General features: G+C 68.2%; 52 protein-coding genes. 21 read left to right on the forward strand and 31 right to left on the reverse strand.

The window, feature by feature from the left end:
* Nucleotides 1–49 precede the first annotated feature (49 nt).
* On the forward strand, nt 50–1,192 hold the full coding sequence (locus F3087_RS19995; protein ID WP_150403518.1) for a serine hydrolase domain-containing protein: 1,143 nt from the start codon (nt 50–52) through the stop codon (nt 1,190–1,192).
* Here F3087_RS19995 and F3087_RS20000 read toward each other — a convergent pair.
* Nucleotides 1,189–1,941 (reverse strand): GNAT family N-acetyltransferase, encoded by a 753-nt coding sequence (locus tag F3087_RS20000; RefSeq protein ID WP_150403519.1) that lies wholly within the window; start codon nt 1,939–1,941, stop codon nt 1,189–1,191. The genes F3087_RS19995 and F3087_RS20000 overlap by 4 nt on opposite strands.
* 139 nt (nt 1,942–2,080) lie before the next feature.
* Between F3087_RS20000 and F3087_RS20005 the strand changes: the two genes are divergently transcribed.
* Nucleotides 2,081–2,782 carry a M24 family metallopeptidase gene (locus tag F3087_RS20005; protein ID WP_396897570.1) on the forward strand — a complete coding sequence of 234 codons (702 nt, stop codon included), beginning with the start codon at nt 2,081–2,083 and terminating at the stop codon, nt 2,780–2,782.
* A 4-nt stretch (nt 2,783–2,786) separates the two neighbouring features.
* On the opposite strand, the gene F3087_RS20010 is transcribed toward F3087_RS20005, so the two are convergent.
* Nucleotides 2,787–3,227, reverse strand: a complete 441-nt coding sequence (locus F3087_RS20010; protein ID WP_150403521.1) for an SRPBCC family protein — start codon at nt 3,225–3,227, stop codon at nt 2,787–2,789.
* Between the two features lie 67 nt (nt 3,228–3,294).
* Complete coding sequence (locus F3087_RS20015; protein WP_150403522.1) at nt 3,295–4,272, reverse strand: ketopantoate reductase family protein; 978 nt, start codon at nt 4,270–4,272, stop codon at nt 3,295–3,297.
* A gap of 161 nt (nt 4,273–4,433) precedes the next feature.
* Here F3087_RS20015 and F3087_RS20020 point away from each other — a divergent pair, with 161 nt between their 5' ends.
* Entirely contained in the window at nt 4,434–6,041 is a 1,608-nt protein-coding gene (locus tag F3087_RS20020) for an FMN-binding glutamate synthase family protein (RefSeq protein WP_150403523.1), read from the forward strand.
* Between the two features lie 4 nt (nt 6,042–6,045).
* On the opposite strand, the gene F3087_RS20025 is transcribed toward F3087_RS20020, so the two are convergent.
* Nucleotides 6,046–6,585, reverse strand: coding sequence for a nuclear transport factor 2 family protein (locus tag F3087_RS20025; protein ID WP_191094061.1), 540 nt, complete (start codon nt 6,583–6,585; stop codon nt 6,046–6,048).
* Nucleotides 6,586–7,070: 485 nt separating this feature from the next.
* On the opposite strand from F3087_RS20025, the gene F3087_RS20030 reads away from it, so the two are divergent.
* Both F3087_RS20030 and F3087_RS20035 read left to right on the forward strand, forming a co-directional pair.
* Nucleotides 7,071–8,285, forward strand: coding sequence for a L,D-transpeptidase (locus F3087_RS20030; RefSeq protein ID WP_150403525.1), 1,215 nt, complete (start codon nt 7,071–7,073; stop codon nt 8,283–8,285).
* A 62-nt stretch (nt 8,286–8,347) separates the two neighbouring features.
* Complete coding sequence (locus tag F3087_RS20035) at nt 8,348–9,739, forward strand: pyridoxal phosphate-dependent decarboxylase family protein (protein WP_191094062.1); 1,392 nt, start codon at nt 8,348–8,350, stop codon at nt 9,737–9,739.
* Nucleotides 9,740–9,742: 3 nt separating this feature from the next.
* Here the strand turns inward: F3087_RS20035 and F3087_RS20040 are convergent, their stop codons facing one another.
* Nucleotides 9,743–10,213, reverse strand: a complete 471-nt coding sequence (locus tag F3087_RS20040; protein WP_150403526.1) for a winged helix-turn-helix transcriptional regulator — start codon at nt 10,211–10,213, stop codon at nt 9,743–9,745.
* A gap of 108 nt (nt 10,214–10,321) precedes the next feature.
* Here F3087_RS20040 and F3087_RS20045 point away from each other — a divergent pair, with 108 nt between their 5' ends.
* Nucleotides 10,322–11,569 (forward strand): cytochrome P450, encoded by a 1,248-nt coding sequence (locus tag F3087_RS20045; RefSeq protein WP_150403527.1) that lies wholly within the window; start codon nt 10,322–10,324, stop codon nt 11,567–11,569.
* Here F3087_RS20045 and F3087_RS20050 read toward each other — a convergent pair.
* Complete coding sequence (locus F3087_RS20050) at nt 11,566–12,219, reverse strand: SDR family NAD(P)-dependent oxidoreductase (protein ID WP_150403528.1); 654 nt, start codon at nt 12,217–12,219, stop codon at nt 11,566–11,568. The two genes, F3087_RS20045 and F3087_RS20050, sit on opposite strands and share 4 nt — an antisense overlap.
* Nucleotides 12,220–12,395: 176 nt before the next feature.
* Between F3087_RS20050 and F3087_RS20055 the strand changes: the two genes are divergently transcribed.
* Nucleotides 12,396–14,015, forward strand: a complete 1,620-nt coding sequence (locus F3087_RS20055) for an LCP family protein (protein WP_150403529.1) — start codon at nt 12,396–12,398, stop codon at nt 14,013–14,015.
* 1 nt (nt 14,016) lies between these two features.
* On the opposite strand, the gene F3087_RS20060 is transcribed toward F3087_RS20055, so the two are convergent.
* Nucleotides 14,017–14,472, reverse strand: coding sequence for an SRPBCC family protein (locus F3087_RS20060; RefSeq protein WP_150403530.1), 456 nt, complete (start codon nt 14,470–14,472; stop codon nt 14,017–14,019).
* Nucleotides 14,473–14,502: 30 nt separating this feature from the next.
* On the reverse strand, nt 14,503–16,155 hold the full coding sequence (locus F3087_RS20065; RefSeq protein ID WP_150403531.1) for an FUSC family protein: 1,653 nt from the start codon (nt 16,153–16,155) through the stop codon (nt 14,503–14,505).
* Between the two features lie 106 nt (nt 16,156–16,261).
* On the opposite strand from F3087_RS20065, the gene F3087_RS20070 reads away from it, so the two are divergent.
* A complete protein-coding gene (locus F3087_RS20070; RefSeq protein ID WP_150403532.1) occupies nt 16,262–17,668 on the forward strand; it encodes an amidase in 1,407 nt (468 codons plus the stop codon).
* 774 nt (nt 17,669–18,442) lie between these two features.
* Here F3087_RS20070 and F3087_RS20075 read toward each other — a convergent pair.
* The 5 genes from F3087_RS20075 to F3087_RS20095 form a co-directional block, all read right to left on the reverse strand.
* Complete coding sequence (locus F3087_RS20075) at nt 18,443–19,468, reverse strand: cation diffusion facilitator family transporter (RefSeq protein ID WP_150403533.1); 1,026 nt, start codon at nt 19,466–19,468, stop codon at nt 18,443–18,445.
* 130 nt (nt 19,469–19,598) lie between these two features.
* On the reverse strand, nt 19,599–20,612 hold the full coding sequence (locus F3087_RS20080) for an alpha/beta hydrolase (RefSeq protein ID WP_396897568.1): 1,014 nt from the start codon (nt 20,610–20,612) through the stop codon (nt 19,599–19,601).
* A 238-nt stretch (nt 20,613–20,850) separates the two neighbouring features.
* Nucleotides 20,851–22,065 carry a sugar ABC transporter permease gene (locus F3087_RS20085; RefSeq protein ID WP_223885216.1) on the reverse strand — a complete coding sequence of 405 codons (1,215 nt, stop codon included), beginning with the start codon at nt 22,063–22,065 and terminating at the stop codon, nt 20,851–20,853.
* The gene (locus F3087_RS20090) at nt 22,062–22,799 is read right to left on the reverse strand and encodes an ATP-binding cassette domain-containing protein (RefSeq protein ID WP_150403534.1); all 738 of its coding nucleotides are present in this window, start codon (nt 22,797–22,799) and stop codon (nt 22,062–22,064) included. Before F3087_RS20090 ends, F3087_RS20085 begins: the two co-directional genes overlap by 4 nt.
* Nucleotides 22,796–23,878, reverse strand: coding sequence for a sugar ABC transporter substrate-binding protein (locus tag F3087_RS20095; RefSeq protein ID WP_150403535.1), 1,083 nt, complete (start codon nt 23,876–23,878; stop codon nt 22,796–22,798). The genes F3087_RS20090 and F3087_RS20095 overlap by 4 nt, the downstream gene beginning before the upstream one ends.
* Before the next feature lie 103 nt (nt 23,879–23,981).
* Here F3087_RS20095 and F3087_RS20100 point away from each other — a divergent pair, with 103 nt between their 5' ends.
* Nucleotides 23,982–25,157 (forward strand): ROK family transcriptional regulator, encoded by a 1,176-nt coding sequence (locus F3087_RS20100; protein WP_150403536.1) that lies wholly within the window; start codon nt 23,982–23,984, stop codon nt 25,155–25,157.
* Between the two features lies 1 nt (nt 25,158).
* Here the strand turns inward: F3087_RS20100 and F3087_RS20105 are convergent, their stop codons facing one another.
* The 6 genes from F3087_RS20105 to F3087_RS20130 form a co-directional block, all read right to left on the reverse strand.
* Complete coding sequence (locus F3087_RS20105) at nt 25,159–25,701, reverse strand: hypothetical protein (protein WP_150403537.1); 543 nt, start codon at nt 25,699–25,701, stop codon at nt 25,159–25,161.
* 37 nt (nt 25,702–25,738) lie between these two features.
* A complete protein-coding gene (locus tag F3087_RS20110; protein WP_150403538.1) occupies nt 25,739–26,023 on the reverse strand; it encodes a hypothetical protein in 285 nt (94 codons plus the stop codon).
* Between the two features lie 30 nt (nt 26,024–26,053).
* On the reverse strand, nt 26,054–26,581 hold the full coding sequence (locus F3087_RS20115; RefSeq protein ID WP_150403539.1) for a hypothetical protein: 528 nt from the start codon (nt 26,579–26,581) through the stop codon (nt 26,054–26,056).
* A 44-nt stretch (nt 26,582–26,625) separates the two neighbouring features.
* On the reverse strand, nt 26,626–31,284 hold the full coding sequence (locus F3087_RS20120) for a V-type ATP synthase subunit I (protein ID WP_150403540.1): 4,659 nt from the start codon (nt 31,282–31,284) through the stop codon (nt 26,626–26,628).
* Nucleotides 31,285–31,408: 124 nt separating this feature from the next.
* Nucleotides 31,409–31,744 (reverse strand): hypothetical protein, encoded by a 336-nt coding sequence (locus F3087_RS20125; protein WP_223885217.1) that lies wholly within the window; start codon nt 31,742–31,744, stop codon nt 31,409–31,411.
* Between the two features lie 247 nt (nt 31,745–31,991).
* Nucleotides 31,992–33,347 (reverse strand): flavin monoamine oxidase family protein, encoded by a 1,356-nt coding sequence (locus F3087_RS20130; RefSeq protein WP_150403541.1) that lies wholly within the window; start codon nt 33,345–33,347, stop codon nt 31,992–31,994.
* A 70-nt stretch (nt 33,348–33,417) separates the two neighbouring features.
* On the opposite strand from F3087_RS20130, the gene F3087_RS20135 reads away from it, so the two are divergent.
* The 3 genes from F3087_RS20135 to F3087_RS20145 all read left to right on the forward strand — a co-directional run bounded on the left by F3087_RS20135 (nt 33,418) and on the right by F3087_RS20145 (nt 36,165).
* Nucleotides 33,418–33,867: a hypothetical protein gene (locus F3087_RS20135; protein WP_150403542.1), complete on the forward strand. Its 450-nt coding sequence runs from the start codon at nt 33,418–33,420 to the stop codon at nt 33,865–33,867.
* Between the two features lie 132 nt (nt 33,868–33,999).
* Nucleotides 34,000–34,791 carry a CPBP family glutamic-type intramembrane protease gene (locus F3087_RS20140; RefSeq protein ID WP_150403543.1) on the forward strand — a complete coding sequence of 264 codons (792 nt, stop codon included), beginning with the start codon at nt 34,000–34,002 and terminating at the stop codon, nt 34,789–34,791.
* 12 nt (nt 34,792–34,803) lie between these two features.
* Nucleotides 34,804–36,165, forward strand: coding sequence for a DUF2252 domain-containing protein (locus tag F3087_RS20145; RefSeq protein ID WP_150403544.1), 1,362 nt, complete (start codon nt 34,804–34,806; stop codon nt 36,163–36,165).
* A 2-nt stretch (nt 36,166–36,167) separates the two neighbouring features.
* On the opposite strand, the gene F3087_RS20150 is transcribed toward F3087_RS20145, so the two are convergent.
* On the reverse strand, nt 36,168–36,668 hold the full coding sequence (locus F3087_RS20150) for a CGNR zinc finger domain-containing protein (protein WP_150403545.1): 501 nt from the start codon (nt 36,666–36,668) through the stop codon (nt 36,168–36,170).
* 277 nt (nt 36,669–36,945) lie between these two features.
* Here F3087_RS20150 and F3087_RS20160 point away from each other — a divergent pair, with 277 nt between their 5' ends.
* Together F3087_RS20160 and F3087_RS20165 are read left to right on the forward strand one after the other, a co-directional pair.
* Nucleotides 36,946–38,202, forward strand: coding sequence for a phthiocerol/phthiodiolone dimycocerosyl transferase family protein (locus tag F3087_RS20160; protein ID WP_150403547.1), 1,257 nt, complete (start codon nt 36,946–36,948; stop codon nt 38,200–38,202).
* Nucleotides 38,203–38,352: 150 nt separating this feature from the next.
* Nucleotides 38,353–39,579, forward strand: coding sequence for a phthiocerol/phthiodiolone dimycocerosyl transferase family protein (locus tag F3087_RS20165; RefSeq protein ID WP_150403548.1), 1,227 nt, complete (start codon nt 38,353–38,355; stop codon nt 39,577–39,579).
* Here F3087_RS20165 and F3087_RS20170 read toward each other — a convergent pair.
* The gene (locus F3087_RS20170) at nt 39,574–40,224 is read right to left on the reverse strand and encodes a TetR/AcrR family transcriptional regulator (protein WP_191094063.1); all 651 of its coding nucleotides are present in this window, start codon (nt 40,222–40,224) and stop codon (nt 39,574–39,576) included. The two genes, F3087_RS20165 and F3087_RS20170, sit on opposite strands and share 6 nt — an antisense overlap.
* Before the next feature lie 55 nt (nt 40,225–40,279).
* Here F3087_RS20170 and F3087_RS20175 point away from each other — a divergent pair, with 55 nt between their 5' ends.
* The gene (locus F3087_RS20175) at nt 40,280–41,428 is read left to right on the forward strand and encodes a glycosyltransferase (protein WP_150403550.1); all 1,149 of its coding nucleotides are present in this window, start codon (nt 40,280–40,282) and stop codon (nt 41,426–41,428) included.
* Nucleotides 41,429–41,548: 120 nt separating this feature from the next.
* Nucleotides 41,549–42,412 carry an AfsR/SARP family transcriptional regulator gene (locus F3087_RS20180; protein WP_150403551.1) on the forward strand — a complete coding sequence of 288 codons (864 nt, stop codon included), beginning with the start codon at nt 41,549–41,551 and terminating at the stop codon, nt 42,410–42,412.
* Nucleotides 42,413–42,542: 130 nt separating this feature from the next.
* Here F3087_RS20180 and F3087_RS20185 read toward each other — a convergent pair whose 3' ends face one another.
* Nucleotides 42,543–43,640, reverse strand: a complete 1,098-nt coding sequence (locus F3087_RS20185) for a CSLREA domain-containing protein (RefSeq protein ID WP_150403552.1) — start codon at nt 43,638–43,640, stop codon at nt 42,543–42,545.
* A gap of 161 nt (nt 43,641–43,801) precedes the next feature.
* A complete protein-coding gene (locus tag F3087_RS20190) occupies nt 43,802–44,149 on the reverse strand; it encodes a DUF4873 domain-containing protein (protein WP_396897569.1) in 348 nt (115 codons plus the stop codon).
* A 153-nt stretch (nt 44,150–44,302) separates the two neighbouring features.
* On the opposite strand from F3087_RS20190, the gene F3087_RS20195 reads away from it, so the two are divergent.
* Genes F3087_RS20195 through F3087_RS20210 form a run of 4 tightly spaced genes read left to right on the forward strand, consistent with a single transcriptional unit; the run spans nt 44,303 to nt 47,713 of the window.
* Entirely contained in the window at nt 44,303–45,295 is a 993-nt protein-coding gene (locus tag F3087_RS20195) for a diiron oxygenase (protein ID WP_150403553.1), read from the forward strand.
* Complete coding sequence (locus F3087_RS20200; RefSeq protein ID WP_150403554.1) at nt 45,292–46,296, forward strand: AurF N-oxygenase family protein; 1,005 nt, start codon at nt 45,292–45,294, stop codon at nt 46,294–46,296. Before F3087_RS20195 ends, F3087_RS20200 begins: the two co-directional genes overlap by 4 nt.
* A gap of 2 nt (nt 46,297–46,298) precedes the next feature.
* Nucleotides 46,299–47,372 carry a ferredoxin--NADP reductase gene (locus F3087_RS20205; RefSeq protein ID WP_150403688.1) on the forward strand — a complete coding sequence of 358 codons (1,074 nt, stop codon included), beginning with the start codon at nt 46,299–46,301 and terminating at the stop codon, nt 47,370–47,372.
* A gap of 8 nt (nt 47,373–47,380) precedes the next feature.
* Entirely contained in the window at nt 47,381–47,713 is a 333-nt protein-coding gene (locus F3087_RS20210) for a DUF4873 domain-containing protein (protein WP_150403555.1), read from the forward strand.
* Here F3087_RS20210 and F3087_RS20215 read toward each other — a convergent pair.
* Nucleotides 47,702–49,039 (reverse strand): nuclear transport factor 2 family protein, encoded by a 1,338-nt coding sequence (locus tag F3087_RS20215; RefSeq protein ID WP_191094064.1) that lies wholly within the window; start codon nt 49,037–49,039, stop codon nt 47,702–47,704. The two genes, F3087_RS20210 and F3087_RS20215, sit on opposite strands and share 12 nt — an antisense overlap.
* Before the next feature lie 90 nt (nt 49,040–49,129).
* Here F3087_RS20215 and F3087_RS20220 point away from each other — a divergent pair, with 90 nt between their 5' ends.
* Nucleotides 49,130–49,729, forward strand: a complete 600-nt coding sequence (locus F3087_RS20220) for a TetR/AcrR family transcriptional regulator (RefSeq protein ID WP_150403557.1) — start codon at nt 49,130–49,132, stop codon at nt 49,727–49,729.
* A 3-nt stretch (nt 49,730–49,732) separates the two neighbouring features.
* On the opposite strand, the gene F3087_RS20225 is transcribed toward F3087_RS20220, so the two are convergent.
* The 7 genes from F3087_RS20225 to F3087_RS20255 form a co-directional block, all read right to left on the reverse strand.
* Entirely contained in the window at nt 49,733–51,004 is a 1,272-nt protein-coding gene (locus tag F3087_RS20225) for a sensor domain-containing diguanylate cyclase (protein WP_150403558.1), read from the reverse strand.
* Between the two features lie 53 nt (nt 51,005–51,057).
* Nucleotides 51,058–51,867, reverse strand: a complete 810-nt coding sequence (locus tag F3087_RS20230) for an SAM-dependent methyltransferase (protein ID WP_150403559.1) — start codon at nt 51,865–51,867, stop codon at nt 51,058–51,060.
* Nucleotides 51,868–51,991: 124 nt separating this feature from the next.
* On the reverse strand, nt 51,992–53,200 hold the full coding sequence (locus F3087_RS20235) for an ROK family protein (RefSeq protein ID WP_150403560.1): 1,209 nt from the start codon (nt 53,198–53,200) through the stop codon (nt 51,992–51,994).
* Nucleotides 53,201–53,224: 24 nt separating this feature from the next.
* Complete coding sequence (locus tag F3087_RS20240) at nt 53,225–54,460, reverse strand: sugar ABC transporter permease (RefSeq protein ID WP_150403561.1); 1,236 nt, start codon at nt 54,458–54,460, stop codon at nt 53,225–53,227.
* Nucleotides 54,457–55,230, reverse strand: a complete 774-nt coding sequence (locus F3087_RS20245; protein WP_150403562.1) for an ATP-binding cassette domain-containing protein — start codon at nt 55,228–55,230, stop codon at nt 54,457–54,459. Before F3087_RS20245 ends, F3087_RS20240 begins: the two co-directional genes overlap by 4 nt.
* Before the next feature lie 69 nt (nt 55,231–55,299).
* Complete coding sequence (locus tag F3087_RS20250) at nt 55,300–56,385, reverse strand: sugar ABC transporter substrate-binding protein (protein WP_150403563.1); 1,086 nt, start codon at nt 56,383–56,385, stop codon at nt 55,300–55,302.
* Between the two features lie 177 nt (nt 56,386–56,562).
* Nucleotides 56,563–57,159, reverse strand: coding sequence for an NAD(P)H-dependent oxidoreductase (locus F3087_RS20255; protein WP_150403564.1), 597 nt, complete (start codon nt 57,157–57,159; stop codon nt 56,563–56,565).
* Nucleotides 57,160–57,161 lie beyond the last annotated feature (2 nt).

The following is a 57,161-nucleotide window of genomic DNA, read 5'->3' on the forward strand; positions in this document are numbered from 1 at the left end:
TCCGGTCCGACCTTCATAGCCTGAGTCCTACCGACTGCGGGAGGACGAAATGCGCAGGTACATCTGCACTCTAGTGTGCGCCACCGCCGCACTGACGCTGTCCGCGTGCGGAACCGCGGATCACCCGGACACCGCAACTCCGTCCAGCTACGCCGAAGTGCGAAACATATTGCAACGGTTGACCACTGCCGACGGCGCACCGGGAGTCCTGATCGAGGTGCGCGACGCGCACGGCCGGACCGTATTGACCAGCGGCGTCGCGAACCTCGAAACCCGGGCGCCGGTCGCGGCGGACAGCCGGTTCCGCATCGGCAGCATGACCAAGATGTTCGTGGCCACCGTGGTGCTGCAACTCGTGGGCGAGCACCGGGTGGCCCTCGACGCTCCGGTCGAGCAGTACCTGCCCGGCGTGCTTCGCAACGGCGGGCAGGGCGTCACGGTGCGGCAGTTGCTCCAGCACACCGGCGGGCTGCCCGACTACCTGGGCTATCTGTCCGTCGAGCAGGTCCTGAAAGATCCACTCACACATCATGATCCATTGGAACTGGTGAACCTCGCGCTGGACCAGCCGCCGTCGTTCCCGCCGGGCACGGGCTGGGCGTACTCCAACACCGACTACCTACTGGCGGGACTTCTCATCGAGAAGGCCACCGGCCGACCGTACGCGGACGCGATCGACCAGCGCATCATTCGGCCGCTCGGCCTGCGCGACACTTCCGTACCCGGGGACGAACCGAGCATCGCGGGCAATCATCCGCGGGGTTACCACCGCATGGGCGGCGCCGATCCGGTCGACATCTCCGAGTTCAATCCGTCGGTCGCGGGCGCGGCAGGCGGGATGATCTCCAGCGCAACGGATTTGAATCAGTTCCTCGACGCCCTGCTGAACGGCCGCCTGCTCGGCCAACCGGAGCTTCAGGCGATGATGACGACCCGGCCGACAGGCAATTCCTTCGACGATGCCTACGGTCTGGGTTTGCAGAGCACGCCGCTGCCCTGCGGCGGCCGGTACTGGGGGCACGACGGCGGCATCCCCGGCTTCCAGACGATGGGCGTGATCACGACCGACGGCCGCAGCGCAACCGTGATGACCAACCTCTACCCGGGCGAAAGCGACGCACAGGACGCGGACATCCGGGCCGTCCTCGCCACCGCGCTGTGTGCGGCCGCCCCCGCGAAACCCGGTGCCTAGCCGTCCATTCCGCTGTGCCCGTCCGGGGTCGACTCGTCGGTTTCGAGTTCGGCCCCCTGCGGATGCTCGTCGGCGTGTGTCGCCTTGGAATGCTCTGCCGCGAAATCCGGCTCCTGCTGTTGTATTTCGGCCGTCGTCCGATCCTTCTCCGGTCCACTCATGCCGGCCGGATACCCGGTCTTGATCCGGGCATGCAGATGCATGTCGTGCCAACCGTCGGCGTGCAGGCCCGCGCTGCGCATGGTCCCCTCCAGCGTGAAGCCGAGCTTGGCTGCCACCCGGCAGGACGGCTGGTTCGCCACCGAGTGGGACAGCTGGAGTCGATGGAACCCGACCGCGAAAGCCCAGTTCGTCATCGCGAGGACCGCGCGCGGCGTGACGGCTCGACCGCGGGCGGCGGGCATCGTCCAGTAGGCGACCTCGGCCACGCCGCCGGCCAGCTCCAGGTTCTTCAACGCCGCCCGGCCGACGAGCCGGCCGGTGTCGAGGTCAGAAACCGCCCAATTGGCGGCGGTGCCCGTGCTCCAGGCCTGCGCCCACCGTTCGAGCCAGTCCCGCACCTCGGCGACCGAGCCCGAGCTGCGGACATGCCAGCGCTGGATCGCGGGATCGCGGTATGCCTCGAAAACCGCAGGCGCGTCGTCGGCCGTCCACGGTCGAAGGAGCAACCCGTCGCCGGTGGCGATGTCCGGCTGTGCCGACTGAGTGAACCGCTCGGCGGCGACCAAGTCGCCGGTCAACACTGGCATGCGTCGATTCTTCCCGCCCGTGCCGCACGCGACGCAAGAAACGTGCTCATGATCCGGCGATCGCGCGGGGACCTCGCGTGTACCGGATCGACTACTGGTCGGGCGTCCGAAATGATCTAGGGTCGGGGTTATGGAAACGCTGGATGTGGTCGAGGCCGAGCGGGTTTCCGCGCTGCTGGCGGCGGAGGCAAAAGCGGTCGCGTTGTTCGACGAGGTGATCGCGCGCGGGATCATCGCCCCGGGGAAGTACGAATCGGAGGTCAGCGACGAGGTGCGCGACCTCGCCGACGAGATGTTCGGCACCCGGCGGTTCTGGCACAAGCGGATCGTGCGATCCGGGATCAACACGCTCGAGCCGTACGACGCGAAGCCGCCGGACCGGATCATCGGCGCGGACGACATCTGCTTCCTGGACTTCGGGCCGATCTTCGCCGAATGGGAGGCCGACTTCGGCCGCACCTATGTGCTCGGCGACGATCCGGCCAAGCTGAAGTTGCGCGACGCGCTGGAACCGTTCTGGGAAGCGGGCCGAGCCTACTTCGAGGCGCATCCCGACATCACCGGCGAACAGCTCTTCGCCTGGGTCACCGAGCAGGCGAAGGCGCAGGGCTGGGAGGTGACCGCGAAGATCGCCGGGCACCTGGTGGGCGAGTTCCCGCACAAGCAGATCTCCGGCACCGCGGTGACCTCCTACGTCGCGACCGGCTCGACCCCGCCGATGCGGCGCCTCGATCCCAAGGGCCGGATCTGCCATTGGATCCTGGAGATCCACTTGGTGGACAGCGTGAACCAGATCGGCGGCTTCTTCGAGCAGCTGCTCGACATCCGGCCGCCGGTCTAGTCGCTCAGCGCTCCGCGGCGGCCGCGATGTCGTCGAGGTCGCGGCGGAGCATGCGCCGGGTCGGTCCCTCGAGCAGCTTGCCGATAAAGGCGGCCACCCGGCCGACCTTGCCGTGCGGCGTCCCTTCGAAACCCATTGCCAGCAGGGTGTTGTTGCCCTTGGCCGTGAGGGTGAAGATCGATCGGTAGTGGGTGCCGTGCGAGTCGGCTTCCGTGGTGTAGGACTGGCCGGGCACGATGGCCGTCACGGTCATCGTCTCGGTGGCGGACTTGCCGAGCATGACCCGGGTCTCGCGCCAGCTGGTGCCGACCCCGAAACCGGTGCCGCTGTCGACGCGTTCCAGCTTGGTGATCCCCCGGATGACCTCGGCGGTGCGGTCGAGGTCGGTGATCACCGACCAGACCTGCTCCGGCGGGACGGCGATCTCGCGGGTAACCGTGATCATGGACAAAACGCGCCTCCTTCGACCGCCGACACCGGCCGCATTCGGCCGAACTACCGGGCAAGTTCTATCACAGCACGGGCCGGTCGAGCGCCGCGAGCAGGTCGTTCGCGGCGAGCGATCCGGGCGCCCGGCCGTCGCGGGCGAAGGAGTTGGCCAGCAGATGGATCCGCTCGTTGACCGGGGTCGGCACCCCGTGCAGGCGGCCGAGGAGCACGATTTCGCCGTTGAGGTAGTCGGTTTCGATGGTGCCGGTGCCGCGGGCCAGGCTCTGCCACGACGAACTGCCGGACCGGCGGGCGCTGTCGATCTTCAGGATGTCACCGCGCCGGGCCCGGTCTTCGGCCGGCGACACGAACGGGATGCCCGCCGCGTCAAGGACTTTCATGCCCTCGGCCTGAGCGAGTTCGAGCAGCTCGGCAACGCCGTCGCCCGGCTGGACCGTCGCGTCGATCGCGTTGCCGAGGTTCATCAGCAGCTTGTGGTACTTCCAGCGCATGACGTCGGCCCGCGGCTCGGACTGGCAGCCCGCCGAACGGAACGCCGCCGCAATGGATTCCGCCGTCTCGTCCACGCCTGCGGGGTATCGGCCGAGATCGAGGATGGCGGGCACCGGCCACGCGTACGGCTCTACCACGCCCGGCTCCAGGTGCGTGCTCGGGAACATCACGCAGACGCCGTACACATTCGGGAACAGCCGCAACGCGGCGCGCTCGTTGGCGACGCCGTTCTGCACGCAGACGATCGGCGTCGCCGGATCGACCACCGCGGCCAGGTCCCGCAGTGCCGCTTCGGTATTCATGCTCTTCATCGCCAGCAGCACCACGTCGCCGGGCGCGCTGTCGAGTTCGGCCGGGCTCGCCACCGCCTCGATCGGCAACGACTCGGCACCGTCGCCGGTCACCAGGCGCAGCCCGTCCGCTCGAATCGCGTCCAGATGCGGCCCGCGCGCGATGAGCACGACCTCGTGCCCCGCCCGGTGCAGCAGCCCGCCGAGGCTGCCGCCGACCGCACCCGCCCCGTACACAATGAACCGCTTGGTAGCCATGCCCCGAGCCTGCCAGTTCGAGCCCGATGCCGCCCGTTCAGCCGGCCGCGACCCACTCGGCCTGCTCGCGGTCGCCCGCTCAGGCGGCCCGGATCAGTAGGATCGGTTCCGCTGTCGGGTGGGGTTCCACTCCAGGTCGCATTCGCTCAGAAGGATGGCCGATGCTGCGTTTCTTCCTGTTCGGCGCGCTGGTGCCGCTGGTGCTGATCGTCGGCTTCGCCGCCGTGATCGGCGGCTGGGCCTGGTCGGTGGTGCTGATCCTGCTCGGGGCCCTGCTGCTGCTCGGCGTCTACGACCTGCTCCAGCGCAAGCACTCGTTGCTGCGGAACTATCCGCTGCTCGGGCATCTGCGCTATCTGCTCGAGGAGGTCCGGCCGGAGATCCAGCAGTACTTCGTGGAGCGCAATTTCGACGGCCGCCCCTACGACCGCGAGGTCCGCTCGACGATCTACGAGCGCGCCAAGGGAATTCACGGCGAGCAGTCCTTCGGCACCGAGCGCGACCTGAACGCGATCGGCAGCGATTACCTGGTGCATTCGATCGCGCCGGTGCCCGAACCCGCGGAGCCGCCGCGGGTCATGGTCGGCGGGCCGGATTGCACTCAGCCCTACGCGATGTCGCTCATGAACGTCTCGGCGATGAGCTTCGGCGCGCTGTCGGCCAACGCCATCCGCGCCTTGAATCGCGGTGCGGCCCTTGGTGGTTTCGCGCACGACACCGGCGAGGGCGGACTCACCTCCTATCACCTCGACGGCGGCGGCGACCTGATCTGGGAGCTGGGGTCGGGCTATTTCGGCGCCCGCACCGAGGCGGGCGAATTCGACCCGGCGCGGTTCGCGGACAAGGCCGCCGACGACCGGGTGAAGGCAATCTCGTTGAAGCTCAGTCAAGGTGCGAAACCGGGCATCGGCGGCGTGCTGCCCGCGGCGAAGGTGACCGCGGAGATCGCCGGCTTCCGCGGCGTGCCCGCGCACGTGAAATGCGTGAGTCCACCGATGCATTCGGCCTTCTCGACGCCGCGGGAGATGATCGAGTTCATCGCGCGCCTGCGCGAACTGTCCGGCGGCAAACCGGTCGGCTTCAAGCTCTGCGTCGGCTCCCGGATCGACGTGATCGCGTTCTGCAAAGCGATGCTGGCCGAGGGGATCACGCCGGACTTCATCACCGTCGACGGCGCCGAGGGCGGAACCGCCGCCGCGCCACTGGAATACGAGGACCATGTCGGCCTGCCGCTCACCGACGGGCTGATGACCGTGCACAACGCGCTGGTCGGCACCGGACTACGGGACCGGATCAAGCTCGGCGCCAGCGGAAAGGTCGCCACCGCAAGCGATATCGTCATCCGGCTGATCCAGGGCGCCGACTTCACCAACTCCGCGCGGGCCATGATGATGGCGGTCGGCTGCATCCAGGCCATGGTCTGCCACACCAACAAGTGCCCGGTCGGCGTGGCCACTCAGGACCCCAAGCGCGCCCGCGCACTCGACGTGGCGGACAAGAGCCTCCGGGTTCAGCGCTATCACCAGGCGGTCGTCGAGCAGGCGGTCGGACTGATGGCCACCCTCGGTGTCCAGCAGCCGGCCGATCTCACCCCGCACATGCTGCGCAAACGGATCTCCGCCACCACCGTCCGCTCCTACGCCGAGCTGTACGAATGGCTCACTCCCGGAGAGCTTCTCGCCGAGACCCCGGCGGCCTGGCGCGAGGACTGGAATTACGCCTCGGCCGACTCGTTCCGGATCAACGCGCCGCATCCCGCCGCGCGATGAGTCGTCAGGCGACCTCGGTCGCGCAATCGCGGTGCGCGGCAACGCCATAGCCGGGCACGTTGATGCCGGGCACGTCCGCGCCCAGCGCGATGATCTGGTTCAACGTGTTGTGATGCTGCTGCACCTCGGCGATCTGGCCGTCCTGGAACCGGATCTCGCTGAGAAATGTTGCGTGGTAATGCCGTTGGCTCTCCACCGCGGTGAAGTCGCCCTCGATATTGGCGAACCAGGAGTGCGGCGCGGCGAACGGGCGCACGGCGATGCGGCACAGGCTGCCCGGCTGCCACAGCTCGGCGCTCCACCAGAGCATGCTCTCGCCCAGTTCCGCGCGGCCCTGGATGGTGTCCGGCAGGCCGGGCAGCTGCCACGGCGCGTGGAATCGCACGTCGGCGGTGACCAGGTCCAGGATCTGCTCGTGGTCCTGGAGGAAGAGGAGCTCGTAGAAGCGTTCGATCGCGGCGCGTTCGACTGCCGCGTCGGGTAGTCCGACGGAGCCGGTGCTCCGGGCGCCGATACGTCTCCGGTCCTGCGGAGCGGTTGTCATGCTGATCATCACAAGCCTTCCCATCGTGCCGGTCGATCGCTCGAAGATGAGTCAGCAAATCATGAGCAAACATGAGCCGTCAACGAGTATCCGGCAGATCCGCTGTGGCGCTCGCCACTGGTCAGCGCCACGCCCGGGCCGCACCGGCCTGGTTGCCGACCATCGTCGGCGGCCATAACCTGGGAATCGAATGTGTGCCAGGTCGGGCTGTGCCGTCGAGGTCGGGGCTCGGCGACCACCGGGGGAATGAAGTACCGCGTTTCGTGATCGGGGCCTGTGTCGATGTCGATGATTCTCTTTCTCCTCCTCCAGCCGTTCCTCGGCGATGAAGCCGCCCAGCAGTTGGCGATCCAGTTCCGGCTAGGCCCCGACAACTGACGGGGCTCCACTGGCGAAAGCGCACTCTCGCGGCCCGGTAAACTGCTGAGCGGGATAGTAAGTCGAGGGTGCGCAGCGGGAAGCGCACGGCGAACACAGGAGAAATCATGTCGAGTCGCCGCTTCCGATCCAGTGTTGCCGGGATTGTCATCCTGGTAACGGCACTGGTGGTTGCCGGTTGTTCAGCGTCGGAGTCGAAGAAGCCGGGATCGGCCGACCCCGCGCCTCCCGCCATCTCCATCACCCCGGCGTCGGGCGCGAAGGATGTCGATCCGAAGGCCCCGGTCCAGGTGACCGCGGGCGACGGCGTGCTGACCTCGGTCACCATGACCAACGAGAAGGGCAAGCCCATCGAGGGCATCTTCACGCCGGACAAGACGGCGTGGAAGCCCACCGAGCCGGTCGGCTACGGCCACTCGTACACGATCACCGCCGAGGGCCTGACCATCACCGGCCGCAGCGGCCCGCTGACCTCGACGTTCTCCACGCTGACGCCGAACAACCAGACCAAGGTGTACTTCGAGACCACCGGCGGCGGCCTGCTCGACGGCGGCACCTTCGGCGTCGGCGCGGTGATCGCCGCGCACTTCGACGAGGACGTCCCGGACCGGGCGCTCGCCGAGAAGCGGCTGAAGGTCACCACCACCCCGCAGGTCGAGGGCTCCTGGTACTGGCTGGACAACCAGCACGTGCACTGGCGGCCGAAGGAGTACTACCCGTCCGGCACGAAGGTCTCGGTCGAGGCGAACATCTACGCGGTCGACCTCGGCGGCGGCCTGTACGGCCAGGAGGACACCAAGGCGTCGTTCACCATCGGCGCCTCGCACGTCTCCATCGCCGACGACAACAACAAGCAGGTCCAGGTGTTCGAGAACGGCAAGCTGATCCGTTCCATGCCGACCTCGATGGGCATGGGCGGCAGCGAGAACGTCGGCGGCAAGACCATCACCTTCTGGACCCAGCCGGGCGTCTACACGGTGATGAGCAAGGCCAACCCGGTGATCATGGACTCCTCCACCTTCGGCCTGCCGGTCAACTCCCGGCTCGGCTACAAGGAAACCATCAACTGGGCGACCCGGATCAGCACCGACGGCATCTACCTGCACGAGCTGGCCTCCACGGTGTGGGCGCAGGGCAACACCAACACCTCGCACGGCTGCCTGAACCTGAGCCCGGAGAACGCGCGATGGTTCTACGACTTCGCGGTGCCCGGCGATGTGGTCGAGGTCCGCAACACCGGCGGCGCGCCGCTCGACGTCTGGCAGAACGGCGACTGGGGCGTGCCGTGGGATCAGTGGCAGGCCGGCAGCGCGCTGAAGTAGTAAGGCCAGCATCTTCGGACTGGCTCCCGACAAAACGTATGGGTCACTCGTAGCGTCGGAGTGTGGACGAAAACCTTGCCAACGACCTCGCCGAGCTGCCCGCACTGCTTGATGCGGTGCGGGAGTCGGCGACGGACATGCTGACCGGCATCGAGACGCGGCCGGTCGCGCGGGCGCCGAAAGCGGTGGGGGCCGAGGAGCTTCCGGAGCACGGCGTCGGCCTGCGCGCGGCGCTCGCGCGGTTCCGGGAGCGGTGGGAGCCGCAGTTCTCCGGGAGCGCGGGGCCACGCTACTTCGGTTTCGTCACCGGTGGCGCCACGCCGGCGTCGGTCGCGGGCGACTGGCTGACCGGGGTGCTCGATCAGAACGCCATGTCGGGCGAGGATTCCGCGGCGGTCGAGCTGGAACGCCAGACGGTGCGCTGGATCGGGCGGATGTTCGGGCTGGAGGAGCACACCGGGGCGTTCGTCAGCGGGGCGACCATGTCGAATTTCGTCGGCCTGGCCATCGCTCGGGAGTGGCTGGGTGAGCAGCTGGGGATTTCGGTGGCGCAGGCCGGAGTCGGCGCGCTCGGGGCGGTGCCGGTGCTGTCGGGGACGCCGCATTCCAGCATCGTGAAGTCGTTGTCCATGCTCGGAATCGGCCGGGACAGTGTGCGATTGGTGCCGACCCGGCCCGGGCGGGAGGCGGTCGATGTGGATCGGCTCGCCGAAGCGCTTGCGGCGCTGGATGGCCGGCCGGCGATCGTGGTCGCCAATGCGGGGACGGTGAATACCGTCGACTTCGATGATCTGCGCGCGATTGCCGTACTGCGGCAACGTTATCCGTTCTGGTTGCATGTCGACGGGGCGTTCGGCGCGTTCGCGGCGCTGACGCCGGAGCACGCGACGCTGGTCGATGGACTGGGCGAGGCGGACTCGGTGTGCGTCGATCTGCACAAGTGGTTGAACGTGCCCTACGACGCGGCGGTGCAGTTCACCCGGCATCGGGATCTGCAATTGCGGGTCTTCCTGAATTCCGCCGCGTATCTGACCGCCCCCAGTGACACACCGGATTTCGGACATCTGGTCCCGGAGAACTCGCGGCGGTTGCGCGCGCTCACCGCGTGGTTCTCGCTGACCGCGTACGGGCGCGACGGGCACCGGGACATCGTGCAGCGCAATATCGCCAGCGCGAACAGCCTGGCCGAGCAGCTCACCGCGAGTGGCCTGCTCCGGCTGGTCGCTCCGGTCCGGCTCAACGTCGCCTGCTTCACGCTGGCCGATCGGCCGACGTCCGAGCGGGTCGGCGCGCTGGTCGATGCGATCGCCGAGACCGGCGAAACCTTCGTGACCCCAACGGTTTACGACGGGCAGCCGGCGGTGCGCGCCGCGTTCAGCAACTGGCGGACGACCGACGCCGACGTGGACCGGGCGGCCAAGGCGATCATCGCGGCGGCACTCGCCCTGTCCTGATCGTCAGCCGGCCGCCTCGGTGGCGGGCGGCGCGTGGAAGCCCGGACCGGGGTGCGGCTCGACGTCGCGCGGGTCGATCTCGGTGCGGCAGTGTTCGCACACCGTCACCGGCGTGATCGCGTGACCGCAGGTGCGGTGTTCGAGAATCAGCGGCGGTCCGTCCGGGTCGGCCAGGTGCCGGTCGCCCCACGCCGACATCGCGATGATGATCGGATACAGCTCGCGCCCCGCGGCGGTGAGGTGGTAGTCGACCCGGCCGCCGCCCTCGTCGGTGCGGGCGAAGATGCCCGCGTCGATCAGCATGCGCAGGCGGCTGGTGAGCAGGTTGCGGTTGGTGATGCCGATATTGCGGGCGAAATCGCTGAACCGGCGCACGCCGAAGAACGCCTCGGCGATGACCAGGATGCTCCACCGGTCGCCGAGCAGCTCGACGACACGGGTCACCGAATCATCGGCCGGGCGTCGGATGGTCATGCGGTTATCTTCGCATCCGTCATCGGTATTGCATTCCTACTGTCGGTATCGGAATAATACTACCCAGCCGAGCGCAGCCAGGCACGGGCCGATGAAGGTGGGAGTCCCATGACGTCAGAACAGTCGATCGCCGATTACATCCGGTTGCTCGATCCCGCCGAGCGACCGGACCCCTATCCCCTGTTCGCCCGGCTGCGCGAGCGCGGACCGTTCCGGATCGGCACCGCGCCGGTCGTCATCGTGCCCGGCCACGCCGACTGCGCGGCCGTCCTGCGCGACCCGCGGGTGAGCGTCGACCGGTCGCTGGGGAAGCTGCAACTCAGCTCGATGCCGATCTACGACGCCTCGAATACCCCTGCGGAGCAGGTGAAACCGTCGTTCCTGTTCCTCGATCCGCCGGATCACACCCGGCTGCGGCGGCTGGTGTCGAAGGCGTTCACCCCGCGCGTGGTGCAGCAGCTCGAACCGCGGATCACCGAGATCGTCGACGATATCCTCGACAAGCATTCGGCGGCAGAGACATTCGACGCCGTCACCGAATTCGCCTACCCGCTGCCGGTGACCGTCATCTGCGAGTTGCTCGGTGTGCCGCTGGAAGACGAAGCGCAGCTGAGTCATTGGTCCTCGCTGCTGTCGCGCACACTGGACCCCACGTCCCGGCACGCCGCCGAACATCAGGTCGATCCGGCCGAATTGCAGCGCGCCGGAACCGAACTCAGCCGCTATTTCGAGCGTCTGACCGAACGCCGCCGCACCGATCCGGGACCGGACCTGCTCTCCCAGCTGATCGCGGCGGAGGACGCCGGGGACATGCTCACCCACGACGAGCTGATCTCCACCTGCGCGCTGCTGCTCGTCGCCGGGCACGAGACCACGGTCAACCTGATCGCGAATGCCACCCTCGCGCTGCTGCGCCGCCCCGCCGAACTCGCCGCGCTGCGCGCGAATCCCGAACGGGCACAGGGCGTTGTCGAGGAGACGCTGCGCTTCGATCCGCCGGTGCAGTTGATTCCGCGGATCGCCGCCGAGGATCTCCCGGTCGGCGACCTCACCGTCGAGCGCGGCGACCTGGTGGTGATGCTGATCGCCGCCGCACAGCGCGACCCCGCCGCGTTCCCCGATCCGGACCGCTTCGACCCGGCGCGCGACAGCCGCCACCTCGCCTTCGGACTCGGCGCGCACTTCTGCCTCGGCGCGCCACTGGCCCGGCTGGAAGCGCGGATCGCGCTCACCCGGCTCGCGCAACGCGTCGAATCACCGCGCCTGCCCACGGATCCGCCGGTCTATCGCGAACACGTGAACCTGCGCGGCCCGGCGCATATGCCGATCGAGTACGCCGCGATCCGGCCTCGTTAACCGTCGTAGGAGGTGTGCGGCGTCCATTCGCCGAGGGGCCGGGTCGCGGCGGCGTGCAGCGCCTCGGCGACCCGCTCCCTGGTGAACGCGCCCTCGCCGAGCACGCCGTTGATCTGCACCGCGACGGCGCGAAAACCCTTGGGCGCCAAGGTGGTATCCAGGCTGGTGACCAGATTCCGGACCGCCGCCTTCTGCACGCCGAGCGACGCCGCCTGATTCCACGGCTTGTCCGCCGCGGCACTCCCGGTGACCAGCACCCGCGCGCCCTCGGCGAAGAACGGCAGCGCCGCCTGGACGGCGGGCAGCAGCGCGGCCGCACCGATGGCGAAATCCTCGATCAACTCCGGCACCGACAGCTGCAACGGATCGGACTGCCGGAACATGCTCGGGTTGAAATGCAGCACGTCGATCCGGCCGTGCTGCTCCCCCACCGCGGTCACCACGCGGGCGATGTCGGCCGGATCGGACAGATCGACGCCGACGCCCTCCGCGTCGAAGCCCTCGCCGCGTAACTGTGCGGCCAGCGGCTCGGCCTCGGAGGGCAGTCGGCAGGCGAGGAATACCGCATAGCCGTCGTCGGCGAAAAGTCGGGCGACAGCCAATCCGACACCGGGACCGGCGCCGAGCACGAGAAGCACGGGAGCAGACATGATCCCGAGCCTAGAGCCCCAGTTGCCGCGCTCTCGTTTTCCGCTGCCTAACCGGGGATGATCTGGGTATTACGCGCGCGTGCGTACTCTCGAACGAGTCGGACGAGGAACAAGACGGCGAGGAACGATCCGTGGCGCGAGTGCCGAGGAAAGAGCAGGGCACAGAGTCTGCGGCGATGGCCGACGACGACACTGTCGAGTTTGCCCGGGTCACCGACCCGGACGCGCCGCGCGCGCGGCATCGGCGGGCGGCACCGAAAGCACGGCGGGTGGCCGCGAAACCACCACGTCGGGCGGAGAAACCGCATCGGCTGCGCAGTGCGGCGAAAATCGGGGTGCGGGTCGTCGTCTCGGTGACCGCGCTCGCGGTGCTTTCCGGCACCGGATTCGCCTGGTCGGCCAAGATCGACTTCAACAACGGGTTCAACCGCACGGACGCGATCGGCGCCGACGCGCCCCGCTCGCTCGGCGGTGACCTGAACATCCTGCTGATCGGCCTGGACTCGCGCAAGGATCAGAACGGCAACGACCTGTCGAAGGAGATCCTGGACCAGTTGCACGCCGGCGACAGCGACGACGGCGGCTACAACGCCAATTCGCTGATCCTGTTGCACATACCGGCGGACATGCAGAAGATCGTCGCGTTCTCCATCCCGCGCGACGACTACGTCGCGGTCTCCGGCATCCCCGGGTATGACCACGTCAAGATCAAAGAGTCGTACGGCCTGAAGAAGGCCGACGCGGAGGCCAAGCTGATCGCCAAGGGCGAGAAGGATCAGGTCACCCTCGAACGCGCAGGTCGCGAGGCCGGACGCGCGTCCATCGTGTCCACCGTCCGCAACCTGACCGGCGTGCCCATCGACCGGTTCGCCGAGGTCGCCCTCGCCGGGTTCTATCACCTGGCCGAGGCGCTCGGCGGCGTCGACGTGTGCCTGAACAAAGCGGTCGACGACAGCTACTACTCCGGCGCGAAGTTCCCCGCCGGGCCGCAGCACCTCAACGGTTCCGACGCGCTCGCGTTCGTCCGTCAACGCCACAACCTGGACAACGGCGACCTCGATCGGACACACCGGCAGCAGGCGTATCTCACCTCGGTCGCCAAGTCGCTCAAGGATTCCGGGACGCTGACCAATTTCGGCAAGCTGAACGACCTGATGAAGGTCGCGCACCAGGACGTGGTGCTCTCGGACAACTGGGACCTGCTCGATTTCGCCAAGAACCTGGGCGCGGCGGGCTCGATCTCGGTCGAGTTCCGGACGCTGCCGGTGTTGCGCTACGACAACATCAACGGGCAGGACGTGAACATCATCGATCCGGCCGCGATCAAGAAGGAAGTGCGGGCCGCGTTCGGGGTCCCCGCGCCGAGTACCACCCCGGCTCATCCACCGACCAGCACGGTCGACGTGCAGAACGCGGGCAGCGCGACCGGCATGGCGGGCAAGCTGTCCACCGCGCTGACCAACCGCGGCTATCGCGAGGGTGAGGTCGGCAACCTCGGCAGCACCCTCACCACGACCAAGGTCACCTACGGCGCCGGCGCCGAGGCGGACGCGACCCAGCTGGCCGAGACCCTCGGCGGGCTCACGCCGACCGCCTCGTCGAACGTCACGGCGGGACACATCCAGGTCACCCTCGGCAGCGACTTCACCATGCCCACCGAGTTGACCTCGAGCACGAGTACGCCGACCACCGCGTCGACCACCCAGGCCACGCCGTCGACCACCACCGACCCCGCGCCCGATGCCGGCAAGCCGGTCACCACGACGATCGGCAGCACGATCCCCTGCGTGAACTGACCTACTGCTCGACGAACGCCTTGATGCGGTTCAACGTCTCCCGCATGCCCTCGACGTTCGTCTTGGTGCGGGCGCGCCCGGCCAGCAGCGAATACACCCGCAGAACGGGGTTGCTGTGCAGGCGGAACGACTCGGTGACGTCGGTGCCGCCCTCGACCGTTTCGAAGCGGTAGGTCCAGGTGTTGATGGACATGCCGCCGGGGCCGAGCACCGTGAACGCGAATTCGCGGCCGGGGTCCGCGGCGATGATCCGGCAGACGGTCCAGTACTTGAGGCCCCAGCCGTTGCGGTTGACGTGCCCGCGGAACTTCACCCCGACGGCGGGTTCGGTAGCGCCGCCCAGCCATTCGGCGGCGAAGGTCTCCGGGCTGAATCGCCCGGTGTTGGTGATATCGCTGACCAGCGCCCAGATCTTGTCGGCGGGCGCGGCCATTCGCACTGTCACACTGTCCTGCATGCTCGAACGCTAGCAGGAGTAAGCGTTGCGCTACCGGGTGTCGGGGAGCGCGGTCAGTGCGTCGAATTCCGCGGCCCAGCGGTCCGGGTCGGACAGTAGCGCACCGGGCGGCAGCTCCCAGTAGGCGGCGAGCAGGTCGTAGCCGAGGTGGGCGGTGGCGGCGTGGGCAGGCCAATGCGCGGCGGTCCAGCGCGGGTCCTCGGTGGCCGAGTCGATTCCGGTGCGGGCGACGCCGACCAGTTCGAATTGCAGCTGCTGGGTCAGCGCGACGGCGGGGGCGCCCGCCGGTTCGGTGCGCGAAAGTTCCAGCAGGGCACGGGCGACCGCGCAGACGCGGATCTCGATCCAGCGGAAAGTGCGGCGGTGTGCGCGCGGGACGACGACGTGCGGCACCAGTACCGCGACGCCGACGCCGATCACGGTCTCGATGAAGCGATCCCGAATCAGCGGCGCGACGGCTCCCCCGGGTGTCGTGCCGACCGCGAGCAACGCGATCGGCGTGATGAAGATCGCGGCGAGGGCGTAGTTGCGCGGCACGAACAGCTCCATGCCGAACAGCAGCGCGGCGACCAGCGCGATGAGGGCGTAGCCGGTGAACGCGAGCTGGTGGATCACGCCGAAGAACACCAGGCCGACGACCGTCCCGACGAAGCGGTGGATGCCCCGCACCTTGCCGCGGACGCGGTCCGGGCCGATCTGCAACACCATCAGCGCGGTGAACACCGCCCAGTGCGGGCGGTCCTGGCCGAGCAGAGCGCTGAGTCCGCCGGCGACCAGGCAGGCGATGCCGACGCGGAAGGCGCTGATGGCGGCGTGCGAGTCGAACGAGAGCGAACGGCGCAGGCGGAACCAGACGCCGGGGCGAACGAACGAGATCAGCGGGTCTACGACCAGGTCGTTGGTGTCGTCGTAGGCGGGGCCGGCGAGGCGGCGGCGGGCGGCTACCAGGGTGGCCAGCAATTCCGAATCCGGTGTTCTGCTCGGCAATCCCGCGTCGTAGACCGCGGCCCAGGCTTCCGCGACCGCGCCGCCCGCTTGATGTCGCAGGTCGATGGCGGGGCGGCCGGCGGCACGCGCCGACAGGTAGGAGTCGACGGCGTGGATCGCGGCCTCGACGGCGACCCGTTCGGGCTTGCGCCGGTCGCGCAGCACACCGGCCATCGACGCCAGTACCGACGCACCGACGCCGAATGCCGTGCAGGACAACAGCGCCGCGGTCGAGATGCCCGCTTCGGCGGCCATCATCGCGCCGCCGCAGGCGATCACGAAGAGCAGCGCGCCGGGCGGACCGAGGCGCAACGCGTCGATGGCGTAGACGGCGACCACCGCGACGATCGTCAGCATGGCCACCGTGAGCAGCGAAGCGCCGAGTCCACCGGAGAGTCCGTGACCGAGCACCGCGCCGACGCCGCAGGACGCGAGCAGTGCGAGTCCGGCGGTGAGCACCACCCCGGCACGCATGCGATACGCCCGGCGTTCCCCGTACATCACCGCGAACGCACCGAACAGCACGAACAACGCCTTCTCCGGATGTCCCGCCGCCACGACCACCGCGGCGGGCAGCGCGAACGCCGCGGCGGACCGCAGGCCGGGACTCCAGCGCCGTCCCGCGGGCGGCAGCGCGAACAGCAATTCGCCGATGCGCCCTTGCGGCGGCAGTGGGTCGGAGACCGACGGGACCATGGACTTCCTTCCTGTTCGTCAAGCCTGGTTGCCGTTCCACCGTATGCGCGTGACGGCCACCACTGGACAGACGGTCCGTCGCGCGCCGGGTCGCTAGATTCGAAGAGTGACCGCTGACGCTCAGACCCGCCTCCACTCCTTCGCCGACGACGCGCTCGGCGAGCACGACGCGGTCGCGCTGGCCGAGCTGGTGCGCAGCGGGGAACGAAGTCCGCGCGAACTCGCCGCGGCAGCGGTGGAGCGGGCGCGCAAGGTCGAGGAGTTGGCCGCGGTCGCGTACGAGAGTTACGCCAAACCGCTGCTGCCCGCCGAGCGGACCGGGCCGTTGTACGGGGTTCCGACGTTCATGAAAGACAATGCCGACATCGCGGGTATGCCGACGACCCACGGCGCGCAAGCGTTCCAGGCCAAGCCCGCGCGGGCGCACGGGGCGTACACCCGCCAATTCCTCAGTGCCGGAATGACCGTGCTCGGCAAGAGCACGCTGCCCGAGTTCGGGTTCAACGCGACCACCGAGCCGCCGTTCGCGCGTCCGACCCGAAACCCTTGGCACACCGGCTATTCGGTGGGTGGATCGTCCGGCGGGTCGGCCGCGCTGGTCGCCTCCGGCGTGGTGCCGATCGCGCACGGCAACGACGGCGGCGGATCTATTCGGATTCCGGCGGCCTGCACCGGGCTGGTCGGGCTGAAGCCGAGCCGGGGGCGGCACATCGATTCCGCGCTGACCCGCAAGTTGCCGGTCAATATCGTCAGCGAAGGTGTGCTGACCCGGACGGTGCGCGACACAGCCGCGTATACCGCTGCGGCGGAACAGTATTGGAGTAACGCCGCGCTGCCGCCGATCGGGTACGTCGAGGGACCGGGGTCGACGCCGCTGCGTATCGCGCTGCTGCTGGAGAACATCGGCGGTTCGGTACCCGCGGGCCCGACCCGGGACGCGGTCGAAAAGGTCGCCGTCACACTGGAATCGCACGGCCATCACGTGGAACCGGTAGCCATGCCGTTCGATAACGCCTTGGAGACCGCGTTCCTCCAATACTGGGGCCTGCTCGCCACTTTCGTCGCCTCCACCGGCAAGCTCGCCGACCGAACCTTCGACGCTGCCCGACTGGACGACCTCACCCTCGGTCTACGCCGCTACTTCCTCCGCAGCGCCTGGCGCACCCCCGCCATGCTCTACCGACTACGCGCCGCAGCCGCCACTTACCAACGCGCCCTAGGCCCCTACGACGCCGTACTCCTCCCCACCCTCGGCCACGAAACCCCCGAACTCGGCTACCTCAGCCCCACCGTCCCCTTCGAAACCCTTCTCGACCGTCTACGCACCTACGTCTCCTTCACCCCCATCAACAACATCACCGGCACCCCCGCCATCACCCTCCCCGCCGGCCGCACCCCCACTGGCCTCCCCATCGGCATCCAACTGGCCAGCACCCACGGCAACGAACGCACCCTCCTCGAACTCGCCTACCTCCTCGAAGCCGAGCAGCCGTTCCCCCGCCTCGGCCAGTAGCAGGTGCCGGGCAGGAGCGAGCATCGAGTCGAGTCAAAAGATCGCTGTTCAAGATCAACCAACGCCATTTGACCCGCGTCAACCAACCCGCAGTCGGACTACCTGCATCGTGCAGCGTCCGAACGGCAACCCGGATTCGCAACCGGCCTAACGCACAGACCAAGCGACAGATAGGCCAACTTCACACACCTGCTTCATCTTTCGCACACCCCTCAGCGCAACATCAGTCATGCGAAGGATGAATCAGGTATGCGAAGAAAGCCACCGCTATCGTCTGAAGCGTTTGTGACGGGACCACAGCCAAGTGACCACGCTGGAACTGGACGCCGCGCATCCGACCGCGGAGGTAAGTCGGGTACGGCACACGGCGCGCCCGGCACTGCTTCAGTGAAAACCTGGGTAGGTCTTCAGCTTCCGAGCGCCAGGTCACTCTGGGAAATCTTAGGTGTACCCACCGGGTAGGCGAACCTGCTCCCCGGGAATGATCGGATGATGCTGGGCACGTCGCGCCGGGTCCCCGACCTACCTCCCGCAGTTGGGATGGGCAGCGTGGAGGTTCCGGCGTGGTTACTTGGCTGTGGTCCGGTTCAGAGAAGCTAGGGTCGTGCATCGAGTCGAGTCAAAAGGTCGCTGTTGAAGATCACTCAACGACCTTTGACTCGACTCGACAGTATTCGGGTGATAGCGGTAGGAATCACGGAGCGTGCGTACCTCGGGCGAGGGGTTGGATGCCCTGTGCGAGGTTTGGACGCTTTGTAAAATCGGGCATGCCGGCTAGTGGGTGTGACCGACCTCGGGGCGCTCGCGGTGGACGGGTCCGTGGGACTCGTCGCAGTGTTCCTCCAAGACCGGGAGTAGGCGGTCGGCGTTGGGGGTGGGGGCGGCGGAGACCAGTTGGGAGTGGTCGACCTGCAGTGTGGTGTGGGTGATTTCGTAGTCGTGGTCGAGGAGGCGTTCGATCTGCTGGCGCAGGCCGTGGCAGTCGGCGCCCGGTTGGACGAGCACGTGGGCGGACAGGGCGACGTTGCCGGAGGTGATCTGCCAGACGTGCAGGTCGTGCACCTCGTCGATGCCGGGCATCTCCACCAGGCGGCGGCCGAGGGCGTCGGGGTCGACGCCGGCGGGCGCGGCTTCGAGGAAGATGCGGCCGGATTCGCGGACCAGGCCGAGGCCGGCCTTCACCATCAGCGCGACGACGACCAGGGTGGCGATCGCGTCGGCGCGGGCGAATCCGGTGAGCAGCACGACGACGCCGGCGACAGCGGTCGCGATGAAGCCGTACAGGTCGTTGAGCACGTGCTGGAACGCGCCCTCGACGTTCAGGCTGGAGCGATTCGCTTTGCTGATCGCCCAGGCCGCAGCCACATTCACCACGATGCCGACGATCGCGGTGGCGACCACCAGTCCACCGGTCACTTCCGGCGGATCGAGCAACCGCCGAATCGCCTCGTAGGTCAACCAGCCCGCGAGGACCAGCAGTGTGATGCCGTTCGCCTGCGCGGACAGGATCTCGGCCCGTTTGAATCCATAGGTGTACTTGCCGCGCGCCGGACGCGCGGCCAGCCGGATCGCGGTGAGCGCCAGCACGATCGACGCCGCATCGGTCAGCATGTGCGCCGCGTCCGAGAGCAGGGCCAGCGAATTCGCCAGCAGGCCGATCACGACCTCGACCAGCATGAAACCGCCGATCAGCGCCAGCGCGACGGTCAGCCAGCGACGATCGGCATCGCCGGAAACCCCGTGCGAGTGCCCGTGACCGCCGTTCCCATGGCCGTGTCCGTGCTCGTGTTCATGTCCCATTAGCCGCCCGCTTTCATCACCGCCACGTATGCGCATATCTGCATCTGTTTACCCACCTTAGCCCACCCTATGCCGACCGCAGCCTACTACGTCGGATGACGTGGATCACAGGCCTGCGGTCGGCGGGCGGTCAGCTGTAGAGACCCTTCGCGAGCACCGGCCAGGACGCGACGAACGCGTCCTGCCAGTAGCCCCACGAGTGCGTGCCGGTCGGGGTGAAGTCGAAGGTGGCGGGGATGCCGAGCTGGTCGAGCCGGTTTTGCAGGTTGGCCGAGCAGGCCCGGATGCCCGCCTCGATCGCGCCGCCGACCACCAGCTGATCGGCCCACTGCGAAACGCCGGGCTTGATCTGGAACGGTCCGTCCAGGGTGTCGTGCGCGCCCGGCAGGCCACTGCCGCTGGAGACGAACAGGTTCACGCCGCGCAACTTGTCCGCGTGCACCAGCGGATCGTTGGCCGCCCAGAGCGGATCGCCGGGCGGGCCCCACATGTTGTCGATGGTGCCGCCGCCGCGTTCGACCGTCATCTGGACGAAGGCTTGCCCGATCGGGTCGCTGGTCTGCGCACAGCCGCTGTAGGAGGCGACGCTGCGATACAGCTCGGGCTTGGCGATCGACAACGCCAGCACCGAGGTGCCCGCCATCGAGAGGCCGGCGATCGCGTTCACCTTGTTCGTGCCGAGCGCGGCGTCGATCAGCGGCGGCAGTTCCTCGGTGAGGTAGGTCTTCCACTTGTTCGGGCCGAGCACCGGGTCGTAGTTGATCCAGTCCGTGTAGTAGCTGAACTGCCCGCCGACGATCTGCACCACGTTGATGTTCTTGTCGGACAGGAAGTCGAGGACATTGGTGCGCAACTGCCAGCTGGCGTCGTCGACGCCGCCGCCCGCGCCGTTCAGCAGGTACAGCGTCGGCCGGGCTTGCGAGGTATCGGCGGGCCGTTGAATGTCGACCGGGAAGGTGGCCCCGTCCATCGCCGCCGACCGCACCCAGATCCGGATATTGCGCCCGTCCGGTTGCTCGACCCGCGCGATCACCGACCCATCGGGCGCGGCGGGCGTATCGACCCATGTCGTACTCGGCGGGGCCGGTGCCTCCGCCTGCGCGCCGGCCGCGGTGCCGACACCCAGGCACAGCGACGCCGCCACGACTAGCGCCCTAGCTCGAAACCTCCACGTCGATCTGCGATCCACGAACACACTCCAAACACCCCGACCCACACGGCTCCGAACTCATTCACAACTCCCCCACCGTGTCGGTCGTTTGCCCAGGTCTGTTACCGGATGTTCGCCGGCACACAGCGCAGCGAAGGGACCACCTGGACGCGGGACAACCCTGCCGCGCCCAGGCGCCCTCCTAGGGGCGATCGCAAGATCCCCCCATAGCTCAGCGCGCTCCCTCGGCTCCGCGCCGCGCGACCGAGTCGATGGCGACCGAGATCGCGAGCACGGCACCGGTGACCATGAAGCGCACCGAGGAGTCCACGTTCAACAACAGCATGCCATTCGTAATCGATTGGATGACAAGAATTCCCAGCAATGCGGCATACGCACGGCCGCGTCCGCCGAACAGGCTGGTGCCGCCGATCACCGCCGCGGCGATCGCGTTGAGCAGGATGTCGCTGCCGCCGGAACTCTGGTTGACCGCGACCAGGCGCGACGCCGCCAGGATGCCGCCGATGGTGGCCAGCGCGGAGCAGCCGACGAAGGCAGAGATGCGAATCCAGGTCACGTTGATGCCGGCCCGGCGAGCCGCCTCCGCATTGCCGCCGACCGCGTACATCCGACGACCGAAGACCGTCCGCCGCAGGATCAGGTCGAGGCCGAGGACCAGTCCGCCGAAGATCACCAAGGTCAGCGGCACGCCGCGATCGGAATTCAGCACGATGACCGTGATGGCCAGCAGGATGCCGAGACCGCCGGAGCGCGCCACGATCCAGACCGGGGCGGTCACGTCGAGGCCGGCGTGTACCCGCTGATGCCGGGTGATCAGACTCGCGACTAGGTGTCCGCCCGCGAGCAACACCACCAGTAGCCAGCCGAGCACGGCGGGCAGCCAGGTATCGCTGATGGTCGCGATGCCGCGGTCGAACGGCAGGTTGACCGTGCCCTCCTTGCCGAGCAGATACAGCATCAAACCCTGCCAGCCGATCAACCCGGCCAGCGTGACCACGAACGACGGCATGCTCAGCATCGTCCGCATCAGCCCGTGCAGCAGACCGATCGCGGCGCCGACCGCGATGGCGGCCAGCACCGCGAGAATGACGTTCCAGCCGTGCCGCACATAGAGCAGCGTCATCACCACGGCGGTCAGGCCGCTGACCGAACCGGCCGACAGATCGATCTCGCCGAGCAGCAGCACCAGCACGATGCCGAGGGCGATGGTGCCGGTCGCGGCCATCTGCAAGGCCAGGTTGGTCAGGTTCTCCGCGGACAGGAAATGGGCGTTGAGGTGGTAGAACACCGCGCCGATGATGACCAGGCCGATCGCCACCGGCACCGATCCGACCTCGCCGCGCCGTAGCCGATCCAGCGCGGCATCGGCTAGCCCGCGCCCTTGATTTCCCTGCCAGACCGGCCTTTTCATTACTACGTCACTCATGCAGCTGCTCCCGTGATCGCTGCCACGATATCTTCTTGAGTCGCTTTAGCGGTCTCGAACTCACCTGCGTTGCGGCCGAGCCGCAAGACCACCACGCGGTCACTGACCGACCGCACGTCGACCAGGTTGTGTGAAATCAACAGCACGCCCAGGCCGCGCTCGCGCAATCGCCCGATCAACGCGAGCACCTGCGCGGTCTGTTCGACGCCGAGCGCCGCGGTCGGTTCGTCCAGGATCACCATCCGCGGCCGTCCGAGCAGCGCCCGCGCGATGGCGACCGACTGCCGTTGCCCGCCGGACAGCGCGGACACCGGTGCGCGCACGTCCTTGATCTTCACATCCAGCGAGGCGAGCAGATCCCTTGCGCTGCGCTCCATTTCGATCTCGTCGAGCATGCTGCAGATGCTGGTCTCCGCGCCGAGATGCAGGTTGGCGACGACGTCGAGGTTGTCGCACAGCGCGAGATCCTGGAACACCGTGGTGATGCCGAGCGCCTGCGCGTCCTGCGGGCGGGTGATCCGGACCGGCTCGCCGGCGAAGACGATCTCGCCCTCGTCGGCCACGGTCACCCCCGAAATCGCCTTCACCAGTGTCGATTTGCCCGCGCCGTTGTCCCCGACCAGGGCGACCACCTCACCGGCGTTCACCTCGAGATCCGCGCCGGCCAGGGCCTGCACCGCGCCGTAGCGCTTGGTCAGGCCGCGGGCCGACAGAACCGTTGTGGGAGCTGTCATTTGATACCTGCGGCCTGGCAGGCTGCCGCCACGTCGGGCGTGCAGATATCGGCGACGGTGTATAGGCCGTCCTTGACGATGGTGTCCTTGATGTTGTCCTTGCCGACCGCGATGGCGTCGAGCAGGTAGGACGGGATGTCGGTCGCGCCGTTGTTGGTTTTGGCCGGGGCCGTGGGCTTTTCGCCCTTCGCGAGGGCGACGGCCAGCTCTGCGGCCTTCTCCGCCTGAGCGCGGTAGTCCAGGTAGATGGTCATGGTCTGCTCGCCGGTCAGAATCCGTTGCACGCCTGCGAGTTCCGCGTCCTGTCCGGTCAGCGGCGGCAGCGTCGCGTAACCGGCGCGCTTGAGCGCCGCGATCGCACCGCCGGCCATGCCGTCGTTGGCCGAGTACACACCGACGATCGCGTCCTTGCCGAGCGCGGTGATGGCCTGCTCCATCTGCTGCTGCGCCTTGTCCGGCGACCAGTCGGGGGTGTCGAACTCGCGCCCGATCTTGACCTTGCCGTCCAGCGCCTCGTGCGCCCCCTTCTTGTAGTCGCCCGCGCTGGGATCGGTCGGCGAACCGTTGATCACCACCAGCTGGCCCTTGTCCGTGGTGCCGCGCTTGCTCAGCTCGGCTAGCAACGCCTCGCCCTGCACCTTGCCGACCTTCACATTGTCGAAGGACACGTAGTACTCGTAGCTGATGCCGGAGATCAGCCGGTCGTAAGCGACCACCGGGATCTTCTTCTGCCGCGCCGTGTTCACCTGTGGCGCAACGGCATCCGCGTTGACCGCGTCGAAGACCATGACGTCCGCGCCCTGGGTGAGCGCGGATTCGAACTGGCCCTGCTGTTTGGCCGCGTCTTGATCGGCGTTGAAGTAGAGCACCTTGCAGTTGCCGCAGAGCTGCTTGACCTTCGCCTCGAACAGCGGGCGGTCGAAGGCTTCGTAACGGGTGGTCTTGGATTCCGGGAGCAGCAGCGCGATCGTCGGGGAGTCGCTGCCCGATTTCGCGTCTTTGGTGCTGTCGCCGGAGCTACAGCCTGCCGCCAGGACGAGTGCGGCCGCCGCCGCGGTGAGGAGCTGAATTCGACGCATGAGGTCACCGTGCCGAGAGGAGAGTGAGAGCGCCCGGTTGAGCGTTGGTAAGAAAGGTAGTTTACTAACACCGAGGTGTCCAGTGGTACGAGCAGGAGGATTGATGAGTAGGGTCGGCAATCCCCAGCTCCTTCGGACGATGAACGAGCGGTTGCTGCTCGACTACCTGCGGCTCAGCGGGCCCGCCTCGCGCGGTGAGCTAGCCAAGGCCAGCGGATTGTCGAAACCGACAGTGTCGGCGGCGCTTTCGGGACTCGAGCACGCCGGGCTGGTGCAGTTGGTCGGGTCGCTCAGCGGCCGGCCGGGGCCGACCACCGCACTCTACGACGTGAACGTGCGCGCCGGTGTGGTGTCGGGCATCGACATCGGCCGCAACTGGATCCGCCTCGCCATCGCCGACTTGCGCGGCGACTTCATCGGCCGCCGCGATGTGCGCAACTCCGCGCGTTCGGCCGCCGATCTGGTGCGCCGGGTGCGGGCGCTGGCCGACGAGGTCGCCGAGGAGGCCGGGGTCGACTGGTCGGACGTGCACTACGCGGTCATCGGCAGTCCCGGCGTGCTCAACCCGGACACCGGGCGCCTCGACTACGCGCAGAACCTGCCGGGCTGGGGGCGCGCCGGGCTGGTCGGGCAGCTGCGGGACGCGCTCGAGGTCGAGTCGACCATCGAGAACGACATCAATCTCGCCGCCGTCGGCGAGCTCACCTTCGGCGCGGGTGCGGGCGTGCGCAACTTCGTGCTCATCTCGATCGGCACCGGTGTCGGCATGGGCATCGTGATCAACGGCGAGCTCTATGTCGGCAATACCGGTGCGGCGGGCGAGGTTTCGTTCCTGCCCGCGACCGAGGTCGACGCTCCCCCACTCGATGCGCGCGAGCGCGGCATGACCGAAACCGTCGCCGCGGCAGGCGGAGTCGCCCGGGCGGCCGAACAGGCCGGTCTGCCCGGAGCTTCCGCCAAGGAAATCTTCGGCGCTGCGGCCGCGGGTGACCCGCGGGCCCTCGCGGTGGTCGAATCCGAGGGACGGCGGATCGGCGCGCTCATCACCGCCGTCGCCTCGATCCTCGACCCGGAACTCGTTGTGCTGAGCGGTGGTATCGGCAACAACCTCGATCTGCTCGGCACCGCCATCGCACGCCGGATGGCCGAACTCGGGCCGCTGAACCCGCGCATCGTCGCCAGCACGCTCGGCGACGATGGGGTCCTCACCGGCGCGGTGTCGCGCGCGCTGTCGGTTGCCAGGGATCGGCTGTTCGAAAGACGTTCGACAGGAGCCTGATTCAGCGGGCGCTCAGCGGCGGACCGTACTGCGGGCCCTTCGGCTCGGCGAAGACGGAGGGGCACGTGCGGCGCATGCGGTCCATCGAGCCGTTGAGGGAGGTCAGGGCGGCGGTGACCGAGTCGGCGACCGGCTGGGCCGGGTTGCCGTTGTCGAGGACGGCGGCGAAATCGGACAGCGAGTTGTGCAGTTGACCGCCCGCGGTGGCGACGTCGCGGTAGGCGCTGCCGATGAGCGGGGAGCCCATCCGGTCGACCACCGGGTTGATCGTGTTCGAGACCTGGTTGGACAGCCACATACCCTGGGTTACACGGGTTTTCACGTCGCTGACGTCGCCGCGGGTGGCAGCCGGGCCGAGTCCGTCGAGTTGTTCGGACAGTTGACGGAAGGTGTCGCGCAGGCCCGCGACGGCCTGGCCGCCGAGTGCGCAATCCGCGGTGTCCGCGTTGGCGACTCGGTCGCGCAGGCCGTCGGTCGGCCCGGAGCTCGAACACGCGCTCAGCAGCGCGGCGGCGACCAGGAACAGCGCGGCCATGGTCGTCACGCCGAGGGAGCTCCCCCGGCGTGACGACCTACCCGGCTTACCCGGCATGGGTCAGCACCGTGAGAATCGCGTTCTGCACGGCGGGTACGAAGGCGAGGGTCAGCACCATCGCCATGCCGAAGCCGGCCTGCACGTGCTGGTGCCGGTTCCACCACCCGATCGGGGCGGTGCGGGACCGGGTATTCCACTCGACGCCTTGGGCGACGGCGACCTCATTGCGTTCGTAGTAGCCGAACGCGATGGGGGCCGATCGGACGTCGAGCAGACCACCGAGCGCGTCGGTGGCCACGCCACCGGAACCGATGTTTCGCGAATCGAACATGGTGCCAACCCCTTTCGGTCTCGTCGTGGACTACCCGTTGATGTTGCTGCGCCATGGCTGCATCAGCTCGTCGTAGACGGCCTTGGTGAATTCGCCCTGGCCGACGAGGTCGCTCAGGACCGCGGCGGTGACGGCCTGACCGACCACGGTGACCGCGCCGATCGAGCCGAACGACTCCAGCAGGCCGCTGAGGTCACCGGGGCTGGTCGCCGCGTTCGGGGACACGGCCTGACCGGCGATCAGGCCGGCGACCTGCACGTTGCGGGAGCGCCCGAACGCCTTTGCCGTCGCGGTGGCGATATTCAGCGGATGTGCCGCTACCGACTGGGCATTCGCGCCCATGCCGAGGCCGGCCAGCAGGCTGCCGAGGCCGCCTTCCAGGCCGGAGCCGTTGGACAGCGCCGAAACCTTGTCCTGCATCAGTTTTTTCGCCGCGGCGTTCAGCTTTTCCCGTTCCTCGGCGGTCAGTTGGCCGGACCGCTCGATGATCCGGATCGCGTCCTGCCACTGCGGGCCGTAGAGGTACTCGAGGTGCAGGGTCTCCGTGGTGTGCGTCATGTCTGATCTCCTTCGCTAGATGGCTTGACACAGTGCAGGATTCGTCACAGCGAAACGCTGACGAGTCGCGAGGCGCGATCGTGCGCCACCGCTTCGGCAGCCCCCTTTCCGGTGTAGGGCAGGTCGGCGAACGCGACCGGCGCGGGCGCGGGTTGGCTCGGTAGTGGAGCGAGCAGCTGCTGCAACGAGGCCGCCAGTTGCTCCAGGGTCGGATCGTCGGGAATGTCGTCGAGGAACTGCGTGCCCGCCGCGGCCGCCCCACCACCCGAAGCACCCAGCGGCCCATTGCGATCCAGCGCCGCCCGGATCCCCGAGATGATCCCGACCCGAGCCCCCGGCGTAAGCAGAACCGCAACCGCCAGCGCAACCGCCGCCAAAGCAGCCGCCCCCACCGCGGCCAACGGCGCACCAACCAGCCCCGCAAACCCAACCACCGGCGCGGCCACCAACGCCGCCACCCCCACCGCGGCAAACGGCGCCAACAGCGTCGCAGCACCGGCAGCCAAAGCCCAACCGAGCAGCAACTTCGGAATCTCGACCAGCGCGAACAACCCAAGGCCCGCCAACGGCAACCCGATCACCGCAGCGAACGCTCCACCAGCAAGCAAAACCGGAAGCGCAAGCAGCGCAAGCGCACCCGCGATCGCCAACGGCACACCAATCAGCGCAGCCAACGCGCCACCGGCCAGCAAGACCGGAAGGGCAAGCAGCGCGAGCGCGCCGACCACGGCGAGCGGGATGCCGACTAGTGCGGCCAGCGCACCGCCCGCGAGCAGTGCGGGAAGGGCGAGCAGTGCGATTGCGCCGAGGGTCAGGGGTAGGCAGATCAATAGTTTCACCGCGATGAAGGCGGCGGCTAGGGCGGCCAGTCCACCGCCGATCAGCAGGACTGGGACGCCGACCAAGGCGGCTAGAGCGCCGCCGACCAGGAGGACGGGGAGGGTGAGGGCGGCGAGTGGGATACCGACGAGGGCGGCCAGCGCGCCACCGACCAGCAGTACCGGAATCGCAAGTAGCGCAATGGCGCCCACCGCTGCCAGCGGCACGCCGATCAGAGCGGCGAGTCCGACCAATGCCCCACCGATCAGGACGATCGGCAACGCGAGCAGGGCCAGTGCGCCTAGAGCGGCGAGCGGGACGCCGACCACTGCCGCTAGTGCTCCGCCGATCAGCAGGACCGGCAGCGCCAGCAGGGCGAGAGCACCGGCGGCGGCCAGGGCCAGCAGCGGCACGATCACCAGCAGGGCCAGTGGAGCGCCGATTGCGAGGGCACCGAGGACTGCCACCGCGAGTGCGGTTGCGCCTGCGACCGCGCCGGCGACGAAAGTCGCGCCCAGGGCGGCCAATCCGGCAAGCGCGAGTAGCGGTATCGCCACCAGAGCGAGTAGTGCGAGAACCGGCAGCGCGAGCACCGCGATCACCGGAATCGCCACGGCGGCAAGCACACCGAGCGCGGCCAGTCCGAGGACCGGCAGCGCGACCACGGCAAGCACCGGAAGAGCGACCAAGGCGAGCGCACCCAGCGCCGCAAGGCCGAGCACCGGCAACGCGAGCAGGGCCAGCACCGGAAGAGCGAGCGCCGCAAGCACACCGAACGCGGCCAGACCAAGCACCGGCGCAGCCAGCAGCGCAAGCACCGGAAGGGCCAGGAGCGCCAAGGCGCCGAGTCCGGCCAGCGCGACCAGCGGCGCGAGTACTGCGGCGGCGAGGCCGAGGGTGGCGAAGTCGAGCAGCAGGCTGCCGAGGAACAGTGTGACCGCGAGGGCCGTCGTGATGGCCACCAGCGAGACGCCGATGATCGCCGCGAGAACGGGCAGCCCGACCAAGCCGAGCAGGCCGATGCCGGCACCGAGTGCCGCGACCACCAAGCCCGCCGCCAGAATCGGCGACCACACCGCAAGCAGCGCAAGGGCGATGATCGGCGACAGGGCCGTCGACACCACCACGGCGAACGGTCCGAAGATCAGGAATGGCAGGGTGAGGACTGCGGCGAGGGCGAACCCGATGACGCCGACCGCGGCGGTGGCGATCACCGCCACCACGGCGAGCACGGCGGCAATCAGCCCGCCCGCCAACAGGATCGCGCCGAGACCCACGCCGCCGACGGCGAGCGTCGCGAGGGCGAGCACCGCCATGACCGCGAAGGCCGCCGCCGCGAGCGGCACCGATACCAGCAGCAGCGGCGGGAACAGCGCGGACGCGGCGACGAATACGCCGAGCGCGAGGACGCCGAAGAACACCCAGGAGGCCACCAGCCCGAGCCCGAGCGCCGCGACGAATCCGCCGAGCAGCGTGCTGACCACGGCCACGGTGCCGAGGGTCGCGAACGTGCCGAGCAGCACCCCGCCGAACAGCAGCGGAAGCGCGATCAGCGCCAGCGGCGGATTGATCACGATCAGCGCGAGCGCGGTGAGGGCGAGCATCACGAACGACAGCACCGACACCACCAAGCCGCCGGCGAACACCGTCGCCACGACGGCCAGCGCGAACGCGAGCAGACCGAGAACGATCGCGCCGCCACCGATCCAGGTCACCACCGTGAACGCCGCGGCGACCACGCCGATGCCGGCTCCCGTGATGATCGAGAAGGCCAGTGCGGCAATAAGAATGATCGGGATCGCGTACGGCATGGTGACCATGAACACCAGCGTCGCGAGCAGCGTCGCCCCAGCCAGTGCGGCGATCGCCAGCAGCGCCGTCCCGGTCAAGGCGAACACCGAGAACGCGATCAACCCGAACCCACCGAACAACACCGCGAGCCCGATCGCCGCCGGAATGGCCACGAGACCGATGAAGAGCAGCGGCGCCAGCAGCGGCCCGAGGACCGGCACGGCGAACACCAGCGCGAGGGTGGCGAGCAGCCCACCGACCACCGCGAGCGCGACGCCCACCGCACCTAGCGCCGCGAAAACGATTCCCGCAGCGGCCAATCCGGCCCAGAACACCGCCGCGGCGACAAGCTGAATCGCGGTCGCCACCACGGCGAACGCGAGCAGCACCGTCACCGCGGCCCCGCCCGCCACCGAGAGCACCAGCAGCCCGGCGAGCGCCACCACGGCCAGGATCACGCCACCCGCCAGACCGACCGCGCCGAACGCCACCAGGGCGACGGCCGCGAGCGCGATCAGGATCGGAATGGCGATCAGCCCGAACGGAGTCAGCAACGACAGCAACCCGACGCCGACGAACAGTGCGGCAGTAGCGAGTCCGGCCACGCCGAGTACTCCGAAGAAGGCGACGGCCGTGGCGACGAGACCGACCACGAGGAACGCGAGCGCACCGGTGAACAGCAGCGGCGCGACGACCAGTCCGAGAATCGGCACGAAGACCGTGGCCAGCAGCGCACCCACGGTCAGCACCGCGAAGCCGACCACGCTCAGCACCAGCCCACCGGCCAATGCCAGTACGGCAAGGGCGATTCCGCCGACGATGGCCACCGCGATCGCCGCGATCCCACCGACCAGGACGACCGGTGCCAGCACCGCGAACGCGACGAGCGCCACCGGAATCGCGATGAGCAGCACCGGGATAGCGATCACGGCGAGCACGATCAGCACCGGAATCGCGAGCACCGCGAGGATGAGCCCCCCGACGATCAGCGCACCGATCACCAACGGGGCCAAGACAATCGCACCGAGCACCACCGCGCCGAGGGCGAGTACCGCGGCCACACCGATCCCGCCCGCGAACAACAGCGGCACGATCGCGAGCACCGCGACCAGCGGAATCGCGAGCAGCGGCAACGCCGCCGGATGCCTGGCGTCGGACACCAGTCCGCGCACGGCTTCACGGATCTGGGTGAATACCGCGCCGATCCCGGCAACCGGGTTCGAGGCCAGGGCGAGCAGCGGTGCGAGGAAGGCCAGCACCGGCCCCGCGCCCGCCAGCTGCGGCGCGAACAAGCCGATGATGGGTGCGGCAATCGCGAGCAGTCCGGGCGGCAGTTGCTGCGCCACCGGATCCTGTTGTCCCACAGCTGGAGTCAGCAGATCACGCAGTCCCTTGACCGGATCGGGTCCGTCCTTGGGGAACCCGAAGAGCGTGCGCGCCTGATCGATCAGGTCGTCGATGGCCGGCGTCGTGCCGCTGCGCCGGGTGCCGGCCAACTCGGTGGCCTGCTCGACGAAGGCGAGCAGGTCGTTGACCGGACCGCGCATCGGACCATCGGGAAAGGTCTTGTTTGCCCAGGTAGCGAGCTGATCGAGCGGCATCCCCGAGCCGGCGATTTGCGCGACGGTAGCCGCGAGATCGGCGACGGGTGCGGGAACCCGGCCTGCCACCTCGTTGGCGACCGCAGCGGGCGCACTCTGACCACCCGCACCGGAACCACCAAACCAGGACTCCGGCGCGGGCGGCGCGCCGCCCGCGCGATAGGTGTCGATCGCCGAGTTCACCTGATCGCCGAACGGTGTGTTCGCACTCGCCGCGCTCGCCGCACCGAGCGCGTTGTTCAGCGCATCCTGCTGCCCCGGGTCGAGTACCTGTCCCGCGACATCGCCCGCGCCGGACAGCATGCCGTTGAGATCGGCGGGCGGCGGCGGCAAGTCGATGTCGGCGGAGGCGTGACCCGCGCCGATCATGGCGGTCGCCATGGAGGCGAACGTGGCCGCGGCATACATCCCGCGCCGGGACTTCTCCACGCTCTTGCGGTGTTTGGCCGATGCTTTGGTTTCGCGCTGACGTTCCTTGGTGACTACACGCATTTATGGAGCCTCTCCGTGAACCTGTCCGAGGACGTGCTGGTCAACGATGCGCACGTGGCCCTGTAGTCGAGAGTTCGCGGGCTCCGGCGCGGAAGGCGATATCGGGGTCAAAGCCCCGCCCGGGTCAGACCGGACCGGTTTCGGCCGGGGCGCAATTCGCCCTGGACCATCCGCCACCGGTGCCGATGGTGGTGCCGATATGGGTGTGGGGCAGGCCGAGCAGGTCGCGGCAGCGGATGAAGGCGTGCTCACCGACACCGGCGCCGGGGTCACAGGTGATCGTCAGTTCATTGGGAACCGAGGAATCCGTGACGCATCCGGACAGGTCCGGGTCCGCGACTGCCGGGCCGGTTCCGGCGAACCATCCGCCGGCCAGCACTGTGCACAACACCAGCAGCGCGGCCGGGAAGGTACGGCTCGGCCGCACCAGCCTTTGCTGAACGTTTGCTAGATGTGCCATGCGCTCCATGGTTCGCGCCTGGCGGAATCTCAGTCAACATAACGGAGATCACCATTGGTTATTCACCCAGGTCAATCGGCGCTTTTTGGTTCAAGAAGGACGCCGCACGTCAGGGAAGCGTAAACAGTTGTGTACGCGCTTTCTTATTCGGTCTATCATTCGGATCTCAAACTGGACGCACGACCAGTTAAATACTGCACACCGTTACGGCCATCGTAAACCGCAGGCCAGCACCAGTTTCGAAGCATTACCCCACTGCGGTCACGCGGTATTCGGCAAGCACCTCGGCGGCCGCCCGCTCGCCGGAACGGATGGCCCCCTCGATATAACCCGTCCATTCCGTGGCAGTTTCGCTCCCCGCCCAATGAATCGCGCCGATCGGCTGACGCAGCGCCGAACCGATACTGGTCAGCACACCCGGCGGGAAAAACGCGCCGTAACCGCCGCGGGTGTAGGGATCGTCGGCCCAGACCTTCTCGCGGAAATCGATCGGATCGCGCGCCGCATAACCGAAGGCGCGCACGAGCGAGCCGATGATCATGGCCCGGCGTTCGCCGGCGGACAGTGCGGCCAGCCGATGGGCCGCGCGGCCGGGGACGAGAGCGCCGAGGCAGCCCGGTCCGCCGGGGCGGGTGGCGTCGAAGGTGACCGGAACCGGATCGTGCAGGTTCAACGCCTGCCCGGTTAGTCGGTCGTCACGCCAGAAGGGCCGCTCGTAGACGGCGAACGCCTTCAACACCGAGCCCATCGGCATCCGCTGGGTCAGATGATCACGCGCGGCAGGCAAGGGCGGGTCGTAGGCGATCCGGCCGGCCAGCGCGGGCGGCAGTGCGACGATCACCTGCGCGGCGCGCACCTCACCGAATTCGCCGCGCACCGAAAGGCCTTCCGCCACTTGCTGAATTGCCGCGACCGGAGCATTCAAGCGCAGCGCGTCACCCAATTCGGCGGCGATGGCGCGGGCCGGTCCGTCGGCGCCGTCGACGAACAACCGGGTAACCGTCTCGGCCGTCACTCCCGCCTCGACGCCGCCCGCGGCACGAATAGTGGTGAGCAGCGCCAGCATCGAGACGCTGCCGACATCGACGCACAACTCCTCCCCGATCATCACCTCGGCGAGATGCCTGGCCCGGCGCTCGGGCAGGTTGCGGCGCAGCCAGGTCGCCGCGGTCATCGCGTCGAGCCGATCGGCGCCCGGCGTGGCCCACGGCCGGGCCAGGTCGATGCGCGCGGCCAGCCGCTCGATCCGCCACATCGCCTGCGCGAGCACGACCAGTACGAGCGGCGGCAGCGGCGGGCGCGCACCGGCGAACGGCCGTCGGACCGCGCCCTCGACCAGCAGATTCGCGCCGTCCGCGGGTGCCGCGTACGTTTCGGCGCCATACTCCTGCGCCAGCGCGGCAAACCGGGTGTGACCACCGGAGATCCACTGAGCGCCGAGGTCGACGGCCCAGTCGTCGCCGATCCGCTCGGTCAGTGCCCGCCCGCCGACCCGGCCGGCGGCCTCGAGCACGACGATCTCGCGTCCGGCCGCCCGCAATGCCCGCGCCGCGGACAGTCCCGCATATCCGGCACCGACGACAACCACGTCCGCGTGGTCCATGCCGGCCTCCCGTCACTACACCGTTGGACACCACTGTTGATCACCGTCCGCCGATGCGCAACCGCTCGACGTGTCCGAATTGCCGGACACGATGTCGCGGTGCCGGATCCAGTCAGCACGGAAGCAGCCGGGCGACCGGCTCGACCGGCGGCCGCACTATCTGCTCGACCGGCGGCGGCAGGTGGCGCCGGAATGGCTCGACCGGGTTCGGGCTGCGGCGCAATGGACACTGGAGTCTGCTGCGGCGGATTCTGCTGCGGCGGTGGAATATTGCCGCGCGGAGGTTGCCATTGCGGTCGACGCCACCGCGATTGAACCCGTAACAGTCGAATCCCCGTGCGGTCACAATTCCCGTGGAGGACCGTCATTCACGACCCACGCAGACACCGAATATCGAACCATTTTCAGTCAAATCATGCTGCGCAGCAGATACTTTCATCGATCCGGCAACTGCGACCCAACTCAGCTTCCCACGCGAGGCATCGCAAGATGGAAGTCATGCATGCCGCAACATAAATGACATAACTCTGGGCTACATAACAATTGAGCATCTTCATCCACGACTTTCGACTTGCATACATAGCGATGCGGTGATGCGAAACTCCTGTGCTAATTTCCGATCGGCCATAACCTCCGCGAACGGAAAGGCGCGATGACTTCACCTTCCTGGGCGGTCAAAGCCTGGATTCTGCAAATCGCCGCCTTTATCCTGACCTTCGGCGCACCCACCGTTGTTGCCGTCGTCCTGCTGATCACCCGAACCGACCCCGACTGGACCGGCTTCCCTGCCCACGCCTACCGCATCGCAGGCTGGACGGCCTTTCCCTTTGCCGCACTCGCACTCTGGGCCGCACATCGATGGCTGGGCCTGACCGCGGCCGAACTCGGTCTGCGCGCAGGTCGACCCGTCCGTGCCGGTTTCTTCGGCGCGATGGGCGCCGGCTACCTCACCATGTGGCTCGGCCTGGTCGGCCTCGGCTTCTTCCCCGACTGGGTCACCGGCGCCGACGGCAGCCCGATCGGCGCCATGTCCGCGTGGGACGGCGTGGCCTGGAGTGCGCGCGCCGGATTGGTCGAGGAGACCATGCTGCTCGCCTTGCCGATGGCCATCATGCTGCGCCTGCGCTGGTCCTGGCCCGCGCAACTGGCGGTGCTCATGGCGCTGCGGCTTCCGTTCCATCTCTACTACGGCCCCGCCGCGCTACTGATGGTCGCGGTCTGGTGTGCGCTGCTGCGCTACGCCTACCTCCGCGTGCAGTTGATCTGGCCGTTCATCGCGGCCCACGTCCTCTACGACCTGAACGTCGCCGTCGTCCCGCTGGGTCCGCTGCGCGCGGTGATCACCCTCGCGATGCTGGTCCTGGGCGTCCTCGCCTTCGCGTCCTGGTGGCGCGAGCGCGGGCGACACTCGGAACAGATTTGCTCGCCGATTGCCATCAAATGACAAACTGTCCCGATGACGGACACCTTGGCGATCGTGGAACGCGGCGCGGCCGAACAGGGCCGCCGGGCGCGCAAACGGGTCGGACGGCGGTCGCTGGGGGTGTGGGAGCCGCCTGCCGACCGCGCCGACCCGATCGCCATCCTCGAACGCCAGGCGAAGACGCGGGTGCCCGAGCTGGTACCCATCCGATACGCGCGGATGGCCGCGGGCCAGTTCTCGTTCCTGCGCGGCGCGCCCGCGATCATGGCCGCCGATCTGGCCGCCTCCCCCAACACGGGTCTGACCGTCCAGCTGTGCGGTGACGCGCATCTGTCCAACTTCGGCCTGTTCGCCTCCCCCGAACGCGCGCTCGTCTTCGACCTGAACGATTTCGACGAGACCCTGCCCGGTCCGTTCGAATGGGACGTCAAGCGCCTCGCGGCCAGCATCGCGGTCGCCGCCCGCGCCAACGGTTTCGCCGACACCGACGCCGAAACCGCGGTCGGCGCGGCCGCTCAGGCCTATCGCGACGCGATGACCCGGCTGGCCGGACTCGGCGAACTGGCCGTCTGGTACGAAAAGATCGACGCCGACCAATTGGCCGCGCTCGCCCCGAAACCCAAGCGCCGCAAGGGCGTCGAGCAAGCGCTCGCCGAGGCGCGGTCGCGCACCAACCTGCAGGCCCTGGAGAAGCTGACCGAGCCGGACGCCGACGGCATCCCGCGCATCCGGCACCGCCCGCCACTGCTGATCCCGATCGGCGAGTTCGACGCCGCCACCATCCAGCGCGTGTTCAGCGACTACCGCCGCACCCTGGCCGAGGAACGCCGGGTGCTGCTCGACCGGCACGAGATGCTCGATCTGGCCATCAAGGTGGTCGGCGTCGGCAGCGTCGGCACCCGCTGCTTCATCGCGCTGCTCGCCGGGCGGATGAGCGGCAGCCCGCTGTTCTTGCAGGTGAAGGAGGCCGAACAGTCGGTACTCGCGCCGCACACCGCGGCGAGCAAGTTCCGCAACCAAGGGCATCGGGTCGTGCACGGGCAGCGACTCACCCAGGCCGCGAGCGACATCTTCCTCGGCTGGGCGGCCGGGCCGGACGGGCGGCACTACTACTGGCGCCAGCTGCGCGACATGAAGGGCTCCGTGGCCATCGAGGAGATGTCGCGGTCCTACCTGCGCGATTATGCGGCGCTGTGCGGCCACACCCTGGCCCGCGCGCACGCGCGATCCGGGGACCGCGTCGCCATCGCCTCGTATCTCGGCTCGGGCGACACCTTCGACCGGGCGATGATCGACTTCGCCGTCGCCTACGCCGATCAAACCGACCTCGACTACGAAAAGCTGCTCGCCGCAATTGATTCCGGGCGAATCGTGCCGGCGGAGAAGGCGTACTGAGCTCAGCCGGCGCGCCGGGACCGATGCTCGGCCACGTGCACCCGGTTCGAGCACCGCGCCGAACAGAACCGGCGCCTGCCGTTGCGCGAGGTGTCGACGAAGACGTCGTCGCACCCGTCGCGCGCGCAGCGGCCGATGCGATTCGGGTCGTCGCAGAACAGCGTGGCCAAACCGACCGCCGTGTACGCCTTGACCCGCTCGTCGACCGGTGCGGTCTCCTGCGCGAAGTGCAGGTGCGGCAGCCGGTCGTCGTGCGTCGAGATATAGGGCTGACTGGTCGTTTTCGCGAGCAACGCGTTGAGCCGGCGCACGGTCGGATCGTCGAACACCGCGCTGAGCTCGCCGATCCACCGGCGCAGTTCCGCGTCCTGCGCGGGCTTGAGGGTACCGAGCGGTTTGTAATCTGCGGCAGCGAGTAACTCCCGCAAATCCTCGTCCGGACCCGCGTTCACCAGCCGGGCGGCGAGTTCGGCCGCCGCGCCACCGTAAGGGTTGAAATGCACTGACTCATTACATCAGGCTGGGGCAATGGACCTGACCTGCCCCTCCTGTTCCTGGCCGTCGCCCACGGTCGTGTCCGCCCACGGCAACGTCCGCTACCTGCGCTGCCTCTGTGGTCAGTGGCTGATCGCCGAACATGGTCTCGTTGTGGCAACGACCGGAAACAGCTCGTTCGGTATGCGCGATACACCACACAGAGGCGATGAGCCCGAAAGGCCGTGCGGGGCCCGTTATTCGGGCTAGCCTCGATGGGCAGTCTCATGTGGAGGGTATTTCGACATGACCACGGCTACCGTCATCCGGCCGTTGGCACCGAGCGAGGAGATCTTCGCCGGTAGTGAGGTTCTCGTCGGCTACTCGATGCGACTGTCCGGTCGGTTGAGTCTGGTCGCGTTGTCCGCCGCGTTCGAGGAGGTGGTCCGAGCGCATCCGGCGCTCGGCGCGCATCTCGAGCCCGACGCGCACGGTCATCTCCTGGTCGAGTCAACCGGCAGCACACCCGAGATCACCGTGGTCGACGGCGATCCCGAACAGTTGCTGAGCGGTGCGCGGCTGGACCAGCGCACGGCCCTCGCCGGGTTGTGCGTGGTCCGCGACGGCGACAGCACCGGGGTGACCTTGGTGATCCATCACAGTGTCGCGGACGCGTGTCATGCGCTGGCGGTGCTCGCCGAACTGTGGGTCTGCTACAGCGAGATCTGCCGCGGCCGCAAGCCGGCGCACACCGCAGGACGGTTTCCGGACACGGTAGAGGACCTGCTGCACGCCCGGGGCGTGGAAAAGATGTCCGACGCAACCGGCTTCTCGCGTCCCCTGGCCCTCGCCGAATCGCTCGGCACGACCCAACCGGTCGAGGACGACACGCCCTATCTACTACCACTGACGGCGCGCTGCCGTCTGACCAAGCGCGAGACCGCCGCGCTCGCCGACCTCGCGCACCGCGAGGGCACCACGATCAACGGGCTGGCCTCGGCCGCGATCCTGCTCACCGAGGCCGAGCTGCGCGAGCTGCCGCTGACCGAGCTCAGCTACACCTACTCCGTCGACCTGCGCAACCGGGTGACCCCGGCGATCGGCCACACCGAGGGCACGAACGTCCTCGGCTTCGCCGATTTCGTGCCCACTCGGCAGGAGGGCCCGACGCTGGTCGGCCTGGCCCGCGGGATCAGCGATGGGCTGCGCCGCGGGCTGGCGAGCGGCGTCGTGCAGCAGACGCCGCTGCACATCCCCGACATCGCGTCCGGTCCGCCGCCGCGGGCGCCCGGCATCGTGCTGGCCACCAACTGGGGCCGGATCGAACCGCCCCGACTACCGGAAGGGTTGCGGGTCAACGACTTTCGCACGGTGATGATCGCGAAACCGGACCGGGCCGGGCATCGGTTGCAGCAGCCGAGCGGCACCATCATCATCAGCACGTTCGATGATCAGCTCAGTATCGAGATCCATCATCCGGTGGAGACCACGGTGCAGCAGCGACGCCGGGTGCGGCTGCTCGCGGCGCATCTGGACGCGGTCCGCGAGGCCGGCGTCGCATAACCCGCCGCGCGAAACCGCTCTGAGACGGGCCTGAAACTCCCCTCGGCAATCGTTGACCGGCGGCCGGATAACCAATTGCTCCGGCGCGCGTGCGGGGTCTTTGATCTGGCGTCGGCACGCATAACTCGGTACGGCTTGAAGGGGAGCTCCATGACCACGTCCACTGTTGTCCGCCCGCTCGACCCGAGTGAACTGATGTTCGCGGGGGTCGGAGCCTATGTGGGATACGCCGTCGAGGTGTCCGGCCGGTTGGACCTGACGGCACTGTCCGCCGCGTATGCGGCGGTCGTGCGCGCCTATCCGGTGTTCGGTGCGCGGCTGGAACCGTCCGACGATGGCGGCCACGTTCTCGTGACCTCGACCGCGACGCCGGAAATCTCGGTGGTCGACGACGATTCGGGTCGCTTGCTGATCGACCAGAAATTCGATCAACGGGTCGCGCTGAGCGCGGTGTGCGTGGTCCGCGCCGGGGACACCGCCAGCGTGACACTGCTGACGCATCACAGCGTGGCCGATGCCTATCACTCGTTGGCGGTGCTGGCCGAGCTGTGGTCGTGCTACACCGATGCCGTTGCCGGACATTCGCTCGACCGGCGGGTGCGCCCGTATCCGGCGTCCATCGAGGAGTTGCTGGCCGAACGCGGCGTCGAGAAGATGACCTTTCCGGATCCGGACGAGCAGCCGGCAGTATCGGCGCCGGCCACCGACCCGGTGGTGGACGAGGACGGCTGGCAGAGCGCGCCGCAGGTTTCGCGGTGCCGCCTTTCGACGGCCGAGACCGCGGCGCTGATCGAGCTCGGGCATCGGGAGGGCGTGACCATCAACGGCCTCGTCTCCGCGGCAGTTCTGTTGAGCGAGGCCGAGATTCGCGAATTGCCGCTCACCGAACTGCTCTACATCTATCCGGTCGATCTGCGCACCAGGATCACGCCGACAGCGGGCCTGACCGACGGCACCAATCTGCTCGGATTCGCCACCTACACCCCGGCCGAGCCCGCCGGCCTGCTCGATCTCGCCCGCGGTATCTGCGAGTCGCTGCGGGTCGCATTGGCGGCAGGCATCGTGCAGCAGACTCCGCTACACATTCCCGAAATGGGCATGAGCGCCATCGCGCCGGTCCCCGGCCTGGTGATCATGACCAACTGGGGCCGGGTGCCGGAGCTGCGCGCACCGGAGGGCTTGCGGATCAACGACTTCCGCTCCACGCTCACCGCGGCAACCGATCTCGGAGCTCCGCCGCAACCCGGCGGCACCTGCATCCTCAGTACGTTCGACGGCCGCCTGAGCATCGAGATCCATCACTCGAAAGCGGCTGCCGCGCAACAGCAACGGCGCGTGGACAGCTTCGCGGCAAGGCTGCGCGCCGCCATTTCATAACCGGGGCAACAGTTCCGGCGCGAGCAGGAGCTGGGCCAGGCTGTCCGCGACCCAGTTCTCCGCGTCCGCACCGGACCAGCCGCGGTCCTCGATGAGCGAGCGGTACACGTCGTAGGTCGTCACCGCGTACATGATGTCGGCCGCGCGCTCGGCGCTGAGGCCCGGGCGCAGGGCGCCCTTCGCGGCCAGTTCCGGGGTGATGTGCCGAGGTCCGTCGTAGCGGCCGCGCTCGGCCTCGGCGAGAAAGTTGCCGACATCGGGGTCCGCCGACGCGGTCATCCGCATGACGTCCAGCAGGCCGGTATAGCGCTCGGACACCTGCCGCATGTGCTTGGCGTACAGCGCGAGTTGGCGCACCGGGTCGGGCTCGGCGAAGAGTTCGCGCACCCATTCCCGCTCCGGCGGCGGGGTGGCGGCCTCTTCGTCGGGGCCGGCGACGAGCACTGCGGCCGCCTCGGCGAGCACCGCGACCTTGGTGCCGAACGCCTGGTAGATCGTCTGCACGTGCACGCCGGCCGCGTCGGCGACGGCCTGCAGCGTGGTCGCCGCGTATCCGTGTTCGGCGAACAGGGTCGCGGCCGCCTCGGCCACCTTGCGTCGCGTGGCCTGGCGACGGCCACCGCGGGGCTGGATCGGTCTTGACATGCCCACCAGCATATCTATAGTTCACTATATAGTCAGCTATAGGTAAGGAGTTCCCGTGCGTGTGCTCTGTTCGACCACACCGATGGAAGGCGTGTTCGCGCCCGCCCTGCCGTTGCTCACCGAGTTGGTGCGGGCCGGTCACGAGGTACTGGTCGTCACCGCACCGGATCTGGCCGACCGGGTGCGCGCGACCGGGCTGCCGACCGCGGTCGCCGGGCCACCCGCGCCGGTCGCGGCCGCACAGGCCGTCGCCGATCCGGTGTTCGCGGGTGGCGGGCAACCGTGGCGGATCGGTGCGGTGATGTTCGCGCGGGTCATGGCGCCGGCGAAGCTGCCCGAGCTCAGCCGGATCGCGGCCGAGTTCCGGCCCGATCTGATCCTGCAACCGCCGGTGGATCTCGCGGCGCCGATCGTGGCCGCTACCTTGGGGATTCCGTCGATCACCTATGGCACCGGGTTGCTGTTGGAGTCGGAGTTGATGGCGGCGATGGCGGAATGGGTGGCACCGCTGTGGGATTCGGCCGGTCTCGCACCGGACCCACATGCCGGAATGTATCGGACCGGTTATCTGGATCCGGTTCCCGTTGCACTGCAACGAGATCGAGGTCCGGCGGCGGGATGTGCACGGCCGATCCAGCCGCACGTGCCGGGGTCGCGGGCCGAGGCGCTGCCCGACTGGGCGGAGAAGCTCGGTAATCGGCCGGTGGTCTACTTCTCGCTCGGCACGGTGCCTATCTTCAATCAGCCCAGCATGTTCGAGCCGGTGCTGCGGGCGTTGGCGGATCTAGAGGTCGAGGCGATCGTCACGGTCGGCCGGACGAACGATCCCGAGGCGTTCGGCTCGTTGCCCGCGAATATCCATCTGGAGCAATGGTTGCCGCTCGCGGCGGTGCTGGCGCGGTGCGATGCGGTGGTCTGTCACGGGGGCGCGGGGACGACGCTGGCCGCGTTGTCGCACGGGCTTCCGCTGCTTCTGCTGCCACGCGGCGCGGATCAATTCCCGACGGCAGCAGCCTGCCAGGTGGTGGGTGCGGCTCAGGTAGTGCCTCCGGATATGGCCACGGCGGACACTGTTCGAAGCGGGATCGAGGCGATGCTCACGGACGCGTCATATGCCGCTGCGGCAGCACGATTGAAGTCCGATATCGATGGAATGCCTTCGCCCGCGACAGTGGCAGGTGAGCTGTTCGAAGTCCCCTTTTGAGCCATCTCAAATATAGCGGAGCGAGCGCGGAAAAACATCCGCATTCAGAACGATGTTTCCGCAGGTGGCCGCGCCTAACCTAGGGGCTACTACCCGGACAAATTGCTGTGCGGAGGAATCGTGGAAAACCTGACGAATACGGTCATGTGCCGAGTTCTCGGGCCGATCGAGATCGAGATCGGCGGCGTTGCGATCGATCTGCGGGCGCCGCGGCCGCGCCAGCTGCTGGCCGCCCTGTCCTTCGCGGCGGGCTCGCCGGTCTCGAACGAGGTGCTGGCCGAATATCTGTGGGGGCGTGCGGCGCTGGATCAGCCGGGCGCCAATGTGCGGGTCGTGGTGCACCGGTTGCGCGCCGCGCTCGGGCCGCATTCCGGCCGGCTGCTCCAGCTCGATCGATGCGGTTATCGGCTGCTGCTCGCGTCCGAGCAGACCGATCACGGGCAGTTCACCGAACTGGTCGCCGCGGGCCTTCGGGCGCTGGTCGACGGTAGGGCGGCCGAGGCGGTCGACACGCTGCGCGCGAGTCTCGCGTTGTGGCGCGGGCAGCCGTGGGCCGAGCTCGGCGATTCGCCGGAGTTGCTCGGAGCGCGGGCGAAGTTGCTGGAGCTGCGGGAGTTGGCGATCGAGGAGTTGCAGGCCGCCCGGCTGGCATCCGGGGACACCGCGGCGGCGGTTGCGGCCTTGAGCGAGGCCGTTATTCAGGCGCCGTATCGCGAACGTCGTTGGGAGCTACTGGTTGTCGCGCTGTTCCGCAGCGGCAGGCAGGCCGACGCGCTCGCGGAGCTGCGAAAGGTACGCAGGTTGCTGATGGACGAGATCGGGGTGGAGCCGGGTCCCGCGCTGCGTGATCTGGAGCGGCGACTGCTCGACCACGACCCGGGACTGCTGCTGCGGGACACCTCGATTCGCACGGCGGCCAGCCGGGCCACCGGAACTCTCGTGCGCGGTTTCCGGACCTACCCGGCCGCGCGGCAAGCGAGTTGATCAGGACGATCCGGCGGTGGCGCCGGACACCAGCATCGACATCACCCAGGCGAAGGCCTGACCGAGAACGGTCATCCAATCGCCCACATTGAACGATCCCATAGCGAATTTCCTTCTGGTCGTGATATTTTCAGCGAATACCCGCATCGGGACGGACCTCGTCGCCCGCGGCGGTGAGGTCGCAGGAGTGATCGTTGCCGAGATTGCCGCCGGTGGAGATGATGACGGCGAACACCTTCTTGCAGTTCTGCTCGCCGAGTCCCGCGGTGTTCTGCGCGATGGTCGAACCGCGCAGAATCAGATGCCCCATGCCGGGATTGACGACATCGGTGAACTGATACGGCAGGGTGTCGAGATAGGCGGGGGCGATGTTGATGCCGCCGCCGCCCTCGTCCGCGCTGTTGCCCGTGACGACAGTGTCGATGAGCACCACCTCGCCGACGCCGCGGATGTCGAGTCCGCCGCCGCGGCCGGCGAATCCGCCGAAGCGATACCACTTGGTGCGCGGGTTGACCACGTGGTTGCCGGTGATCGCGGTGCGGGTGAAGGTGCAGGTGTTGTCGCAGCGGACTCCCCCGGCCTCGCCCGCCGCATTGCCGGTGATGATGCTGTCGGTGGCTTTCAGGTCTGCGACCGGGATATTGAAGATGCCGCCGCCGTAGTCGGCGGCGTTCCCGGTGACGGTCACGTGATCGAGAATCAGCTTGCCGGAGTTGGCGATTCCGCCGCCGCCGGTCTCGAACAGCGGGATCTCGTGCTCGGCCGCATTGCCGCCGGTGATGGTGAGCCCCGAGATGGAGACGTGCGCCGTGGTCAGCACGGCGCGATCGCGGTGCCCGGCATCGATGACGGTGCGATCCTGCCCTGCGCCTTGAATGGTGGTGTCGGCGTTGACGTCGAGATCGCCGGTGGCGGGGTCGATCAAGGGGCCGTTGGTGTTCCAGAAGTTCGGCGGGATGGTCAGCTCGTATCGGCCCTCGGGAACTCGAATGGTGCTGCCCGGGCGGACATTCGCGGCCTGCACCGCGGCGCGCAGCGTGCATTCGCCGGCGTCGGTGCGGCATTGCCCGTCGAACGGATTCGCCGCCGCGCCGTCGGCGGTGGTGGTCACGGTGAACACTTCGGGCGACGTCCCCGCCGAACCGGTATCCGCGGCCGCACGCGGCGGCGCTCCGCACAGCACGCCGAGGAATACGACACCGATCATCGAAATAGGCGAAATCTTCATCTGACCAACCACTCTCGGCACGACTGCTCCGGATCGAGACGGCGCCTGCCCGACGCACTGTCTCAGTCGTTTCGGTTCTAACAGAACCGAAACCCGTGCCGTGGCCGGTCGGACAGTTCCTTCGCTATTGCACAATCGCCCCGGGCGTGTCGACAGGACACCTACGGCAGCGGATAGGGCGGGGTGCTCTTGCCCATGATCCGGTACCGATCCCACAGGTCGCGGTCGCCCACCACAGCGGGCCGAGCGTCCGCGCCGGCGCGCACCACGCAGGCGGTTCGCTGCTCGTCGCCGAGGATCTCGGTGAGGGCGTCGTTGGCCTCGATGCGCCCGACCCAGCGGTAGACGCCGTCGGTCGGCTCCGGGTAGCCGCGAAGTTCCAGGCGGACCGGCACCTCCACGCCGCGCACGACGAGCGTTGCGTCACCGTAGTAGTCGGCGCCGGCGTGCGGGCTGCGGTCGGCTGCGCTGCGTTGCGCCATGGCGTCCACCTTTTCGAACCTGGCCATTCCGTGTCTCAGACAATCTTGACAATACCGACCGGCGGTTCCAGACTCAAGGGTATCGGTACCAGCGGTACCGGATACAACTTTCGCGATCGTGCGCCGTTGCGGGTCGAGGCCGGCGACGCACGCGCGTGACCCGGAAGAGAGCCGAGCACGATGGGAACGCCGAGCCCCGAGCCGATCGAATTCCACTCGCCGACAACCACTTCGGGTGCACCGGTACGGCGACGACGCACCGTCGCCGAGCGCAGGCTCAGCGCCAGGCGACTGCTGCTCGACGCCGCGGACGAAACCTACGACGGCGACCTGGATATCGACTGGTCGGCGCCGATCGATCCCGGAAAGCACTGGCTGCCGGACAATCTCAGCACCATCCACGACACCTGGCTGTGGCATCGGATGGGCACCGAACAGCGTGCCACCCTGGCCAGATACGAGCTCGCCAACCTGCTGACGCTGGCCGTCTACGCCGACGCCGCCCGGTCCATGCTGCTGTTCCGCGAGATCATCGAGGCCTCCGGCCCGGCCGACGACGAGACCCGCGCCGCGCTGGCCGGCATCCACGCCGACAGCCGCACCATGGCCATGTTCGGCCGGATGGTGCACAAGAGCGGCCTCGCTCCGTATCGACGACCGGTGCTCGCCCAGGTGGTTTCCCGGCTGGTGCTGTTGACGCCGAAGAACACCGCGACCTCGGCGGTGACACTGCTGATCCAGCAGGCCATGTACGACCTGGCCGCCGCGATCGCCGACGATCCGGACGTCCAGCCGCATCTACGGCAGCTGATGAAGATCCACCGGGTCGCGGCGCAACGCAATCTGGCCTACGCGCAGGACGAGCTGATCGCCGAAATCGACGAGCACGGAAGGCTTTCCAACGCGATCGCCGCGCTCTGGACCGCGGCGGCGACCAGCGTGCTCTATCCGGCGCTCATCGCGCCGCGCCCGTATCGCGCGGCCGGCGTGCGCGCCCGGCACGCCCTGCCCACCGCTCTGCTCAGCCGCCACTACTCGGCCTCGGCCCGCACCTACACCGAATCCTTTGTGCGCCAGGGCGTTCAGATCGGATTGTTCGGCGGCCCACTGACCACAACGATTCTCCGGCTCGGCCGCGTCTGGCCCGGCACCACCTCGAGGAGGCAGCGATGACCACCCACGACACCACGCCGGCCAACCGGCACGCGGTCAGCACGGCGGGCATGTCGACCACCCGCGGCAAGAACGTCGGCGACCGGCAGAAGACCGCCCAGCGCCTGCTGCGGTCCGCGGCCGATCGCGCGTACGACGGTGAGGTCGACATCGATTGGGACGCGCCGCTGGATCCGGACAAGAAGTGGATGCTCGATCATCGGCAGACGCTGTACGGCACGTACCTGTGGGACCGGCTGACCGAGGAGCAGCGCCGCACGCTCGGCATGCACGAGGCGGTCAGCGCGCTGAGCTTCGGCATCATCGTGGAGTCCGGCCTGTCCGCGTTCCTGCTGCGCCAATACCTCGAACACGGGGACCCCGGGGACGACCACAGCCGCTACGCGCTGGCCGAAGTCGGCGAGGAGACAAGGCATTCCACGATGTTCAGCAGGCTCATCAACAAGTCCGGCCTGCGCGCCTATCAGCCGTTCCTGCCCAAGCCGCTGTTCAAGGCGGTACGGCTGATCGGCCTGGTCCCGATGGGCCCGGCCACCATGGGCGGGCTGCTGCTGGTCGAGGAGACCCTGGATCGGTTGCAGCGGGAGAACATGGACGATCCGCGCATTCAGCCACACATGCGGCAGCTCAACAAGATTCACGTGCTGGAGGAGGCCAGGCACATCACCTATGCCCGTGAGGAACTCGTGCGCCAGATCGCCAAGCACGGCAAGCTGGTCAATGCCGCGCACCGGCTGGCGTTCTCGGTCATGGTGTTCGGCATCCAGCCCGCCATCGTCACGCCTCGGGTCTATCGCTCGGTCGGCATCCACCCGCTGCACGGGCTGGCCGTCGCTTTGCTGAGCCCGAACTACCGCGAGAACGCCAAGTTCGCCGGGGAGATGTTGTTGCGCTACGGATATGAGATCGGGTTCGTCCGCGGGGCGGTCAGCACCCGCATCCTGCGGCTGGCCCGCGCACTGCCGGACGACGTCATGGCCGAGCTGTCGGGGACCGCGTGAGCATGGCCGACCCGGACACCGCCGCGCCCTTACCCGCGGCGACCGCGAACACCCACGTGCACGAACTGGAAATCGTCGAGGTGATCCGCGAGACGGCCGATACCGTCTCGCTGGTCTTCGAGGTGCCGGATCTGCTGACCCAGCGATTCCGCCATCGCCCAGGGCAATTCCTCACGCTGCGCATCCCGGGCGAGCGGACCGGTTCGGTCGCGCGCTGCTATTCGCTGTCCAGCTCACCGCATCTCGACGACGATCTGATCATCACGGTCAAACGCACCGAGGGCGGCTATGCGTCGAATTGGCTGTGCGACAACGCCGTTACCGGCCTGCGCGTGACTACCCTGTCCCCGTCCGGCGTCTTCACCCCCAAGTCGCTGGACGCCGACCTGCTGATGATCGCCGCGGGCAGCGGCATCACCCCCGTCATCTCGATCATCAAATCGGCCTTGGTCGCGGGCACCGGCACGATCTATCTGTTCTACGCCAATCGGGACGCGTCCTCGGTCATCTTCGGCACCGAACTGGCGGACATGATGACCGAGTATCCCGATCGACTCCTCGTCGACCACTGGCTGGAGTCGGCGCGGGGGCTGCCCACCGCCGAGGCCTTGACCGAACGCCTCTGGCCGTACACCGGCTTCGATGCTTTCCTCTGCGGCCCAACGGCATTCATGAGCACCGCGCGGGCCGCGATGATTGCCGCCGGGATGACCGAACGACACGTGCACACCGAGATCTACCGGTCACTGACCGGTGATCCGTTCGCGGAGATCGTGATCGATCGCGACGACGCCGAAACCCCGGCCACCGCAACGGTGGAACTCGACGGCCGCCGACTGGAACTGCCGTGGCCGCGGCACACGCCGCTGCTGGATGTCCTGCTCGCCGGCGGCTTCGACGCCCCCTACTCCTGCCGCGAGGGCGCGTGCAGCGCCTGTGCGTGCACCGTGCGCTCCGGGGAGGTCCGGATGCTGCGCAACGACACCCTGGTCGACGCCGACCTCGCCGTCGGCCTCACCCTGGCCTGCCAATCCGTCCCGCTCACCGACCATGTCGACATCGCCTTCGACCAATAGGACCGATCATGACGGACCCCGCCGACGACTACGACTACGAGGGACCGGCGATCGTCACCATCGACGGCGCCGGCATCCCCGTCGAACTGGCCCTGCGCGGCCATTTTCAAGGCATCGACGGAATCTACCGCTGGTACGGGCGGATTCGGCCGAACCGAGAACTCGCCGCCGCCGTCGGAGACGAAGCGGCGGGCGAGGTCAGTACCGCCTTCGGCACCGCCCCCGCCCGGATCGGCGACCTCGACTTCTGGGGCCGCTACCGCATCTGCGGCCGCAGCACGCCGCCGTTCTTCGTGCCGAACAGCCTGGCCGAGCTCGACGGACCGCGCTCAGTGCACTGAACCACCCGGCAGCACAACGACTTCCGCCGCCATGTCCACCGCCAGCTCAGTCCAGTTGCGGGCGATGAACGCCCGGAACGACCCGGCGTCCCGACCGGTCACGTCCGGCACCACCGACGTGACGCGGTCTTCGGCGCCGCGCCGGATGTCGTCGTCGAGCCCGGCGAGGAACGCCGCGTAGTCGGCGGGCACGCCGGATTCGCGCACCAGGTCGGCGAATTCGGCGACCCCGACCGATTCGTGCCGCACCACGCGCCCGGTCTCCTCGGCGATGATGACGGCGGCCTGCGCGTAACTCAACGCCTCCGGCCCGGTGATCACGTGCTCGGTGTTGTGCGGAACCGGATCCAGCAGCGCGCGCACCGCGACGGCGGCGATGTCCTCCGCGTCGACGAAGGCCACCCGGCCGTCCCCGGTCGCGGTCACGATCTCGCCCGCGGCGCGGATGCCTGCCGCCACCGGATGTCCGCCGACGAAGTTCTGCATGAACCAGGACGGGCGCAGCACCGCCCATTCCGGCACCGCGCCGCGCACTGCGCCGTATAGCTTTCCCAGCCCCGGTGCCTCGGCGGAAACCGCCGACGAGCCGAGCAGCACCACGCGCCGCACACCGGCCTGAACCGCCTGAGCCAGAAAGGGTTCCACGATCGAGGCCGGATCGGTCGCGCCGATCGGCGGGACCAGGTAGATGGCGTCCACTCCGTTCAGCGCGGGCCCGTACGTCTCCGGATCGTGCCAATCGAATCGGATGTGATTGTCGCCCTGCGGGTTCCGGCTGGCGATCCGCACCTCTGCGCCTTCCGCCACGAGTCCCGCGGCGATTCTGCTTCCGGTGGTACCGGTGCCGCCGGTGACCAGGATGGTCGCTTCACTCATGGACTTCCCCTCCGTAGCACCGAACGACGTGAGCTCACCGGCGCCACCGAGGGCCTCGGCGGCGGCGAGCGGGTTCCAGTAGTCGCGGTAGTGCACGATCTCGCCCGCGCGCACGGTGATCACCGCGATGTAGCGCATCCGGTACGGCCGCCCGGTCCGGACGGCGATGCCGTCGGCGGCGAACTCGACGATGACGACCTCGGGGTCCTCGGTGACGTGCACGGTCGGCGCGTCGATCGCCCGGATGTCGAGCTGCTCGGGATAGTCGCGCAGGTAGTCCTCGATCGCCGCGCGCCCGGTCACCTCCGCCGGGTACCCGGCCGGTGCGAACGGGAATTCGATGCTGCCCCGTTCCGCCCAGAGTCCCGCGAATCCGACCATGTCCTTGGCCAGGAGCAGCCGTAACGCCTCCGCGACGACCTCGGCCGGGGTGCGTGCCGATTGCGGCATGAGCCCTCCCATTCATATGGACGATACGGTACCGTCCCGTCCTAATATAGTCGAGACGGTACCGTATCGTCCATTCCGTATACTGCGGCCATGTCCGAGAAGCCCCGACGCGCTCCCACCGGTGCCGCCGTCCTGCAACCGCAGATCACCGCCGCCGTCACCGCGGCGGTGATGGAGCAACTGGCCGAGAACGGCTACGCCAGGCTGTCGATGGAGGCGGTGGCCAAGCGCGCGGGCGTCGGCAAGAGCGCCCTCTACCGGCGCTGGCCGTCCAAGCAGGACATGGTGGTCTCGGTGCTCGGCGAGTTCAGCGTCGAGCTGGCCGAGTTCGCCGATACCGGCGCGCTGCGCACCGACCTGATGGCCGCCCTGGCGCTGCTGCACACCTGGCTCACCCATCCGAGAATGGCGGCGATCCTGCCCGATCTCACCGCCGAGGCCGGCCGCAATCCCGTTCTGGCGCAGGCGGTCAGGGCCACCATCGGACAGCCGCGACGAGCGCTGGGGCTCCAGCTGTTGCAGCGGGCCATCGAGCGCGGCGAGCTGCCCGCCGATACCGACGTCGAACTGGCGTTGGATCTGATTGCGGGACCGATGTTCTGGCGGTTGAGCGTCCGGCACGCCGAGGCCGAGCCGGACTACCTCGAACGATTGGCCGACCATCTACTGCGCGCGCTGAACGCTCGCTGACAGTTACCGCTGCCGGAACCGCGACTCGCGCATGCCCTGCGCGGCCTTGTTGCGGTACATGGCCGTATCGGCCGCGTGCATGAGTTGGTCCGGCGCGGTGGGCACATCGTCGAGGAAGACGGTGCCGATGCTGGCGGCGACGGTCACCAGATGGCCCTCCACCTCCATCGCCTCCACCAGCGCGTGCGACAGCCAGCCGGACACCTCGGCCAATTTCTCCGCGCCCGTGCACTTTTCGATCAAGACGATGAACTCGTCGCCGCCCAGCCGGGCGACCAGCCCGTCGACCGGCTCCACGGCCGCGCGTAGTCGCTGCCCGACCACCCGAAGTACCTTGTCCCCCACCGTGTGTCCCCACACGTCGTTGATCTCCTTGAACCCGTCGAGATCGAGATAACACACGCCGATCGGCGGGCTCGCGTTCGCCAATCGGTCGAAGAACAGTGTGCGGTTGGGTAATCCGGTGAGGCTGTCGTGGTTTGCGTCGTGCCACAACCGGTCGGCCAGCTGCTTGCGCTCGGTGATGTCGACCGCCACCCCGATCAGGAATCGCACCTGCCCGGCGCTGTCCCGCACGGCCGACATGGATAGGTCGATGGTGGTGATGGTGCCGTCCGGGCGCAGATGATCGGTCTCCAGCCGGAACCGGTCGGAAGCCCCGCTCAGCAGCCGCTGTAACTCGGCGAAGGCATACCCGATGTTCGCCGGGCCGAGCAGCGCGTCCACGGTCTGGCCGGGCATGACTTCCACTGGCAGACCGAGCATTTCGGCCATCGCCAGGTTAGCGTCGAGCACCCTTCCGGTGACATCGATGGTGCCGATGCCGACCGAGGCGCCCGCGAAGACGGCAGCGAACCTGGCTTCGGACAGCTGCCGTTTAGCCTCAGCATCGTGCGCGGCGGCCAGCGTCGCCACCAACGTGGCCTCCTGCTCGGCCAGCGCCGCCGACCGCAGCGCCGCGGTGAAGCCCGCGGCGAACTCGGCGGCGGCGATCACCGCGCGATCGCGGATCCGCTCGTAGTCCGCGCCGCCGCGGTCCGGGCAGACGTCGGCCACCAGGTCGTGGCAGATCACCACCACCGAGCGGCTGACCGCCACCGCGTCCCGATAGTTGGCCGCGACCAGCACGGACGCGGCTTCGCGGGCGACGCTGAGCTCGGCGGTGCCGAGCACCACCGCTTCGAGCGCCGCACCGAGCCCGGCGAGCATCGCCTCGATCTGGGTCCGCGTGAGGGTGGGGGCCACCGCGCCGTCGAGCGCCTCGGCCCACCGCATCGCTAGCTCGTGCGACCCCACTCAGGGACCCCCTGCTGGTTCGTGTTCGCGCTTCAGACCTTTCGACCGACGCCGGCCAGCCCGAGCGAACGGCCCGGCGCCTCGTGCAGATCCCGCTCGGACTCCGGGCGCCAGACCGGCAACTCGACTACGCCGGGCTCGATCAGGTCCCATCCATCGAACATAGCGACGATGCCGTCCCGATTGCGAAAATGGATGCCAACTCGACTCTTGTCGGTCGCGTGCGCACCGAGCTTGCCCGCATCCTCGGGTCGCATCTCCGAGGTCAGGTGCGAGATGGCGACGTAGCTGCCCGGTTCGACCGCGGCTCGCAGGTCGGCGACCTTCTTGACCGGCTCGTCGTCATCGGAGAGCAGGTGCAATACGGCGATCAACAACAGACCGACCGGTTGGTCGAAATCGATCAACCCGGTATCGCCGGCCCGATCGAGCAGCTCGGCCGGCTTGCGCAGATCCGCCTCGATGGCGGCGGCCCGGCTGTTGCCCCGCAGGATCGCGCGCGAATGCGCGACCGCCACCGGATCGATGTCCACGTAGAGCACCCGAATATCGGGATCGATGGTCTGCAGGATTTCATGCACATTTCCCGCTGTCGGAATCCCCGACCCGATATCGAGGAACTGACGAATTCCGGAATCGGCCAGGAAACGCACCGCCCGGCGCAGGAACGCCCGGTTGCTCAGCGCCAGCCGGGGCAGATCCGGTACCAGCTGCTTGGCCATTTCCGCGGCATTGCGGTCGATGTCGAAGTTATGCGAGCCGCCGAGCAGCGCGTCGTACATTCGTGCCGGGCTCGCCTGTTGCATATCCACGCCTTCGGGCGCCCACGCCGGCCTATCCATCGAAACCCCTTTTGTCGCTCACGCATCGTGTGCTCGATCACCCGAACGGTGGTCTGCGCATAGTAGTCGGCTTTGGTGAGCAGCGGGAAGCTCGCGCCCGACCGTGGTTGGCCCACACCCGGTTTCAGGCGCGCGCGGCGGAGATCCGGGCCAGCGTCTGCACCGGGTCAGTCAGCACATCGGTGAACGCGAGCTCCGCGGCGCCGATCAAGGTCGCGTCTCCACCGAGCGCCGAGGTGCGCAGGCGCACTCGTTCGCGGACCGCGAGCAGCGCGTCGACCGCGACCCGGCTGCGCACCTGGGCGGCCGAGGCGAGATAGATCTCGCGCAGCACGCCGCCGAAGACGACCATCGACGGGTTGAAGATGTTGACCAGGTTGGCAACGCCGTAGCCGAGCCAGTCCCCCACCTGATGCAGCGCGTCCCTGGCGGTCGAGTCGCCGCGGGCGGCGGCCTCCACGATCGCCTCGACCGCGGCCCGCCCCGCCGGGTCGTCGCGTCCGGCCGCGGCGATCAAGCCGAGCTCGCCGGCCTCGACCTCGAGGCAGCCGTGCGAGCCGCACGCGCAGGGACGGCCGTCCCGGTTGACGATCATGTGACCGACCTCGCCCGCGTAGCCGCCCTCGCCGCCGAGCAGCTGGCCGCCCATGATGATGCCCGCGCCGATGCCGACGTCGCCGTGCAGGTAGATCAGGTCGGACAGGCCCGCGCCGACGCCGCGTTCGCGTTCGGCGAGCGCGCCGAGGTTGGCGTTGTTGCCGACGACGACGCGCAGGCCGAGGTCGAGTTCCCTGGTCAGGCTGGCGCCGAACGGCACGTCGACCCAGCCGATGTTCGGGCCGTAGCGGACGACGCCGTCCTCCTCGCGCACCATCCCGCAGAACGCCACGCCGACACCGACGCACAGGGCGTCGCGCGCGGCCTTGCCGATCAGCTCGCGGGCCATCGTGGCCAGCGAGGCGATTACGTCGTCCGGGTCGAAAGTGCCACGCGGCCTGGTGGTTTCGACCTGATCGAGAACGGAGCCGCCCAAACCGACCCGGGCCGCGGCGAGCCGGTCGGCACCGACGTCCAGCGCGATGACGTAGACCCGCTCCGATTCCGGCCGCACCACCAGCGAGGGACGGCCCGCCTTGCCGGTCTGACCCGGAAGTTCCTCGCGGATCAGACCGGCCGCGGCCAGGTCGGCGGTCAAGGCCAGAATGGTGCTGCGGTTCAGCCCCATTCGCTCCGCGAGCGTGGCCCGCGAGACCGGACCGTCGCGATGGACGTGCCGGAGCAACACTGCCAGGTTGCTCTTGCGGATCTCATCAGGAGAGGGGGCTGCTCGCATTCACCGTCCTTCGCTATGCGTGAGTTACCTACGGAGTACTGTGCGCTTGCGCGACAAGGCATCTACGCCAGCCGCCAAGAGCAGCACGAATCCTGTCACAACGAACTTCGTGCCCGCGCTGTAGCCCATCAGGCCCATTCCGTTGTCGATCACCGCGACCACCGCGGCGCCGAGCACCGCGTCCAGCATTCGGCCGCGTCCGCCGAACAGGCTGGTGCCGCCGATGACCGCCGCGCCGACCGCGAGCAGCAGCACGCTGCTGCCGCCGGTGTTCGGATCGACGGAGTTGGCGCGGGAGGCCGCGACCAGGCCGCCGACCGCGGCCATCGTCGAACACAGCACGAAGGCAAGGATTTTCACCCGATCCACGGTGATGCCCGCCCGCCTGGCCGCCTCGGCGTTGCCGCCGACCGCGTAGATGTGCCTGCCGAACGACGTCCGGTTGAGCACGAAGGTCCACAGCAGCAACAGCACCGCGATCAACGGCACCACGATCGGCATGCCCTTGAGCGAGTGCAGTTCCGGGTTGCGGCTGCGTTCGCCGTTGAGCACCAGCACCGCGACGCCGAGCACCACCGCGACCGCCACGATCCGGGCCACGATCACCGGCGCGGTCTCGCCGGTGAGCCCGAGCTTGTTGCGGGCCCGCAGTTTCCGATATTGCAGGAACGCGAAGCCGGCGATGAGCACCAGATACATCAGCCAGCCGAGCAGCGGCGGGACGTTCTTGTTCGCGATGGCGAGGATGGTGTCGTCGCGGATGGAGATGTTGCGGCCGTTGTCCATGATCTTCAGCGCGACGCCTTGCAGCGCAAGGAATGCCGCGAGGGTGACCACGAACGACGGGATGCCGATCTTCACCACGATCGCGCCGATCGTCAGGCCGATCACCACACCGGTGAGCAGCGACGCCAAAACTGCTAAGTACCAGGGCCAGCCGCGGTCGGTGAGCAAGACCGCGAGCACCGCCGCGCAGACGCCGCTGGTGAAGCCGGCGGACAGGTCGATCTCGCCGAGCAGCAGCACGAAGATCAGGCCCATCGCGATCACCGCGATGGCCGCGCCCTGGGTGAACAGGTTGGCGAAGTTGGCCTCGGACATGAAGACCGGGCGCGCGGCCCAGAACACGCAGGACAGGATCACCAGGGCGAGCACGGACGGCAGTGCACCCATGTCCCCGCTGCGCACCCGGCCGACGTAGGTGTTCACTAACTCGGAAACCGGTGCAGTAGTGGGCGTTTCGGTAGTAACGGCGCTCATCCCTTGGCTCCATTCGCGTCCAGGCCCAGTGCGCCGCTGCGGCCTGCCGTAATCAGTTCGACGACCTGGCCGTGGGTCACATCGGAGGTCCGGACCTGGGCGGCCATCCGCCCCAGGTACAGCGCCGCGATCCGGTCCGAGACCGCGAACACGTCGTTCATGTTGTGCGAGATCAGCACCACCGCGAGGCCGCGGTCGGCCAGGCGGCGCACCAGTTCGAGCACCTGCTGGGTCTGCTGCACGCCGAGCGCGGCGGTCGGCTCGTCCAGGATCACCACTTTGCTGTTCCACAGCACGGCTTTGGCGATCGCGACCGTCTGCCGCTGGCCGCCGGACAGGCTCGACACCTGCTGGCGGACGCTCTTCACGGTCCGAACGGACAAGCTCTCCAGGGTCTTTCCGGCTAGTTCCTCCATCGCGTACTCGTCGAGCACGATGCCGTTCTTGCGTTCGCGGCCGAGGAACATGTTCTGCACGATGTCGAGGTTGTCGCAGAGTGCGAGGTCCTGGTACACGATCTCGATGCCGAGGGCGGCCGCGTCGCGCGGACTGTGCACCTGAACGGGCTTGCCCTCGAACAGGAACTCGCCCGCGTCGATCGGATGGGTGCCGCCGATGCATTTGACCAGCGTGGACTTTCCGGCGCCGTTGTCGCCGACCAGCGCGGTCACCTCACCCGAGTAGGCGCTGAAGGCGACGTCGTGCAGGACGTGAACCGCCCCGAAACTCTTTTCCAGGCCGCGTAATTCAACTACGGGCGTTTCCGTCATGGTGATGCTCCTGAGAAGGGAGCCCCCTCCGCCGTCCCCTCATCGAAACGGCGGAAGGGGCTGATGCGATCAGATGCCGTTGTCCGCGCAGAGTTTCGCGATCTCGCCGGTGCACAGCTCGGCCTTGGTCACATAGCCGTCCGCGACAACGTCTTTCACCTGCTGCGCGTAGATCGGCTTGGGCTCCAGCAGCACCGACGGCACGTCGGTCTTGGCCTCGGGATCCTTCACCGTGCCGTTCGCCTGACCCGGCTGGCCCTTGGTCAGCGCGATGGCCAGTTCGGCCGCCGCCTCGGCTTCCTTCTTGATCGCCTTGTAGACGGTCAGGCACTGGTCGCCCTTGAGCACGTTCTGCAAGCCCTGCACCGTGGCGTCCTGGCCGCTCACCGGCACCTGGCCGTTGAGCTTCTGCTTCTTCAGCACCGCGATCGCGGCGTTGGCCAGGCCGTCGTTGGCGGCGACCACGCCGCCGATGTTCGGCGTGCCGGTGAGCATCTGCTCGAAGATGGTGCCCGCCTGGGTGTTATCCCACTCCGGGACCGCCTGATCCGGGCCCTTTACGAACTGGCCCGCGTCGAACTTGGGCTTCAGCACGCCGTCGTAGCCGGTCTTCAGCAGCGTGGCGTTGTTGTCGGTCGGGCCGCCGTTGAGGTAGGCGACGACCGGCTTGTTCGCGTTCTTGTCGGTCAGGCATTTCGCCACGCCCTCGCCGAGCAGGCTGCCGACCTTCACGTTGTCGAAGGACACGTAGAACTGCGCGCCGCCGCCGAGGGTGAGCCGGTCGTAGTCGATGACCGTGACGCCCTGCGACTTGGCCTTCTGGATCACGGCCTTGCCGGTGCCGCTGTCCAGGTTCGTCATCAGCAGCACCGAGGCGCCGTTGGTCATCATCTGGTCGGCGATGGTCTGGAAGGCGGTCTTGTCGCCCTGCGCGTTCTGGATGTCGGCCTTGACGCCGGCCGAGTCGAACGCCTGCTGCAGGTACTTGCGGTCCGCGGTCTCCCAGCGGGCCGAGGTCTTGCTGTCCGGCAGGATCACCCCGATCTTGGCACCGCCACCTCCCGAGCTCTTCGAGTCGTCACCGCAAGCAGTCAAAGTCAAGGAGGTCAGCACGGCGACCGAGACGGCCGCGACGCCGAGAATGCCCTTACGCATGAGGGGGCCTTTCGTGGAACCACCGCCCCGGAGTGCCCGGGCGGTCGAGGTCGAGCGAATGTTGTTCGCTGCAACATATTCGACTGTGACCCAGAGCACAACCTGTTCAAGCGACCAATTTGTTGTTCGAGATAACAATCAGGACACGTGAGCATGTGCTCACGTGATCCGATCGGTCTAGTAGTCCGTGGCGAGCGCGGCGGCCAGGGTGCGGGCTTCGGCGAGCCAGGTGGCGCGCCACTGGTCGGTCGAGTCGGTTACGGTGCGGAATACCTTGCGGCGTACGTCTTCTATGCCGATGTAGGGCAGGACGCAGGCGGCCCAGATCTGCTGTAGCGGGTCGCCGAAGATGTCGCGTTCGCGTTCTTCGGTGGTGTCGGAGGTGTTGAGGACAAGGGCGCGCTTGGCTCGGAGCAGGCCGATGGGCTCGCCGGCGGCGTCGGTCAGTTTGTAGGCGACGGCGGGGGTGAGGACTCGCTGGATCCAGCCGGTCAGGATGGCCGGTGGCATGCCCCACCAGTTCGGGTGGATGAAGATCAGGGCGTCGAGTTCGGCCAGTTCGTTCTGGTATCGGCGGACCTGTTCGTTGTCGGCCGTTGTGCTGTCGACGGTTTCGGTATCCGTTGCGGACAGGGCTGAATCGAAGCCCTCCGTGTAGAGATCGTGCGGCACGACATCAACCGCGTGCCCCCGCAATTCGTCTACGACCGCGTCGAACAGAGCTCTGTTGAAACTGTCGGGTCGGGGGTGGGCCAGGTATACCGCGATACGCATGT

Origin of the sequence: Nocardia colli, from assembly GCF_008704205.1 — a bacterium.
Lineage (GTDB): Bacteria > Actinomycetota > Actinomycetes > Mycobacteriales > Mycobacteriaceae > Nocardia > Nocardia colli.

Coding starts and splice junctions, on each gene's coding strand:
- F3087_RS19995 (WP_150403518.1), top strand. CDS start 50: ATGCGCAGGTACATCTGCACTCTAGTGTGCGCCACCGCCGCACTGACG.
- F3087_RS20000 (WP_150403519.1), bottom strand. CDS start 1,941: ATGCCAGTGTTGACCGGCGACTTGGTCGCCGCCGAGCGGTTCACTCAG.
- F3087_RS20010 (WP_150403521.1), bottom strand. CDS start 3,227: ATGATCACGGTTACCCGCGAGATCGCCGTCCCGCCGGAGCAGGTCTGG.
- F3087_RS20015 (WP_150403522.1), bottom strand. CDS start 4,272: ATGGCTACCAAGCGGTTCATTGTGTACGGGGCGGGTGCGGTCGGCGGC.
- F3087_RS20020 (WP_150403523.1), top strand. CDS start 4,434: ATGCTGCGTTTCTTCCTGTTCGGCGCGCTGGTGCCGCTGGTGCTGATC.
- F3087_RS20025 (WP_191094061.1), bottom strand. CDS start 6,585: ATGACAACCGCTCCGCAGGACCGGAGACGTATCGGCGCCCGGAGCACC.
- F3087_RS20030 (WP_150403525.1), top strand. CDS start 7,071: ATGTCGAGTCGCCGCTTCCGATCCAGTGTTGCCGGGATTGTCATCCTG.
- F3087_RS20040 (WP_150403526.1), bottom strand. CDS start 10,213: ATGACCATCCGACGCCCGGCCGATGATTCGGTGACCCGTGTCGTCGAG.
- F3087_RS20045 (WP_150403527.1), top strand. CDS start 10,322: ATGACGTCAGAACAGTCGATCGCCGATTACATCCGGTTGCTCGATCCC.
- F3087_RS20050 (WP_150403528.1), bottom strand. CDS start 12,219: ATGTCTGCTCCCGTGCTTCTCGTGCTCGGCGCCGGTCCCGGTGTCGGA.
- F3087_RS20055 (WP_150403529.1), top strand. CDS start 12,396: ATGGCCGACGACGACACTGTCGAGTTTGCCCGGGTCACCGACCCGGAC.
- F3087_RS20060 (WP_150403530.1), bottom strand. CDS start 14,472: ATGCAGGACAGTGTGACAGTGCGAATGGCCGCGCCCGCCGACAAGATC.
- F3087_RS20065 (WP_150403531.1), bottom strand. CDS start 16,155: ATGGTCCCGTCGGTCTCCGACCCACTGCCGCCGCAAGGGCGCATCGGC.
- F3087_RS20075 (WP_150403533.1), bottom strand. CDS start 19,468: ATGGGACATGAACACGAGCACGGACACGGCCATGGGAACGGCGGTCAC.
- F3087_RS20085 (WP_223885216.1), bottom strand. CDS start 22,065: ATGAGTGACGTAGTAATGAAAAGGCCGGTCTGGCAGGGAAATCAAGGG.
- F3087_RS20090 (WP_150403534.1), bottom strand. CDS start 22,799: ATGACAGCTCCCACAACGGTTCTGTCGGCCCGCGGCCTGACCAAGCGC.
- F3087_RS20095 (WP_150403535.1), bottom strand. CDS start 23,878: ATGCGTCGAATTCAGCTCCTCACCGCGGCGGCGGCCGCACTCGTCCTG.
- F3087_RS20100 (WP_150403536.1), top strand. CDS start 23,982: ATGAGTAGGGTCGGCAATCCCCAGCTCCTTCGGACGATGAACGAGCGG.
- F3087_RS20110 (WP_150403538.1), bottom strand. CDS start 26,023: ATGTTCGATTCGCGAAACATCGGTTCCGGTGGCGTGGCCACCGACGCG.
- F3087_RS20115 (WP_150403539.1), bottom strand. CDS start 26,581: ATGACGCACACCACGGAGACCCTGCACCTCGAGTACCTCTACGGCCCG.
- F3087_RS20120 (WP_150403540.1), bottom strand. CDS start 31,284: ATGCGTGTAGTCACCAAGGAACGTCAGCGCGAAACCAAAGCATCGGCC.
- F3087_RS20125 (WP_223885217.1), bottom strand. CDS start 31,744: ATGGCACATCTAGCAAACGTTCAGCAAAGGCTGGTGCGGCCGAGCCGT.
- F3087_RS20130 (WP_150403541.1), bottom strand. CDS start 33,347: ATGGACCACGCGGACGTGGTTGTCGTCGGTGCCGGATATGCGGGACTG.
- F3087_RS20140 (WP_150403543.1), top strand. CDS start 34,000: ATGACTTCACCTTCCTGGGCGGTCAAAGCCTGGATTCTGCAAATCGCC.
- F3087_RS20145 (WP_150403544.1), top strand. CDS start 34,804: ATGACGGACACCTTGGCGATCGTGGAACGCGGCGCGGCCGAACAGGGC.
- F3087_RS20160 (WP_150403547.1), top strand. CDS start 36,946: ATGACCACGGCTACCGTCATCCGGCCGTTGGCACCGAGCGAGGAGATC.
- F3087_RS20165 (WP_150403548.1), top strand. CDS start 38,353: ATGACCACGTCCACTGTTGTCCGCCCGCTCGACCCGAGTGAACTGATG.
- F3087_RS20170 (WP_191094063.1), bottom strand. CDS start 40,224: ATGTCAAGACCGATCCAGCCCCGCGGTGGCCGTCGCCAGGCCACGCGA.
- F3087_RS20185 (WP_150403552.1), bottom strand. CDS start 43,640: ATGAAGATTTCGCCTATTTCGATGATCGGTGTCGTATTCCTCGGCGTG.
- F3087_RS20190 (WP_396897569.1), bottom strand. CDS start 44,149: ATGGCCAGGTTCGAAAAGGTGGACGCCATGGCGCAACGCAGCGCAGCC.
- F3087_RS20195 (WP_150403553.1), top strand. CDS start 44,303: ATGGGAACGCCGAGCCCCGAGCCGATCGAATTCCACTCGCCGACAACC.
- F3087_RS20200 (WP_150403554.1), top strand. CDS start 45,292: ATGACCACCCACGACACCACGCCGGCCAACCGGCACGCGGTCAGCACG.
- F3087_RS20205 (WP_150403688.1), top strand. CDS start 46,299: ATGGCCGACCCGGACACCGCCGCGCCCTTACCCGCGGCGACCGCGAAC.
- F3087_RS20210 (WP_150403555.1), top strand. CDS start 47,381: ATGACGGACCCCGCCGACGACTACGACTACGAGGGACCGGCGATCGTC.
- F3087_RS20215 (WP_191094064.1), bottom strand. CDS start 49,039: ATGCCGCAATCGGCACGCACCCCGGCCGAGGTCGTCGCGGAGGCGTTA.
- F3087_RS20220 (WP_150403557.1), top strand. CDS start 49,130: ATGTCCGAGAAGCCCCGACGCGCTCCCACCGGTGCCGCCGTCCTGCAA.
- F3087_RS20225 (WP_150403558.1), bottom strand. CDS start 51,004: ATGCGGTGGGCCGAGGCGCTCGACGGCGCGGTGGCCCCCACCCTCACG.
- F3087_RS20230 (WP_150403559.1), bottom strand. CDS start 51,867: ATGGATAGGCCGGCGTGGGCGCCCGAAGGCGTGGATATGCAACAGGCG.
- F3087_RS20235 (WP_150403560.1), bottom strand. CDS start 53,200: ATGCGAGCAGCCCCCTCTCCTGATGAGATCCGCAAGAGCAACCTGGCA.
- F3087_RS20240 (WP_150403561.1), bottom strand. CDS start 54,460: ATGAGCGCCGTTACTACCGAAACGCCCACTACTGCACCGGTTTCCGAG.
- F3087_RS20245 (WP_150403562.1), bottom strand. CDS start 55,230: ATGACGGAAACGCCCGTAGTTGAATTACGCGGCCTGGAAAAGAGTTTC.
- F3087_RS20250 (WP_150403563.1), bottom strand. CDS start 56,385: ATGCGTAAGGGCATTCTCGGCGTCGCGGCCGTCTCGGTCGCCGTGCTG.
- F3087_RS20255 (WP_150403564.1), bottom strand. CDS start 57,159: ATGCGTATCGCGGTATACCTGGCCCACCCCCGACCCGACAGTTTCAAC.